We start from the raw sequence: 57,671 nt of genomic DNA on the forward strand, positions 1-57,671 counted from the left end.
GCAGACCCTGCACCTCAAAACGTATAAAAAAGGTGAATTCCTGCTCCGGGATGGGGAAGTGGAAAATCAGCTCTATTTTTTGAATACCGGCGCCACACGTCATTACTTTATTCGTGATGGCAAGGAATTTACGGTAGACTTTCAGTTTGCCGGGGATTTTGTAACCGCCTATTATTCCCTTATCACCAGGGAACCAAGCCGGGTGTTTATAGAAGTACTGGAGGAGGCTACTGTAGTCGTGATCGACTACCAGGTGTTACAATCCTTTTATGCCCGCTCGCATCACGGAGAGCGCATAGGGCGCCTGATGGCTGAGTATCAATATGTAAAAAGGCTGAGGCGGGAAATGGACCTGTTGTCCCGCACAGCAGAAGAGCGGTATGCCGGGCTACTGCAAAGAGCGCCCCAACTGGTAAGTAATATTTCAGTGAAGCATTTATCTTCTTACCTGGGTATTCAACCCGAAAGTTTAAGCCGGATCAGGAAGCAACTGATGGGAAACTAACATACATCATTTTCGTTCAGTTGCGGATGATTCAAATTTGCAACATGAAACCTTTGATTGTATTATTAGTCACTTTCATTTTATCGCTTGTCATTGCCAGGTTCACCACCGGGGTATGGCAAATAACGTTTGCAGGAAATGTTGCCATGTGCTGTATGTTAATGTTGACAGCTGTCGGCCATTTTAAATTTACACAAGGGATGGTGATGATGTTGCCCCCTGTAATCCCGTTTAAATTAGCAGTGGTGTATTTAACCGGTATTGTGGAAGTGGCATTGGGTATCCTGTTATTATTCCCTGCCGGAAGATATATTGCCGGCAACCTGTTAATCCTGCTCTTTATTGTCATGTTGCCAGCGAATATATATGCAGCTATGATACACCTGAATATGGAAAAGGCCAATTTTGAAGGACCGGGTATTGAATATTTGTATTTCAGGTTGCCTTTGCAATTGTTATTTATTGGCTGGCTGCTTTATTTTTCGACGGGTTGGATAAGGGGATAAACAGCGTTAAGGACTATTAAGGTAGAGAAATTTTTCAACTCACCCCGGCAACTAAAGATGCACTATTACTAAAAAAATGAGGTGCCAGTAACATCGTCATAAGATTTTCATCTTAATTGAACAGTAGGTTAAGAATAAAATTAACATATGCCTTATTATTAATTATTTATATATTTACCCAATGAATTACTCCCTAACCTATTTAAAACTGACTTTTTGTGGTCTGGTTTTATGTGCTTTTGTATCAAATAGTTATGCACAACAGTATAAGTCATTGGATGGGTCTACGCTAATCAGAAAGGAGAAAGAAAGAAGTCGTGTAAAGACAATTACCGTACTCAATAAGGATAGTTCTACCCTGGGTGAAGGGTATTATGTGACTGAATGGCCAGACCAGAGCCGTTTTTATTTTTATGTGGATAACAATGGGACTTTAGACAGAACTGCCAGGAAAATATTCAGTAATGATCAGTCATTCCTGATGATTACCATGGAGTTGCGTAATAATAAGCTGAACGGTAAACGCCAGGTCTTTGATAATAAAGTCCTGATTTCTGAAGCAGAGTTCAAAGACGGGTATATTCAGCGGGAAAAAGTATTTAAGAACAAAACCCTGATCAGGGAGAATCTTTATACACAGGATGGTAGTTTGGATAGTACCAGGGAGTATGAGCAGGGTACCCTGGAATACACTTACAAGGAGTTGGGCAATGGAGCAAACCTGCGCAGGAGTTTCTTTCCTGACGGAAAGCTACAGCAATGGAAGGAGGTAAACCAGCTGCAAAAGATGATGGTGACCAGGGAGTTTGATCCGAATGGCAGATTACTGAGTGAGGAATTGGTGAAGGGAAAAGACTCTGTGATTACAAAAAAGTTTTATCCTAATGGGCTGGTAAGTACACTGCATGAAATGGGACAAAACCAGGGGTATGTAAAGGAGTATGACGAAAAAGGGAAGTTGATCAGTGAGAAATTGATAGAGCATACAGCGATGGCGGTGGCGCCGACCGAACTGAAAATGGCGTCGGATAATAAAGGAATTAGTACAGAGCAATAGATAGAATTTATGAATCGATGACAAAAGCTTTTGCCACCGGCAAAAGCTTTTGTCGTTTTAAGAGGAGTAGAAATATATTGACGGAAGGTACTGCACAGGATTTGTTTTTTATTTGGAAATTAATTGTGCACAATTTAATTTTGATAAACCAAATGAGAAGATATGAGTTTGCTGAAACTGGAAAATCAGGTTTGTTTTCCGCTGTACGCGGCCTCCCGGCAGATCACTGCCCTCTACCGGCCATTGCTGGAGGAGCTGGGGCTTACTTATCCTCAGTACCTGGTGATGATGGTGCTATGGGAGCATAGCGTTATGACGGTGAAAGAACTGGGTGAGCTGTTGTACCTGGACAGTGGTACCCTGACGCCCTTATTGAAGCGATTGGAAGAAAAAGGCCTTGTAAAGCGTACCAGAGATGAACAGGATGAGCGGGTGGTGAATATTGCCCTGACACCGGCCGGCAAAAAAATGGAGAAGAGCGCTGAGAAGATACCGGCACAGCTGGCATGTGAAATGGATATGAGTGAAAAAGAACTAAAACAGTTACGTGCTACATTGCATAAATTATTACAAAAAGTAGGACACATTTAAAATATTAAATCATGGAACAAGCTTTGTATTCAACAGAAGTAACCGCAACAGGTGGTAGAAATGGTCATGTTAAATCTACCGATGGATTGCTGGAACTGGATGTAAGGATCCCGAAAGAAATGGGTGGTGCAGGCGGAGCTACCAACCCTGAGCAATTGTTTGCAGCAGGTTATGCAGCTTGCTTTGACAGCGCGCTGAACCTCATGATCAGGAATTCAAAAGTACAAACCGGTACTACAACCGTTACTGCTAAAGTCGGATTGAAGAAAGAAGGAGTAGGCTTTGTTTTGTTTGTGGATATGCACGTGAATATTCCGGGCGTGGAAGTAGAACAGGCAAAAGAACTGGTAGAAAGGGCACATGAAGTATGTCCTTACTCCAATGCGACAAGAGGTAATATCAATGTCACATTCAATGTGACTGCTGAAGGTGAATAAGACAGCAGGAGGTTATTTCAAAAGTAAATTTACCTGGTGTAGCCGGGTACCTGATGAAGTGAAATTCGTATCAGCGAATACCTGCGCTTCCAGATTACTTTTGAGATAACCTCTTCCATTTGTTGCCCCATTGACTGCACTACATCATTTCCTGCCGCGTAGTACGCATGTTTTTACCCGTATATTTTTTCATCACTTTATTGAGGTGACTGCTATCTGTAAAACCGAGATCTGAAGCGATCTCCCGGAAGGGAGCGTCGGTATATTTTGCCCTTGATGCAGCGATCCTGATCCTGGAGCGGAGGATGTAGTCCTGAAAGTTCTCAGCAGCGTTCCTGGAAAAGTATTCACTGAAATAAGAAGCAGGGATATGGAATTGCGCTGCGAGGTGTTTGACAGTGATCTTCTCAGGGGCGAGCAAATTGTAATTAATGTATTCTATGAGTTGGGTGAAGCGCTGATCTTTGTATGACCGGGTGTTTTGTATTTTCTTTTGGATATTCCTGCTGATGAGGGCAAGAATAGACACAAGTGTATTGCGGATGATTGCCGGACCACAGCTCTCCTTTTTGTTGTGCTCGTATAGAATGATGTCGAGGAATCTTTTCAACTGGACTTTATCATCAGGATCAGTGACCAGTTCACCGGGCAAGTAGTCATGATTGGCTAGAATAAAGTTGATTCGGTTCATCCATTGGGTATAGTCGATAAGACCGGGTGAAAAGTAATGAGTAGTAAAGCGAATGAAAAGAAAGGTGGTCTTCTCTGCTACATTATAGGCATGACATCTGGCAGCGGGAAGGAGGAACACTTCTTCCGGATGGTAAGGGGTGGGGACATGATTGGCTATGTGCTGACCATGGCCTTTCAGGATGTATACCAGTTCGAAGAAATTATTCTTTCGGTTTCTCTCCTCCCAATGGGTGCATTCCAGTACCTCGATGGAGAAGTTGTCTTTAATGTGCTCCATATCGCAAAGGTAAGCATCCTGGTTGGATACTGGTTTATCCTGTTTGAGTACTGAATTTATTACTTGCATGCCAGTAGCTTTGTGGAAAAAGAAAATGGATTACAAGGAGATTGCTAAGAAAACAGTCGGGCACTTATACCAGGCGCATGGAAGTATTCGCACATCGGGGATTGATCCTTTATTGATTGCATTAGTAGAGTTGCGTGTATCTCAAATCAACGGATGCGCGTTTTGTTGTCGTTTTCATGCAGGGGAGTTGAGGGAAATGGGGATGCCGCAGGACTTAGTAGATCAGGTACCGGGTTTCAGGCACGCCGCAGACTTTACACTGCGGCAAAGGTTAGTCTTACAATATGCAGAAGAAGTAGTTGCCCTGAAAGGGGATGCTCAATTGCTGGCAGACCATTTCTCACAGCGGGAGATCGTGGAACTGACCAGCAGCATTGCCCTGATGGGGGCTTTGAACAGATTGAGAATGGTATTGACGGACATCGGTTGATGGTCTTCAATACCATGTTTATGCAGTATATATCTCAGGTAGTTGGGCCGCATCTGTTTTCCCTAACTCAGGAGAGAAGATTTCTATAAGGAAGAAGTAACTCAGTACAGTAGCCATCGATAAAGGAGTGGGAAGGTTGCCGCTGCCTGTGGCGGCGATAAACATGGTAAGCGCGGCCAGGCAACTGAGTACGACCAGCGTAATGATAACGGTTTTTCCTTTGTCCAGGAAGAAATAGGTAACCAGCTTTGCAAACAGGATGAGGAAGATAAAACCGTTCACACCTGCGTAATGATAACGGGTGTGCTGGTAGGCGTTGTATACTTCCCCGAGACTGACCAGTGCACCTAATCCGATCAGGTAATTGTAAATAGATGAGTGCTGGCGGGTGATATAGAACACTGCGTTTTCAGTTGGGGTCTTGTGTAGTGCTCGTTGATTACTGAAGATGATCCATATGATAATATTTAACAGCGGCAGGTAATGGAATAGATATAGCCAGCCATTGTTGCTGGCAATGGTCATCATTCTGCTCATGGCGATATTCCTGGTGAGGGAAGCGGTGATGTAAAAGATACTTACTTCCATGATGAAGGTGATGGCATTGGTAACGAGCGCCTGAGACAGGAAAGTACTATCGCCATCATAACCGGAAGAACCGGTGGCGTGAGATCTTAGTAACCCGGCTGACTGAAATATAATGATCCAGCAGGAAAGTGCTGACAACGGATAAAGAAGGCGGTAATCCTCCCCACTCAGTACCTGTATTTTTGAATTGAGTAGGTATTGATAACTTTTATCACTGAAAAAGTTTTCTGCCAGGTACATCCAGCCATAGACGAGGAATGGGAGAAAGAAGTCAGTGAGCAGATCAGGCAGGCTGAAGGCATACAGGTGAACAGGCCCCGGTGAGTTTGAAGTAGCTGTGGTGTAACAGATAATAAGACCTGCGGCTACGCCAATCTGCCAGAAATGCTGTTTACGTGTGATGAAGGAAACCACTGCAGCCTGTACACAGCTCCACACAACCAGGATGAAGGTTGTGTCGATGCATGAAGGAAGATGCGAATAGATGCTGTCTACAAAGTATATATAAGAAAGGTACAGGATAACAACGGTGGCTGCGATCGGGAGTGCCTTTTTATACTCCTTGTTGGCAATGGGGGCCCAGCTAAATGCCACCGCCCATTTAAAGGCTGTAAAGAGAGCGGATACGTAGACGGCTTGCTGTCCGGCACTGTTAAAGCATTCCATTTTGAAGTGAATGAAGAGGCAGGAAAGGATGCCTGCTGTGGCGATGATGATACCAGGAATCCAGCAACTTTTCAATGTCAGTCTCTGGCGGGCAGAGAAGTAAGGAGTTCGTTCCATAGGATAGGGTAGTAGTGGGTGAATACATATAAACGTTCGGGGTACTAAATCCAGTAGGTAGATTATTTTTTTAAATGAATATTAAGGTATCCGTTCCAGTGAGCCATTACATTTGTTGAAAAGCATCTTATTTACCGGAAAGTGGATCGTACAACTGGTCATTGTATCATTCTCTGTAACTGACTCTACATTTCTTACAAAAATAGGAAGGAAGCCATATTGATTGAGTTCGTAACGCATCACTGGCTGGCCGGTAAACCCCTGGTCAGCTGCATATTCCACATTGTAATTTTTAATGCGCCATGTTTTTTCTACTGTTTTTCTACCTATCAGTAAATTAACAAGCTGCATAAAACCAAGGCCTAAAAATAAAACAATTGTGAGTCCGACACTGAATGCAGTTTTTGATTTTTTACGTGATGGAGATTGCAATGTCATGGCAAATGCGGTAGAGAAAAGTATCAATAGCAAAGTGCGGTAAGCATACGGAAAAATGTAGTGCCATGGCGTAAAGATGGGTATCACTAAGATAAAGGATATGCCCATTATCCAATAGCCTGTTCTGCGTGGAAGACGGCTTTCGATAGCGAGACCAATCAATGGGAAAAGAAATAAAATAAATGCATCGCCGAAGCCCTTTATAACGTCAATTGTATCCATAGCACAAGGGAAGATAAGGAAAATTTCGTATATTGAACGCTTCATCAAAAGAACAATTGAATGGATACATTTACACTCATTGCGGCCTTGATCACTATCAGTGCGTTGATTTCATACCTTAATCTCAGATTCATCAAACTGCCTGGTGCTATTGGCGTGATGTTTGTCTCTATCCTGCTCTCTATCTTTATACTGGTGACAGGTAAGGCTTTCCCCTTTGCGTTCAATTTTATACGTGAGCTTACCCGCAGCATTGATTTTACGAAGACCTTGCTGGATATTATGTTAGCCTTTCTCTTATTTGCCAGTGCATTTCATTTTGAATACAAGAAATTGAAGGAGCAGAAGCGACCGGTATTGGTGCTGAGTACAATTGGTGTGGTCGGCTCTACCATCATTTTTGGTTTGCTGCTGGATATAACGACAACATTACTGCACATTGATTTGCCATTGGTATACTGTTTTCTTTTTGGTGCATTGATCTCACCGACCGATCCGGTAGCGGTCATGTCGGTGTTGAAGAAGTCAAGAATACCTTCTTCACTGGAGACGATCATTTCCGGCGAGTCATTGCTGAATGATGGTGTAGGATTGATCTTGTTTGTAACTATCGGAGAGGTGGCAGCACAGGAGGCGACTTTCTCTATGTCGCATGCCACGGAATTATTTGCCAAGGAAGTATTTGGAGGTCTGGCGTTGGGAGCGGGTACCGCTTTTGTGACCGGTTATCTGACCAAGAAGATCCAGGAATTCCAGACAGCGGTCCTGGTTTCTATCTCAATGGTGATGATGATTTCTGTATTGGGTAGTTTACTGCACGTATCTATACCCCTGGCGGCAGTGGCGGCTGGCTTGATCCTGGGTAGTTCTTCTATCGGAGCGAAGAGTAATAAAGAGTTGCAGGATTACCTGCACCGTTTCTGGGAACTGATAGATGAATTGCTGAATATCATCCTGTTTGTAATGATTGGTTTGCAGATAGTGGTGATGCCATTTATCGGGCATTACTGGTTTATCGGGCTGGTAGCGGTATTGTTTGTGTTGATTGCAAGAGGGGTGAGTATTGCAGTACCTTCTATGGTAATGAGAAGGTCATTGAAGACTAACTTTAACAATACAGCCATCCTGGTCTGGGCCGGCCTGAGGGGAGGTATATCTGTCGCATTGGCGCTGTCGTTGCCGGAATCGCCTTATAAACGATTAATCTTATCAGCTAGTTATATCATTGTTGTCTTCTCTGTAATAGTACAGGGATTGACGTTGAACAGGGTGGTGAACAGATTTGTGAAGTGATTTTCCCTGTCTTCGGGCCATTGAAATTGTGCTGCTGTATCAGGTACTTTTATACCAGGCATGTGGCTGATACGCGGGATAATTTCAATGGCTTTTTTATTTTGCAGGAGCGCGTTGGTGGAGAATATAGTTATGCAGTGAATAAAACAAGAATGGGTTGGTATGTGTGTGTATGTGAATACAGGCAAATAGGAGGTACAAGGTGATCAGCTTTTATCGGGCGCCTGCCATTGCAGCCGGGCCTCTTTGCTCATCAGGTATGCCTCACTGTAAAACCGTGTAATGAATTGCTTGTTAAGAAACGGCTGTTGCAGGAAATCAGCTACTATATCAGCAGTAAAAGTATTGATCTTATGTGTGATCACGTAATCAGCAATTACACTGGTATAGAACAACGTGATCGTTTCATGATACCCCGTATCTGCCGTATTTTGCCCTCCCACACTTTCGTTATATTGCCTGATACCATTACTGATCCTTTGAACAGCCTCCGGTAGGGGATATTTGATACAATACCAGAATGCCATTACAAAATGATTTTCATGTGTCCATTCTTCCTTAGGCAGGGTGCAGTTTTCAAATTGTTCAATCAGTGTCATATGCCGGTATTTATTTCCTCTTTATAACTGCTGAGAATAATGGTGGTGGTGGTACGTGTAACTCCCTTAATTGTCTTTATTTTACCCACCAGTAGCTTTTCTAATGCGGCTGTATCTGCCACCAGTACTTTTAACAGCAGATCATAATCGCCTGCTACATGGTGGCATTCCAACACTTCTTCCATGGCTATCAGCTGATCTTTTACAGGATTGTTCTTAGTGTGATCAATCCATACATTGATGTATGCCATTAACTGTAACGAGAGTTGAGCTCTGTTCACCCTGATGGTGTATTTGTCAATAATCCCGGAACGGTCGAGTTTTCGCAGTCTTTCTGTCACCGCCGGCAGCGAGAGATTAATTTTTCTGGCGATGTCCGCGCCCGTAATCCGGGAGTTTTGGATAAGTAGCTTTAGTATCTTGCTATCGTAGGCGTCCATGTTGAATGATTGTAGGACAAAGGTAGCAAAGGCTTTATTTAATTTGGTAATTAAGGTAATATCAGAGCGGATCTTAATTTATCTGTATAATATGCTTAATCTTAGCTGCGTACTCTCGCCGCAATACCTGCTGAGTAAGTAGTTGGCTTGAAATTAAACCTTTTTTCAAATTTGCTGCTGTCGAACACATAATCCCTGTCATATTGGTAAGACATCTCTTTGATCTCCCTGACGATTGGTATAAAAAGCCCCATTAATCCCATCATGAACCGGGACAGGATATAATACCTTGGCTGTACCTGCATAGCGGCTGCTACTTTTTCAATAAACTCCTTACCTGTAAGTTTTTCGGCAGACGTAGGCAAGTGCCATACCTGGCCGAAGGCATCGGGCGTATTACCTAATATGGCTGTACCTTTCGCGGCATCGGGCGTGTAGGTGAAAGTGTGTACTTTATTGACATCGATTTGCCAGTAGGCTTTCTTACCTTTTTTGTACTCGCCTTCTACAGTGATCGCCAGCATCCCGTTTTTTACCGCGGGACCGTAGAAATCTGCACTTCTTGCGATCAGCGCCTGCAGTCCCTTTTGCTGGATGGCCTGCAGGATGGTATAATGTAAGGCTGCCCTGACCTGGCCTTTTTTGCTGGGAGGTGCGATAGTGGAGTGTTCCGTCATGTGCGGGATCTCTGTATCGGCATACATGTATACATTATCCAGGAATACCAGGCGGGCATTGTGTTTCAGACAGGCGTCAATCACATGCTGCATAATCACCGGCCAGTCACGGCGCCATATTTTGATGTTGTATTCCAGGCCTACGGTGAGGTATACGACTTCCGACCCTGCTACAGCGCGGTCTACATCGGCAGATTGGGTCAGATCAGCAGTCATCAGTTCATCATCTCCATTTACCTGCACAGGTTTACGGGCTACGAGGCGGATTTTATCTGTATAGGCTTTCAGTTCTTTTGCCAGTGGGGTACCAATGGCACCACCAGATCCGAGTATTGTTTGCATATCAATTTGTTTATGCAAAGGTATCCCGCTCAGGAGGTGAAAAATAATGATCCGGGTTAAGGTTTTTTAGCCGGAATCAGCCTCTTTCGGATCCGGCTCAGGCTCTCCGGTGCAATACCCAGGTATTGCGCGATATAACGCTGCGGAACGCGCTGGATGATTTCAGGCTTTTCTTCCAGCAGGTCCAGGAACTGTTTTTCGGGGGTAGACGACAGCAGGGCCTTGGTACGGCGAATGCTGGCAGCGGCAATTCGTTCTATCAGTACATGGAAAAAGTCGCCCAGGGCACGGGATTCCCGCATTAAAGGCACCAGCTCTGCACAGGAAATAGTGAGACAGGTGGTAGGAACCAGGGTCTTAATAGTCGAAGAGGACACCGTTTTCCTGGAGAAGCTTTCCAGGTCGGTTACAAATTCATTCTCGAAGGTAAAATTACAGGTCCGTTCATTGCCGGCTTCATCTATGTAAAACTGGTGTAAGGTTCCCTGCGTAACAAAGAATACTTCATGAGACACTTCTCCGGCATGTAGTAACGTCACATTCCGCTTAAAATGTTGTTCTTTGAAATAGGAAAGAATGTAGGCGGCTTCATCATCCGGCATTACTACCTCTTTCCTCATTGTCGAAATCAATTCGTTTGACATAATTTATTGTTTCCTACTCTTTTTTGCAGTTCCCCTGAGCGAACTGCCCGTCGGAATCGTATCTGATAAGAGCAGGTACTTATTCAAGATAGCAAAAATAAAGAAGGTATTACCATGAAAAGCATCCCATAACCGGAAAGTGCTGCATAATGTAAAAGGTAAAATCAGGTTTGTGCAGGTTGCAGGGTAATAATTATTTAACACATTGGTAATGTAAAAAAGCCGGTGTACAGATGAAAAAAAATGCGCCCTGCAGATCAGGGCGCATTTTTTCTACTTTTTCTTCAGGGCTTCCTGTTGCCTGATACTTTCTTTGTGGATCGCTTCATACAGCGATCTGATAAACTCTTCTGAAAGGCCTTCTGTCTTACCGGCTTCTATTGCTTTTTGCAGTACTTCATTGAAGCGATTGGATTGCAGCACTTCCATATTGTGAGCCTGCTTGTAGATGCCGATGGCCCTGGCGGCTTCCATTCTCTGACCGAGAAGGTGAACGATTTCTTTGTCCAACTGGTTAATTTTTGCCCTGTTCACACTTAATGTGTCTTGTTGTTGTGCCTTTGCGGCTACCAGGCCCATTGCCAGGAAAACCGTAGAGAAGATCCTTTTTTTCATAATATATGTTAGTAGTTATTGAGGATCAATGTTATTTACTATGCCACTGGTGGGTAGCAGGTGGTGAATCTGCCGGTTCCGGCGGAAATTATGTCCAGTATTACTTCTTGTCTGCATACGAATAGTGATGACAGCCGTCGTTTTAGAAGGTGTACTGAATAGGAAAATGTATTTCTTTCAATGATCGTGCCGTGTGTTGTAACAGCTTTTGCTGTTGCATGCCAGTTGTTTTGTAATTAGTGGGAAAGGTGGTTTGTTGGAGCGGGTGATGGAAATGCAATTACGCTGTGTAGCGCACCTGAGGTGATGGGCTGTTTTCCGGAACGTTCGGGAATAGCAATAACGGAAGTTATGAATGTGCATGATACAATAGGTAGATAAAAGCAGGAAAGACATCCTGTGATTAAAACCTCGTATGTCTAATTAGAAATATTAGCTAAATTACCCTGTTAATGCCAGCTTATACAACGTGTAACAAGGGGACAAGAAGGTATCGCGGTCATATTAAGGTGCTGGATATGAATAAAAAGAATCAGAACTATGGAAGGTTATATTGAATCAGGGTTTCGCCGGGTGTTAGTCACATTGGCGGCTATATGTTGTCTTGTGATCGTTGGATTTAATTTAGTAGCTATGCATGTTGCTTATAATGATATACGAGGAAACATGGGCGTATCGTTAAATGCAATCACGCGAACAGAGACGGCGTTCTGGTTAGGGATCCTTGTTATCATGCCATTATGTAACTGGCTATCGTCTCAATTGGGCAGAAGGAACTTCCTGTTGTGGGCGGTTGTGTGCTTTGTGTTGTGTTCCTTCTTTTGCGGGAATGCTACGCGGCTCAATATGTTGATCATTTTGCGGTGGATGCAGGGACTGGGCATTGGGGCTATGCTGGTGATGTCGCATACGATACTTACTGAAAGCTGGCCGGTGAAAAATCGGGCTACCGTGCAGTTGTTGATGGTCGCGGCAGTTTATCCGGCCGTGTTAACGGCAGCTCCGTTAGCGGGGTATATTGTTGATAATTTTGGCTGGCCCTTTGTATTTTTTCTGAATATTCCTTTGGGTGTTATAGCTGGTATACTAGTAGGCTTATTTGTGAGAAAGGGAATTTATGAGCAGCAGGAAGACTGGCTGGCAACGGGCTTGCTGATAGCAGGTGCCGGATGTTTGTATGTGGGAGTGGAGAGAGGACAGTATGAGGGAGAACTTAGTTCGGGGCTGATGATATTGTTAATAATGTTGGGTGTAATAGGGATAGGACTTTTTATCTGGCGACAGTTCAGGTTATTGAATGTTCATTTAAGGGAGGGATTGGTTTTAATTATAATCAGTTCTTTTTTCGCGGGGGGACAAGTGGTTATTCTGCACAATTCGTTGTTTACATTCAATGAACATGTTTTCTTACCGGTGATTGTGATCGCTGTTGTGGTTGCGGTGATCACTACTGTGTTGGTAGTGCGGAAAAGTGTGGCCATTCGGTATTTGATCGCAATAGGGATATTGGTGTATATTACTACCTGGTGTTTGTCGCTGAAAGCATTATCGGGGGAAATGAATGACCTGGTGATGGAAATAAGGAGTGTAGGAGCGGGGATATTGTCGGTGTCCCTGATTACACTGGCGCTTTCGGAACTGGAAGGAAGGGAGATTGGAAGAGGGGTCGCTTATTTTCACGTAATGGGGATGATTGGCGGAATTTTGTCGATATCGGTGTTTGTGGGATTACCTTATTTGTGGGAGTTGTTTACAAGTCTCAGATAAAATTGATGTCCGGTGCCCCGGCGCAACGGATTTTCCCGGAGAAATTCATATCCGCCCCGGCCATGGTCTCTTTCCCTTTTGCCTTACCCGGAAATTGCACAACAAGCTGTGATATAATATAAGAATCTGTCTATTAGCATCATTTATATATCCTAATCAGGCTGCAGCATATCGAATATAATTTTGATCTGCTTTTTATGGTACTTTTTGCCAGCTTCTTCCAGGGGCACACCTATTTTGTCTACGTGTTGTTGTAGAAAGCTGATCAATGACCATTCAGGCCATTTTAAGATATCCGACAGCTCTTTAATACTGTAGGCTTTTACAGGTGCTGGATATTTTGGGTTGTACATAATTATAAATTTAAGACCGGCTATTCGGCTTTGTCCGTTTTTCTCTCCTGTCCGGTTTTTCGCTGAAGTTGCGCAAGTGTTTCAGGCACCTTCACGATAAAAGTCTGATACGACTATTTTTGAGTCAAAGGTAGCTATTTTGTCTCTCATTGATGCCGGAACTTTGTGCTGTAATTAAAACAACGCACGGATGAAAATAGCAATTCTCGGCGCAGGTCCCGTTGGCCTGACAATGGCAGTTTTACTTCAGCAGCAGGGTATGGACGTCATCGTTTATGAAAGGGACAAAGATCCGCAGGCCAGGATCTGGGGTGGTTTTTCAATCGTTGTAACTTTTCTGGCGGCTGTCTCGTTTAATAGGCGACAACACCCAAGATATATCCTGACTTGTAGCTGTAGTGGGACAATCATTATCTCTTAAAATTCCAATGGAATGAAGCTATCAAAATCGCTCCTTAGCGCCATCGTGATCGGTATCGCCGTTCAGACAACTGCCGTTTCATGCAAAAAAGACGAACAGGCCAAACCTAAAAAAACAGATCAGGCCAACAAGAAAAATGAATCCAAGCCAACACAGCAACTCGGCGACTGTCCTGCCTGTGGAATGGGTTGATACATGAAAACTGATATTTAACCGGTGCCAAGAATATTATCTGCTGTAGCCTGTAACCTGGACGCAAATATCCTTGCGGCATGTCTGCCCCTGATGGAAGAATCCAGGGTAGATGCCATAGAATGGTCGTTCGATGCTTTACATAAGGTAAAGGAAGTGCCTGACTGGTTCAGGGACCTGCTGACCGCTTTTAGCGATGAGAATCGCCTGATAGGTCATGGGGTTTTCTTTTCCCTGTTTTCAGGAAAGTGGTTGCCCGAGCAGGAAGCATGGCTTTCTCACTTACGGCAAACGGCCACCGAGTTCACATTCGACCATATTACGGAACACTTTGGCTTCATGACTGGCCGGGATTTTCATCATGGCGCCCCGTTAAATATCCCTTATTCTGCTTCTACACTCAACATTGGCAGAGACAGGCTCAAAAGGATTTACCATGCCTGTGGACGTCCTGTAGGTCTGGAGAACCTGGCATTCTCTTATTCACTGGATGAGGTGAAGCGGCACGGTGTATTCCTGGACCAGCTGCTGGCGCCCGTGAATGGATTTATTATTCTGGATCTGCACAATCTGTATTGCCAGCTCCGGAACTTCGACCTGGCTTTCGATGAGCTGATCGCTCTCTATCCCCTGGATAAGGTTCGTGAGATCCACATCTCCGGCGGTAGCTGGGATGATTCTGCCGCCTCTCCTGATCGCAGTATCAGAAGAGATACACATGATGAAGCGGTCCCGCCGGAGGTTTTTCAGTTACTCGAATTAACGATACCCAAATGTCCGCATCTGAAATATGTTGTGCTGGAACAACTAGGTACCGGTCTTTCATCTGATAGCAGCAGAGCAGCGTTCTACAATGACTTCCTGCATATGCAGGAGATCGTATCCCGGGCTGATGAGGATCGTGCCGACTATCTCTTCCTGCCATCGTTATCCCTTCCTACAGGACCTGTAGCAGAAGATCTCACGCTGTATGCCCAACAGCTGGAACTTTCAGCTATATTGGAAACGGCGGAATCCTATGATGCTGCCATGCTTTTACTCGCTCAATCATCGTTGGCCAGTTCTGATTGGAGAATTGAACAATGGGAACCTTATATGATCGAAACTGCGGTTAAAATTGCGCGGAAGTGGAAGAAATGAAAGTTGTTTTTGTATTCACAAGAAGGGTATTTTACCTGCGCTCAGAAACACACTCCTCCTACATCGCTGAAGCGATCACCCAGATACTTTTATTAAATTATGAAACAATGGGAGACAACTTTCGTGCAGTGAAGTCCGGCAGAATTGCTTTTGGGGCAATGTCTTTTTGGTTATATTTAGTATAACTATGAAATACATAAAATATCTGTTCCTGTTCCTGTTACCCGCCTGTAAAGGCCCTGCTGCCAGCCAGTCTGCATTTGTAGCCCCGATTAGGTCGGATAGTAATCAACTGACTATTGTCGGAAGTTATGATGATCTGGCCCGGGACGGCAAGACTTCCCTGTGGAATACATTTAGCCAGGACAAACCAGGTATGCATAATGGGAGAGGGGAGACAGTGAAGATCAGCACTGTATCAAAAAAGCAGATAACAATGGGGCTTTATGCCAGTGATACACTTATTGCCACCAAATCATTTAAATATAAGATCAAGGGCGATTTCATCGTGATCAGCCGGCGAACAAAAACGGATTGGCCGGTGGGGCCATTGATCTGGACACTGAATACCAGGAGATTGCTGTTAGCGCGGAACAAGGAGGATCAGTTGTTATTTGTTGATTATGGGAGTACAATTGCATTTTTTGTGATCATGCCCCTGACAGGAGCAGAATATAGTCCCCTGGCGACGTATGACAGGGTGAGTAAGTAGTTGCTTATTTATTCACCTTTACCTTTTGCAGCAGCTATTTTTTCCTTAATATAAGTGATCTCATCGTTGCCCAATACATTCTTTTTTACCAGGTAACCCTCACGTCTCGACGGTTTTAAGATCAGGAATCCGGCCATCTCCTTCACTTCTTTGATATGTGACCATGCGAGGTCACTGGTGAAATCTTCTCCTTTTATATGTACACCTGTTTCATCAAATTCGTATAGCATTTCCTGCTTCAGGAACGCGTTCCTGGATCGTTGTAATACAACTAATCCCGTCATTAACAGCGGATAGAACAAGAGGAATAACGCATACGGAATTGAAAAATAAAAGCCTTTATTAAAATTTCCAATCATACCATAATCTACTAAAGCTGGCATAATCAGTGAGTAAAGTCCGGCAACACCCAGGATAATCGTTATAGGTCTTCTATAAAAATAGGCAAGCAGGTATCTGGCATATTCGCGTCGGGTGATCTTAAAGCTAATGGATAGGAGGCTCTTCATGATATACTGGTGAGTGCTGATTTTCACTCAATATACTCATTTTACATAATATACTTCCAGCGGGCGCTGCTATTCCGGATGTAAAAGAAATGTCAGATATCAGGTGTTTTTATGATTTTTATCCTATATCGTTTTGTCTTTTTTAGCTTTCGTAGTAATTTCGCGGCCGAATTTTCGAATAATTATCAAAGATCCCAACAGAGAAATGAGTGACAGATTCTACTTTAGAGTCATCGGACTATTTATTTTATTGAATGCCACTTTATTAGGTTTAAAAGCATGGTTATTAGACAATGGAGTACATCACAATGTATTACTTTTTGGCAATCTTGCTTTAGCTGGCCTTTCAGCATTTACTTACAACATGAGCCGTAAAGGTGTACAAGCCGAAAGCAACAGTGTATTTATGCTTCGGGTATACGGTGCAATGATCAGCAGGATGATGCTTTGCCTGGCAGGTATCACGATTTATGCCGTTGTCAACAGAGCACATACCAGCAGAATTACAATTTTTATACTGATGGGCTTTTATGCAGTGTACGCTATTTGCGAAAACATCAGTTTACAGAAGATTACCAGACAGAGAAATCAAGGTGCTGTGAATCAAGAGGCTTTATAAACGCATTAGCACACCTGCCCGAACATTGCTTTGGGCAGGTGATAGCCTGCTTTTTGTAGCCTGTCTGAAAAATTTAGCTTTTACTTATTTGTGATATATAAAAAAGGCCGGAAGTGCATCCCGGCTTTTTTTATATTATTTAATGGATACGTATCCGATTGCTTCTACTTCTTTTTGTCCATCGGCCGAAAGCAGGTAATCTACAAAGGTTTTCACTTTTGCAGCGCTGGTATTCTGATAGATAAAGAACAACGGACGTGCGAGTGGATAGGTCTTCGATTTTACATGCTTAATGTCTGGCGCAATGTAGTTTTTGCCATCGAAACATACCGGCAGTGCTTTTACTTTATCATTGATAAAGGCCAGGCCTACGTAGCCAACTCCACCTATTGTGTTGCTTACTTTGTTGATAACAGCACCATTGGTATGCTCGAACATGGCTAATGTGGTGAATTCTTTCTTTTTCATAACAGCTTCCTTGAAGAATTCGTATGTACCGGAGCTGCTCTCTCTCGAAATGAGCATGATCTTAATGTCTTTCCCACCCAGTTGCTTCCAGTTGGTTACCTCTCCTGAGAATACTTTTTCAAGTTGTTCCCTGGTGATCTTTTCCACGCCGGCACCCGGATGTATCACTACTGCCAGGGCATCGTCAGCAATCTTTACCTCTGTGACCGGGTGATTCGTTTCTGTAAATTTTCTACGTTCAGCCTCATTCATATCGCGGGATGACATGGCAATATCTGTCGTGCCTTTTTCAAGGTCAGCGATGCCTACGCTACTGCCACCTTCAGTAACAATGATATCAAAACTATCATTCTGCATGCGGAAGTACCCGGCAACTTTCTGTGCCAGTGGGGCAATAGTTGTGCTACCAGATAGTTTCAGCACATTTACCCGGGATGTAGCAGGTTTTGCTTTCAGGCTATCAACAACTGATTGGTTTTTACTTTCATGGTTACTGTTACAGGCACTCCAAAGGGCAGCGCTCATCATAAGCAGGGTGATTCTTTTCATCTATTTTCTATGTTTCGTTTACTTTCTGTCCACTTAAGGCCCGCAAGGTAGATCTGAAACAGAGAATAGAGAAAAAATATATATGAAAATAAGGTTAAGTTTGATTTAGTAAGCCGGCATTGCCCGCTTGCTTTCGTTTACCTCAGTCTTCAGGGGCTTTACCATATGCAACACATTCTCCAGGATTTCGTGAGCTGCCATGATTTCGTCTTTCTTATTGGATACGCTTTCGATATTGAACCCGACAGGCAGGTTTTTGGTGGTTGCGTAGTTAAGAATCTCTCCTGCTATGTTGGTGGCTGTATAGATAGAGGATTGGAGGATATCTTTTGAATATTTAAGATCGTTATACACCCACTTTGGTACCTCTATGCCCAGCCATTCCATGAATTGCAGGGTTTTCAGTGATCCGCAAGGTGTAAGCGTGAAGATGACCGGTACAGGGCGTGTATTATTCGTCATGGCGTGGTAGTGGTAGTCGGACATTACATTCTTGGTCTCATTGATATTGTAGATACACTGAGATACGAAGAAATTACAGCCATGCTCCATTTTACTGAACATCCTCAGGTGTTCATCACCTTTCCTGGTGTGGCGTTCGGGGATGGTGACACCGCCCAGAAGGATATCGAGGCCCATTTCCTTTTTAACCTGGTAGGCGTCGGACAGGGAGAAGTTCGTAGCCTGTACCTGTTGCTGTGAAGAAGCACCTACAAATACAGTCGCTTCCAGATCGGTGTTTCGTGATAACCAGTCTGCAAACATTTCCCTGGTATGGTTCGCAATGCTTTTATAAATGATTTTAGGCACCGGGAGGGTAGCCAGCAGCTCCTTGCTGTATACTTCAGGTGAAATAGTGGGAATGAACGAAAAAGGGCGCTCTTTGTCGGTTCTAAGTGCTTCGTCCTGGATATCATATAATATCAGGCCGTCGATGTCGAGGTTTTTTAAACGCTCGATCTGGTTGCCGGCAATGACGGTAACTTTTTCACTTTCGGTAGTGATCTTTGGTGGCGTAAGGCTGTAGAATACAATACCTGATTTTCCCGCTGCTATTTTATGTTGTAAAGTCCCTTTCACGTTGATAGTATACTTAAGTTCTGCTATTTTTCTGGAAAAAAGTGAGATTTTATGTAAATATACTAGGAAAGTCGATTTTTTTAGAATTTTTATTTATTGAGTAGGATGGTTTATAAAGGATTGAAAACCAGCAGGCCTTTACAGTACCAATGAGGCAGGGGTGGATGACCTGTTTTTATGCTATCAGTGTAAGTCACGTAATCCGGATAAAAAAGCCGGGGCAAACGCCCCGGCCTATCAGTCAGCGCTCGTATATGAACGCCAATATCATTAATATTACCGGCAGGATCATTGCCAACCTGATCCACAATCTGGAAGGAAGTAATTTCTCTCCGACGTATGCTTTGCACCTTGCAAGGATCTCACTTTTAATCTTCTCCCTGGGTGCATGCCAGTCAATATCTTCCAGTCTTATTTTCTTCAGGAGAAAATTCAGCAACCGCTTCTGTAATCGGTTTGTATCTCCGTCTTTTTTCACTTCCAGTTTCAACTCCCGGAGGGACTGTTTTTTAAGGGTGGCATCTGAAGCACCTTCCAGAGGAGCGATACGTAATAATACTTTGTCGAGATAGCTGCTGATTTTCCCAATAAAGAAGTCGCCCAGTTTATTTTCCCACACTAAAAAGATAGTTTTTTTCAGTGTATAACCGGAAGCCATAGAGGGGAATAGCACGAATCCCGCAATTGAAAATACCAGCAATAAAGACGACCAGAATGCAACAGTAAATAGAACGAATAGTGCCAGCAAAGCCCCCATACCGCCAGCTCTTGCGCCGGCATATCCAGGATGGTTTCCCAACAGGTAAATGGCCATGATCAATCCGATGATCGAAAGAATGATACCGGGAATAACAATACTGATCCACGCTAAAAAAGAACGCGAGGCTATTTTCGCAAACAGGTTAAAATTTGTATTCATTGTAAAAAGATATAAATAATAGCATTCATCAAGCCCGGTGATTTTAAAACTTGTTTAGTTGTTCCATGGCTTATTTTTCGTTATCTGTTGTCCCCATTCCGGATAAATAACAAACGTCCTGATTAATTGCTGGCGACTGTACTACCGGCTAGTTCTCTTAATTCAGCTGTAGTAGCCGGCAATCCATAATCATGCAGTAGTCCGGTGAGATTCACATCAACAATCTCCGTATCAATCGCAGCTGCGGCAGCTAACAGTGCTTGCTGACGTAAGGGGGTGATATCATCTTTCGAAGATGGTTCCGGGAATAACACACTTAATATTGTATGTAACAGCGTTTCCTGTTTCACCTTATGTACCTGTGGCAGCATCGCTATGATCGGACCGATATTATCCTCCAGCATTAACGGATTGGCATATCTGAAAAGCATTAGTATATAATCCTGCAGGTCATAACCTCCTGTCAAGGTCTGCAATCTGCGAAATGCACTGGTAAGTTCTTCAGGTGCAGCCAGGCACCGGAGTAATTCATTATTCCAGGATGCAGCTGCTTCCTCCCTGGCAGCTGTTACTAAATGAATCAGCATCACCACCCGTATCATAGGTTCCTTGGTCGTATCCAGTGCGGGGGCCAGTTCGTCTATCAGCCTGTTCCCATCTCCATTTCGCAGGTAAAGCTGGCCAAGTAGAAATACCGCATAGCTTCTTCTGAAAGCGGAATACGCGGTATTTTCAAATACCTTTTTGAAGTAATCCACGACCTCTATATGCACTGTGCCGACATGCAAAAGCAGGTACAATGCCTGGGTAGCAATGGTATCATCTTCACTGTCGGCGTTCGTTGAAAACAGTGGTGTTAAACCTGTCAACGAAGTGGCCAGTTGTTTATAAAGATCCGGGTAGTCATGAATATTAGGCAGTGCCACAATATCAAAGAGCAACTGCACTAACCGGGATTGAATAACCGGGGACGTTGCATAATGAGGGAGACAGGTGGCAATGATGTTTCCTACGGTATAGGTAGATGAATATACACTACCCTGGTGCTCAATCTGCATCCATAAATCGCCCAGGCAACTCTCTGCAATTGAATGGTCTTCTACCAGTAATCCATTGATGTACTTTGGAAGATGTTTACTACCACCCATAGCTGCATCAATTTGCTGCCAGTCAGTTTTGTCCAGTTCAACCTGCAGGAAACCTGGTACAGCTAAATTATTCACCTGCTGTTCAATCACTTCCATAGTATACCTGCTCATGAATTTTTCTTTCATCAATTTCCATTCATGCGTAGTAGTGTTGGTATCCAGATCGAAGGTCAGGAAAATCTGCCAGCCGATGAATTCATTATAATCTTTTTCCTCTGGCACAGGCAGGGTGACTGCCAGTTTTCCATCTGGTTCATACAGGTGCCAGTTGCCTGTTCCATCTTTATTTGACTGATAGTCGATAATTACAGCGCCGTCCGGGTAATAATAATGTACACTGATGGGTGGTTGGTCATGATCGGCTGTTTGAATACTTTCGAAAATGAGGGTATCATTATAGTATCTTTTTTTATGCAATCCTGTTCCCAGGTCTTCATTACGTATGCTATATAGTAATTCACCTGTTGGCGAAAAGAAGGAATGCGTTTCATGACGATATCCATTCGTATACAGTACGTTGTTTTTAACGGCTGCCGGTTCAACATTATCATAATAAAAACTTTTCAAAGACTGGTCTCCGGGGCCTTTTTTATTTGATAACCATAGTTTCCCTTGTTTGAACTGATGTTCTTCTACCTGATCGCCGGTTTCCGGATCAAATACCAACATGGTTGTGGGCAGGCCATTTACATCCCATTCATTGTACTGGCCTACATATCTTCTTTTTTGTACATCCACTTCTCCCATGATCCAGCGAGCCTGTCTGTCTCCGAAATGAGCGCGTGCCGGTACATTTGCGGGGCGTGCGGGCAATGGATTACCTGTGGCGGTGACTGGTTGACCGGCTTTGTTGAAATAGCGCTGTTCATGGTAAATTCCTTCCCTGACGTAAACGAATTCTACGATCCATAGTTGTTCGGAGGCTCCCCCGGGAAAAGGTTCTGATGTGGGATGTTCGCTTTTCGTCCAGCGATAGGTGCCCAGCCAGTAATTACCTCCATACCAGTTGCCTTCCTGTGCAACTGTACCGTCGGGATGGAAGCGTTTAAAAGTAAAAGGCGGGGTGCCGTCTTTGTAATCAATTGTTCCGCAAAGATGTCCTTCTACATGCCAGGATTGCCAGATGCCGGTTTTAACACCTGCCTGATTGTATTGTCCGAGGTCCCATTGATTGTCTTCCGGATTCCACTGCGCATTGGCAGGGACTGTGTTGGGTTTTTCCATTTTAATGAATTAGGGTCGCGATAAAGATATGTTAAGCAATTAATATATTATAATGTTTTCGATAGAGGTGGTCTTAAAAGTGAGCTGAAAGTTTCGGACAAGGTGTATACGAAAGACCTTACAGCCAGGGACCCGGGTAAAATCGGGGAACATTTACTTTTAAGACCACCTCTTTTAATTTCAACCTCGGGAGATGGAGGTATTCGTTCCCGTGCTGTTGGTTAAATAACTGTTTCGAAATGATTATACTTCGTTCGCGACAAATGGTGCTGCGCTGTAGAAAGTATTGTCCTGCAACTGGTCTGTGATAAATGCTGCCAGACTGGTCGCGCTGATCTTATTGGATGGGCAGTCTGTCAGGCTTGCGGTCACACCCGGAGCTGCACTGGTGAGCTCAATAAGCGGCAGGCGAATCATAGTCCAATCCAGGCGGGTAGCTAGCAGCAGTTCGTATTCTGTTTGTTTATCGCGGGTAGTATCCGGGTAGTTAGCATACATCCACCTGGTGGCCTGCACAACCCAGGGGCTCTTTTGATCTGCTGGTGTATGCACGCTGAGTCCTGTAGTGACGATATAGCGGGAAATATGAGCTTCCTGCATGGCCTGGATGATATTGGCAGTGGCCGCGCTGAATACAGGCAGATCATTGCCTCTTTGTCCAATGGTGCTGATAACGGCATCTGCGCCGGTTATAAGTGTCCTGACAGTAGCCAGGTCTCTTGCATCACCTTGTATGACCTGTATGGATGGGTCATAATGTGCCTGGTGACGGACGAGTAATCTTAAAGAGAAGTTTTGTTGACGAAGTTGTTGAACGAGATATTGACCGGATTTACCAGTACCACCTATGATAGCTATTTTCATAATTTCCTGTTGATATTTGAGTAAAGAATAACGTGCCTACGGGATTTGCAGGCAAAAATGGCCGGAGTGGCCCAGAAGGAATATGATCAACAGGTGCGTTTAATGGGCTAAAGATAGGCAAATTTCTGACTTGCTATGTCATTCTCAAACTGCTCAAAGGCTTTGTCCAGTTGTTGCAGTTGCTGTTCTTTCAGATCAGGTTGTAAAAAACTGTAGATAATACTGTTTCTGACAATTCCCTTGATATCGTTGTATGTAAGGGAAGGGTACCTGGTGGCAAGTAAAATATATTGTTGTGTCAGGTCAGTTCTCAAAACGGCGGCATCATCTGTGCTGATCACAACAGGAACTTTGTGTGTATAATAAAACATTACAGGATGCTGATCATTCTTGACATGCAGAATAAATTCGTTGCTGACCAGATTGATTTCTACTGCTACTTTACGTTTGTTCATTTCTTCCAATAGCTGGATAGCCTGTGCTTCGTGTGCAATATCTACTCCGTGGCCTATGCGTTGCGCACCTGCTACCATTACCGCCTGCCTGATGTGATAACGTAATAACTCGGGACGCACCATTCCCGCTGCCAGTTCACCTGCATGCAATGAATACCTGACCTGTGGATAGTGTTTATGGAGATGAGCTACCATTAACATATGCAGGGTGTAATCCCGCATGGATACCTCTCCATCTTCCGGAGCGACTAAATTAACTCCAACGATCAGCGGGTCTATACTGGCCGCATGAAAGGCAATCAACAATTTTCTGTAGACATTCAGTGGCGATGCATTCCTGTTTGCATGCAACAGGTACCGCAACATGAAGTGACTATCATCCACGCCTGATTGCCTGTGCAACAGGTCCTGCCTGTGACAGAAATTAACGGCCGTATTTGTGATGCCTGCAGTTATAAGTGCGTTATATACTTTATCAAGGGTATCTGTTACTGCAGTACTGTCAGCCAGGGATGCCGCCATCATTGACTTTTCCCAGGTACGTCCTGCAGCCAGCTGTATAGGGGCATCCGGGGCGCCCAGCATCGTCTCAATGTAGGATACATTTTCAGCCAGTGCCCGTTGCTTAAATTCCTGCATCTCCTTGGGAATATCATAACTGGCTATTGTAGAAAACCTGGCAAAGGTGCCGAAGAAGTGCTGATCACTGGGGCCTGCTGATTCATGATAGTCTTTGATAGAAGTTCTACGCAAAAAAGCCTGTTTAAGCGAGTCAAAATCTTTCCGGGTACGGAGGGATGTAAATTTTTCCCAGGGGCTTTTGTGACGCGTTCCGGCGGTGTCTATCTCTATTGTAAGAGGGTTCATCCAGCCATTGCTCTCATTTAATATATTCCAGAACGTCTCACCATATACAGACCCGGAAAAATGATGATGAAGATCTCCTCCTTTGGGCATGGCTGTAAGAAATGCAGTTAGCATTCCCTGATCATTACGTATTTTCTCAAAATAAGCATCGACCTCGCGGGAGTGGGAGGGCGGCGTTGGACGGGGAAGATCAGTAGTCATGTAGCTGGAAACAGCAACCAAAAGGGACAATACTCCTGTAATCATTGCTCTGTGTTTTTAATATAGGGGGTAGGTCCCTATAAAGTTATTTGTGTTATCTGCAATTTCTGCGGCAATTCAATATTCAGTTGCTAAATTATAAATTTGTAATGCCAATCTAACATTATACTTTTATTATCATGGTCCCAACCCCATCATTCCCCTGGTAAATTATAGCGGTGGGCGATATGCTTTCGGATTACTGCGGCTACAACTTCTTCTTTTTAAATTCTACCAGAAAAATCCAATAACGAGCCATTCAGGAAACCATTTCCGCCAACTATTAACCCTTGCTATTTCACGTTTGCCGGAAACTCTATCTTGCGCAATTATTTACCAGACACTTAACCCTAAAAGTAAATCACTATGCTAAAATCTGCACAGCAGTTATTTCTTTGTTGTACCCTCATTGTTTTGATGGGAAGTTGCTCAAAAGATAGCAACAATAAGCCTGGAAATGGTATTGATACCTCGGGAAATAACAACGGTCCTGACACGACACACATACCAACACAAATCGATGTAGTCGCTGTAGACAGTCAGGTGAATGTATTTATGACTGCTTATAGTGTACCTGCATTATCGATTGCCATCACTAAAGGAGAAAAACTTGTGTATGTAAAAGCGTATGGCATGGCCGACAAGGAGAAAGGACAAAAGGCGGATACAGCCAACCTGTATCGCCTGGCCAGTTTGTCCAAGCAACTCACCGCTGTAGCCATTATGAAACTGCTGGAGCAGGGAAAGATCTCTCTAAGTGCGACTGTATTTGGTACAGGGGGGATATTGGGTACGAAGTATGGCACGCAGCCGTATGGACCGCATATTACGGAGATCACTGTGGATCAGTTATTACATCATACTTCCGGAGGTTGGGGCAACTCAGATAATGATCCTATGTTCACCAATGCGTCATTGTCGACAGAGGAACTGATCAACTGGACGCTGAATAACAGGCCGCTGGATCATGTACCCGGTATGTACTATGATTATTCCAATTTCGGTTACTGCATATTGGGCAGGGTGATAGAAAAAATTACAGGACAGAACTATGAAGCTGCTGTAAAGTCATTGGTATTGACCCCCATCGGAATAACAGATATGACGATCAGTGGCAATACGCTGGCTGACAGGCTGCCTAAGGAAGTGAAGTACTATGGTCAATATGGTGAAGATCCATATGCCTATAATATTCGCAGAATGGATGCTCATGGGGGATGGGTGGCGACAGCAAAGGACCTGGCGAGATTCCTGGTGTATGTTGATGGCTACCCTGTACGGCCGGATATCATCACCAAATCGACATTGACAACTATGCTAAAGACCTCTGCTGCAAATAGTGAATATGCATGTGGGTGGGCGATCTATGGAGGCAATTATTATCACACGGGTAGTTTACCAGGTACGGCCACTGAGCAGGCATGTACCAGTCAGGGGTACAATTTTGTTATCTTAACAAATACCCGTAGTTACCTGAGTAAATTTACAACAGACATGGACCAGATATTATGGCGGGCATTACAGAAAAATCCGGTATGGTCCGATTATGATCAGTTTAAATAATCCTGGTGGCAGATGTTTTTCCTGCTGAAAGACATTATTTTTCAGGTATCAGTATATGTGCGAACTATCTATCGTAAAAAAAGCTGGCCTCGTGTGGAGGCCAGCTTTTTACTTATTTTGAAGGAGGTGTCACTTTCGTACCCCATGTGGAAGCTTTATCGCTCATTTCCAGGACCAGCTCTCCTCCATTTACAATATCCTGATGTTCCAGCCAGGATGGTTCATAATCCTTTCCATTTAGTTTTACAGACCTGATGTATCTGTTTTTCCCGGAAAGGTTGTTTGCAATGATGGTAAAGTCCTTGCCGTTTTCCTGGTGAATGATAGTTTTGGTGAAATATGGTGCATTGATCAGGTAGTAGGACTGTCCTGCATTAGGGAAAAGCCCTATCATGTGGAAGTCCAGCCAGGAAGACATGGCACCGGAATCATCATTGCCCGGAAGACCAGCGGCAGATGTATTGTAGCTACTGTCGATAATATTGTGAATCCTTTCTGAGCTCAGGTCTGGTCTGCCTATCCAGTGGTACAGGTTGGGTGTCAGGAAGGATGGTTCATTGGAGACGTTATAATATTTGTTGTTAAAAAAGATGTCCAGCCTTTTTTTGAAGGCATCCCTGCCGCCACTTTTACTGATCAGCGTATTTACGTCGTGCGGCACATAGAGAGAATACTCCCAGGAACTCGCCTCATAGAAGAATGCGCACCACCAGCACACGCACATGGGGTAGTCCTGTGCAAGCGGGTTGTATTGCATCTTTTTCTGAGGTGCATTCAGCACGTTACAATCAATCGTATCTATCCATCTGCCATCTGAGTTCTTTGGAAGAATAAATCCCTTTGCGCCGTGGTCTTCATATGGTCTCCACAGGTTCTGCCAGTTATCAGACTGCTTCAGGAACCGCTGGTACAACCGATCCTGTTGCAGGCCCCTGGCGACGGTAGCGATACAATAGTCATTATAGGCATATTCTACAGTTCGTGTACCTGCCCTGGGGAACCGGGTAGACACATAGCCCAGCGTGTTATAATCCGTCAATCCACCACGTCCTTCTTTTTCTTCAATACCTCCGGGGGGTACATCAGCATTCCTGAGCATTGCCTGCAGGGCGTAATTGTAATCAATTCCCTGTAAGCCTTTCACATAAGCATCTGCAATCAATACATCGGCATTAGAACCACCCTGTGTACGACCATTATAATTACCACTACGGGCATCCGGCATGTAACCATCCCGGTGGTAGATGTTGAGCAGGGCATTTACAATACTCACTTCGCGCGAAGGCGTGATCAGGGTAAGCAGTGGATTGGAGGAACGGAAAGTATCCCAGATCGCATAGAAATCATCATAATAGGGCTCATTGGAAATCCATAATGGATTTTCACCGGTTCTGTCCACCGGCATCAGCATGGTATGATACAGGCCGGTATAAAACATGATATGCTGTTCCTTTGTAGCGGAAGGAGCTATTTCAATCCTGTTGAGTAGTTTCTCCCATTTCTGTTCAGTGGCTTTCTGCACATCAGCAAATTGCCAGCCCGGAATTTCATGATCCAGGTTATAGCGCGCTTTCTCCTCGCTGATAAATGAAATACCAATCTTAACCTGTACGGTATCTCCTTCAGCGCCGTCGAAATAAGCGATAGCACCGGTCTTTTCTCCTGAGTCAAACTGAACTTTTACACCGGGGTACAACTGTTTGCTCTTCCATGTAGAGAAACTGCTGAATGGATGATCGAACAGCATGGTGAAGTATATAGTATACGCTGCTCCATTATTCCAGCCACCTCTGATGCGGCTATAGCCCCTGATTTCGTTGTTGTTGATAACCGTGACTTCAGCACCTACAAACTGTTGTGCTTCGCGCGCATCAGGATCTTGTGTAGCAGGTTCACCAAGGAAATGTCCGGCGTCTACTTTCAGGGCTTTTTTCCCTTTCTGACCGAATACAAAGCGATAGAAGGAAGCCCTGTCAGCTGTGGTCATTTCCGCTTTGATCTTCCATTTTTCCAGCATCATGCTGTAGTAACCTGCTTTTGCTACTTCTTCCCCTCTTGTAGATTCCTGATAGATGGAATCAAAATCGCCGGAGAATGGCATAATCAATATGTTCCCATACTTAGGACCACCACCGGTACCGCTTACATGGGTCTGACTAAATCCTAGTACCGGTGCTTTTTTGTCCAGGATGTATCCGCTATTACTGTGTCCTTTACAATCTGGTCCGGGTTTAACCATACCAAACGGGGTGGAAGGACCAATGAAGATATGTCCATCGCCACCAGCGCCGATGAAAGGATCTACATAGGTATATAAGGGAGATTGTGCCACTGCATATTGAGTGAATGAACAAACAGCAGCGAACATCCAGGTGAGCATTTTCTTCATAAAGTGTTTTTTGTCTGAGCGGTGTATATGCGTTATATCATCGATACCTATCATATAACCGGGCATAAAATAAGGACTTTTCTGGTAAAACGATGATTTTATTGTTCTGGTTGCCAGCCTATTATATAGGTCTTTGTATGCATAAGATTGTTATGTAATATTTCGGTTGCCCTTTATGGCGGCTTCCCGGCCGTAAAACCCTTAATAGAATAGGATTACGTTCATTTGTAATAGTTTTATACCTTTGCATCCCAATTACAGATTATGCTCGAAAATTTAAAAGTAGGAATATTAGGAGGCGGTCAGCTGGGTGGTATGCTTATACGTCATGCCATAGATCTCGGTCTCAGCGTTTCAGTAATGGATAAGGACCCTAACGCGCCTTGTGCCCGTTATTCTTCATCTTTTACCGTTGGCGATCCCAAATCTTATGAAGCTGTATTGGCATTCGGTAAGGACCTGGATGTGATCACCATCGAAATGGAAGCAGTGAACATTGAAGCCTTAAGCGAACTCCAAAAGCAGGGTAAAAAGGTGTATCCTTCTCCTGATACTATCAAAGTGATCCAGGATAAATATACTCAAAAGCAATTTTTGCTGTCACATAATATACCTGTAGTACCGGGCGTAGCTGTTGATGGTAAAGATGATCTGTACAAAATAGAAAGCAAATTGCCGGGTTGTCTTAAAAAACGCCGTAATGGGTATGATGGTTATGGTGTGATGGTCTTGAAATCAGGCGCAGATATCGCCAATGCTTTTGATGAGCCATCCGTGCTGGAGGAGCTGGTAGATATCAAAACAGAAATTGCGGTGATCGTAGCAAGAAATGAGCATGGTGCTGTAAAGTGCTATGATCCTGTAGCCATGGTATTTTCCGATGAGAAGTTCGTACTTGAATTCCAGGTAGCTCCTGCCCAATTGGAAGAAGGGCTCACCCGGGAAGCGTATACGCTTGCAGAAAAGATTGCAAATTCGCTTGAACTGGTTGGTATCCTTGCCGTAGAGATGTTTGTGACAAAAGATAACCAGCTATTAGTGAACGAACTGGCGCCAAGACCTCACAACAGCGGTCATCACACCATTGAAGCCAGCACGACCTCACAATATGAGCAACTGCTGCGTGCAATCTTAGGTTTGCCACTGGGAAACACCGCCCTTCGTTTCCCTTCTTATATGCTCAACATACTGGACACTGCTTCATTGGCTTCGAACAGGGAAGCGAAAGTACAGGCACTGCTAGACGTACCAGGTGCGCACCTACACTGGTATGGCAAGAAAGGCAGCCGGTTAGGCAGAAAGGTGGGCCATATTACAATTACAGACAGTTCGATGGAAGGAGTGGTCGTTAAGGCTGAAACTATTCGGAAAATTTTAAATTAATCAATATGAAACAGGTAGAAGTAGGCATTATTATGGGCAGTAGTTCTGATTCGCCTATTATGCGTCAGGCGATAGAGGTGTTAAAGAAATTCGACATCGGCTACGAGTTTAATGTAGTGTCCGCACACCGCAGCCCACAGAGAATGTTTGATTACGCAGCTACTGCTGAAGAGCGTGGTCTGAAAGTGATCATTGCGGGTGCTGGTGGAGCAGCGCACCTTCCTGGTATGGTGGCAGCTATTACTACTTTGCCTGTGGTAGGTGTACCGATCAAGTCTTCTAACTCGCTGGATGGCTGGGATTCCCTGCTGTCTATCGTGCAGATGCCTGGTGATATTCCTGTGGCTACCGTAAGTGTGAATGGTGCGCGTAATGCAGGCTTGCTGGCGGTGCAGATCCTGGCGACCTGTAACCCAGCATTAAGGGAGAAACTGGCTGCTATGAAGAAGGAGAACAATGAAAAGGTGAACCAGATGAATGAAACGTTAGACCGTTCTTAATAGAAGGGACTGAATAGCAATCAAAGGGGGCTGTCTCAACACTTTGAGATAGCCCCTTTTGATTTTGGATACCTGATGGAGAATAAATTATTAGCAGCCATTCACATCGGTTTCATTTTACTCCTGGTGAGTTCTTTAATTTACTGTTTCAAAACGGGTTGTCCGTGAAGTATCAGGTGCTGTTATCAGCAAGAAGCTTTTTTTATCCCCCCCCCTCAATACTAACCATAATCCTCAGTGTGCCTGACGAAGAACATCTTTAATACAAGTATTTCCTATTAGGTTAGTGACTTATTAACATTAAAGCTCTATGAAACTATTCTATTACTTATCCCTTTCCATGTTATGTTTTACTGCCTGCAGCAGTACCCAGCCTAAAACTGTTGCCCAAAAAGAAGGGCTTATCGTCACAGACAAGCTTTTAGGCACTACCTCCTTATGTCGTTTGGGTGATGTGATTAAGACGCTTGCCCCAGCAAGAGTCGACACAACCAACACGGATTATGAGAAAGGAAAATGGTACTATGTGAAAGCGGTATTAAAAGATAGCTCCTACGTACTGATGGAAACATCTGACATTAATGCAGGTAAAATACAGCGGTTATCAACCAACTCTACGAAGGTGATTACCGCAACGGGGTATACTGTAGGAACCACTATCGGTGATTTATTTGACAAGAATGAAGATGTAGTAGTGAAGAAGGAATGGAGTAAGATTTTCTTCAACATCAGGAAGGACAATGTATCTCTTCAGGCAGATGAAAGGTTCTTCCAGGATCTGCCTGCGGAATTGACTTTTGAAGCGTTTAAGAAATACAGGGAGGTACCATTGACGCTACTGGTGGTGACACCTGTTTGCCAATAAAGTATTTGAGCAGAAGATGTCTATATATTGCTTTATAAAAAAGCTGCACCAGCCTGAGACTGGTGCAGCTTTTTATGTCATTAATTCACACCCGTCCACCACGCTTTAAAGCTTTGTTTATCATTACGTAAATCCACAAGTTCCCCGATCATGGGAGTGGCCAATGGTATGTCCGCTATAGCCGAGATCCTTTTCAACGGCTCATCCCAGGCGTGATTACCTAGTGTGAATTTAGCCGAATGTACCGGCAGCAGTCTTTTTGCTTTCAGGTCTTTTGCAGCCTGCAATACCTCTTCCGGTTGCATATGAATGTATTTCCATGCCAGGTCATACTGTCCGTTTTCCAGAATGGCAAAATCGATCGGACCGTATTGCTGTCCTATTTCTGCAAAATGAGTATCATACCCGCTATCTCCCCCGATATAGATTTTCATTTCCGGTGTTTGCAATATATAGGACTGCCATAGTGTATTGTTCCGGGAAAGACTTCTGCCTGAGAAGTGTCGGGTAGGGGCGGTATGTACAACAAACCCATCGCCAAGGTTTACATCCTGCCACCAATCTGTCTCTATGATCTGGTCAGGTGTATATCCCCATCTTTCAAAGTGTCCGCCTACACCAAGTCCGCAGATAACTTTGCCCACCCTACTTTTCAGGGCGAGAATGGTCTTATAGTCAAGATGATCGTAATGGTCGTGGGATATAAACAGATAATCTATGTGTGGAAAATCATCGGTTGTATAAATATCGGCACCTCTGAATGCTTTTGTACCACCAGGTAGAGGTGAAGCACTACCAGAAAATACCGGATCTACCAGGAAACGCTTTCCTGCTGCCTGTATAAAGTAGGAGGAATGTCCAAACCAGACTAACACGTCCTGCCCGGGAGCAAGTGCCAACAGGTTGGTTTTTACGGAGGGTAATGAATCTATAGGGCGCAGGCGCAAACGTTTTTTGAACAGGAAGTCATATAAAACTCCTCCCATACTGTATCCTTCAGAAAGCGAAGGGGTATGGTGAATGTTCTGGAACTGCCCGTCTTTAAAATTCGGTGATTGCTCGATTAATGCTAACCTTTTTCCTGAAGGCTTTTCCCCAAATAGTGGATGTCTCATGTATATTAATACTGTAATTATCAATAGTATAATTAGTGCAAGTACTATCTTCAGGCAATTGATAGCGATCTTGATTAATTTCTTCATAGAGTTAAATGACGAATCAGGAAGCTGGATATTTTAAAAAATAAAAATTTCTATGGATTGCTTATAAAAAAAGGTTGTTTGTTTACCTGGCAGTCAAAAAGAAGGGTAAGCGGCTATTATAATAAAGCCTCCGGGATGTCAAGACCTGCTTCTTCAGCCGCCGCCATATGTGCCTGGGCCAGCTTTTTATCAATAAAGCCGTCTTCCTGCAGGTATATTCGTGCCAGTTCAATATGTCCTTCATCATAGCCGCCGGCAATTGCTTTTTGAAAGTGTCCTATGGCGGCTTTTAGATCTTTTGTCGTGCCGAGACCGTTCTTGTGGAAAACGCCCAGCTTAAAAGCACCGATTTCAGTCTGATCCTGCTGGTAATACCGAAAAGCTTTTTCATAATCTCCCATCTCTTCATACAGGTATCCCAATCCTTCATAATCAGCTTCTCCAAGTGCAGCGGCCTGCAGATAATGGTATAACGCCTGCTCCCGATCAGTATCAGAAAGCAGGTATCCCAGGTTGTTATGTGCTGCTGCCATACCATCTTCAGCTGCCTGTAGTAACAAATCGATCGCTTTATCTATATCAGGTAGTGTGCCTATGCCATATTGATAACACAAACTCAGTCCATTGAGTGCATTTGTATTACGGGCAGCAGCTCCCTTTCCGTACCAGTAAAATGCTTTGTCATTGTCTACATATCCATCCACCATGTAATAAATGTGTGCCAGGTTATTCATGGCATACCCATATCCTTTTTCTGCTGCCAGTGTGTAATGATGAATAGCTGAAGGGTAATCCTGCCTGTTATAGGCATCTACGCCGATATTATACAATTCTTCAACGGGTGTGTAAGCATCTGCGGTTGTTGCTGCATCCGGCGAATTTGCGTAAGCGAGTAACCGGGCCCGTACGGCCTTGTCATAGTAAAAACTGTACCCGTCACTTTCCGCATCCTGCTGTACCAGGGCTTTATTGGCTCTTGAGATACCGTATTTATCTATAAGATACACCTCCAGCCCTTTAAAAGCCCAGGCGAAGCCCTGGGGCGGCGCTTTACGTACTATCAGGTCGAACTGGTCACCATCTTCAGTAAGGCTGTACATGCCATCTTGCTGTAGCATGAATACGTTTTCGTCCAGCAGTTCTATCTTATCATATTTAAAATCGACCCTCACTTGTGTATCTGCTGCAATTATTCCCCAGCTACCATTCTTTTGAGCAATGTACTGACCAGTATACCCGGCCTTATGCAGGTTTTCATATATTGGTTCGGCTACCACCTCTCCCGAAACATTGATAAGTCCTAAAAGACCACTGCGTTGAACAATCGCCAGATTGGAAGGATCAAAATCATAGGCTTCATCCCATTCCGGCGTAACCAGTATCTTCCCTGACCGGTGTACATAACCATATTTACCGGCTTTCATAACTACGGCAATACCTTGCTCACTGAATGCATAAAATTCATCAAATTGGGCCGGCAATAATATTTCTCCTTTGGCGCTTTTTAGTCCCCATAACCCGTTTTCCGGGTAAATTTCTTCCTGTTCCGGCGTTTCACAGATATGTCCCCATCCATATTGATAGTCCGGGTAGTTCAGCAGTTCAGGGAATGTCTGAAAAGCCATGCTTACATGTTTGAGCTGATTGTATGACAACAGGGAGATGTCATTTTGATCGATGGCTTTGGTGATCATTGCATTATTAAATGCGATATCTGCCAGCCAGGTTGCTGCTTGTTTATCATGTGGAATCGCTTCCATATCGAATACACTCCGGGCATCCATACTAAAAAATGCATGGTTCAGGCTATCCAGGTAGTTGAAGAGCTGATTTTTGCTGGTGGTAAAGCTGCTTTTATGGTTGATGAGAGCCGGTATGGTTTCCAGAAAATTGTAGAACCTTTTCAGGTTTGCAATACCCGGCCGGGCTTCGTAGTATAGGATGTCATTTTTTATAAAGCCACCATTGACTAACAAAGGTTGTAATAATAGAGGCATCTCATATCCCCATTCCATCATCAGTATATCATCCTTGTTTGTCCCTGACGAGGAGTTGGTGCTACTTAAATATACGCTGTGCGACATGCTGCAAAGGTAGTATTTCTTTAAATGGGCCTGGCTGACATTAAAAATGCAGTGCCTGACATGAAGAAGCACTGCATAATGAGTATTTTGATTTGTTCAAAACAAACGGTACCGGTCTATTAATGCCGCATGTTGATAGCAAGCGTCCTATCTGATCATAAAGATGAGGTCTTCATAATCGTGTGCACCTACGAACATAGGAATATTTGCCCAGGGAGCTTTTCCTTTATTATCATTGGTCGTTTTTATAGCCAGTTCCTGCACCCTGAGTATGACAAGGTGTTCCTGTAGTTCGCATGCCTGTCTCAATTGATCATCACGATATCCTTCAGTTTCCATGAATTTTTTATTGGCTTCCTGCAATAGTTCAAAGCCCGTAATAGTAAGGGATTTTTGAGATTCTCCACTGAAATTAGCCAGCCAGTCGGGATTGTCGCGGTCGTTAAGTGACTCATAAGCTAATACATGCAGGAACCATTGGTCGTATTGTATGGTAAAACTGTTCATTTCCAGGTACAGGGCCTTGACGTCCAGTTCCTCGTCTTCCTTCATGATGGTATAAACGTAATTGAGGTATGCTGTCAACGGCGCTTTTAGGTGCAGCAGATCTTTGCCGATGATAGCATGGAAGTCAGATGCTGGCAGTTGGCCGAGCCTGGTTTCTGTTTCCCGGATGGCAGTCTCGATTTGTCCTGCCTGGATAAGGTCCTGTATTTGTTGCATGGTACAAAGATGCGTTAAAAAGATCAGATATTTTCCTATATAGCACCTGAGGAAAGCAGCGGGTACCTGCTTTGGCAGGTGACGGTGCAATGGCGTTTAATATGAACAGCGCGTTGGGAAAGTCAGGATTTTCCTGATAAGGTTAATAAAATAAACTTTATAATGCACGAGCTGCTGCTTTCCGCTGCATGCACAAAAGCAGGAAGGCGATTATTATAATAAAAAGAGATCAGCAATCACTGCCCCACAATGAAACCCCCGATGTGCCTGCTATGTATTTGCAGGTATTAAGAAAAATTAATCCCGTCTTCATGTAGCCCTTATATCCTCAGGCCAACTTTACATTCAAAAGTAATAGTTATGCCTAAACATCATGTTGAAAAAGAATTAAAGGAATTAACTGGTAATCCAGCTCCATTTATCCAATTGCTGATCAAAAACAAAGCAGACCGGGAAGAAGCTTTACATCAACTTACAGAAGGGCCTGCCCATAAACAATTATACAGCAGTTTGCTATTGCAGCGGATGCATAGCTTAATCAGGTCTGTGGAGCACCATACAGGGGAAAAGTTTACCAGGCAAGAGGGGATTACACTGGTCTCTCATAAAGAAGAAACCGAAATTCCGATACCTCTTTTACTGGAAGAAATAGGTGAATCAAAACAGGAGGCTGTGGCAGAGGTATTGTCGCATGCGCCTGCCCACGAAATAGTAGCATTTAACAGTTTATTACAGGGTATTGAATGGTGTATCTCTTCACTTGAAGCGAATAACAGTCTGTAGATCACATCTATGTATTCACAAGAAAAATTATAGCATTATGAAAACAGGTAAAAATCTCACAAAAGTATTTATGTTGGCAGCATGCTGCCTTTGTACCGGAACGATGCTGTATGCACAAGTACCAGCAGCAAATGTACCACCACCACCAGGGCCTGGTGTGCAAGCCCCGGTACCAGGCGGTCCCGGCGTACCACCGCCACCACCTGGTGGTCCTGGCATACCTCCCCCTCCGCCGCCACCTGGAGCACCTGGTATGCTGCCTCCTCCACCTCCGGGACAACTGCAGGAGGTAAGTACATTCACAGGTACAATTGTGGGTCTTGCCAACAATGACGATTTTATATATGATGGCTACTACCTGGCAAATAATGGTGACACACTGCTGGTGAAGTTTCCACCACACCTTGGCGCAACAGTCAGGGATGGTTTAAAGCCTGGTACACAGGCCACTGTTACAGGCACCTTGAATTATGCGCCTACTGGGCAGAAAGAAGTGAGGATGTTGTCGGTACAGGCAAATGGGAAAACCATCGCAGATACCGGTGCCCCAACGACAATGCCAACGCCTGAAACATATGTGTCGGGTAATGGAAAGATCAGCGGACTGCAACTTAACAGGGAGAATGTATTGGTCGGGGTAATTATTGATGGTAATACCGTACTGCGCGTTCCACCACCATTTGCGATGCAATTGGGCAGTTCAATGCAGGTCGGCTCAGCGATCGCTTTTACCGGTATGAAAAGAGCGACAAATGAAGGAGAGGCATCTTCTGCAAATTATAAACTTGTACATTGCCAAACAATTACCTTGAATGGCCACCAGTATCTGGCACAGTAATGGTTTATTGTAAACGTGTATCCTGAAACGGGTTGTTTTTAGCAAAATTTCCCGTTTTCAGGATAGCGTTTTTTAAGAAGCGTCAGCATGAACTTTTTCCGGAAACATATTGTAATCATCATCATATCCATTTTGTTAGTGGGGATAGTAGCTGCTTTTCTTTGGTATAGCGACACGGAAAATCGTCATCAACAGGAGATGAGTACATTTCCTGCTACAGCAGTTCCCGTACCAATGGTGCAAGAGATCAAGGGGGTAGTGGTTAAGTATGGGAATAATCCGCATGGGGATATTGACAAGCTATTGATTGCGGCGGGCAGCGGAGAGATATGGGTACATTTTCCTCCGCACAAAGCCAGGTGGGTTTTACAGGCAGCACATCCACAGGCAACTGTATCTGTTGAATATACAGCGGGTATACATGGAAAAGATGGTAATAATTATGAGCTCAGAAAAATCAGGGATGCACATAACCAGGAGTTTGATCTCAGTAATATTGCTCCGCCCTTACCGAGCAGGGGGAATGATGTCTCTGTAAGCGGGAGCAAATTTTATATCAGAAAAGATGAAGGGGGGCGAACGACCGGGTTGGTAATTGGAGGAATGTTGGTCGTATTACCGCCACATGTAGCAGACAATTTGACACCGATCATCCTGACTGCCAGGAAAATTACAGTAAAAGGACAGCAGCGGAGCGATCAGGATGGTTTTGTAAATGTGGATGGACAGGTGTTAAGACCATCTTCGATTACGATAGACAGTCTTACCTATCTGATTCAATAAACTGTGAACTATGAAAATTTTGATTGTTGAAGATGAAAGGAAATTAGCCGGTTATATGGAAAACGGGTTAAAGCAGGCAGGTTACCTCACAAGTATCTGTCATGATGGAGCTGCTGCACTTGAAAAGGCTGCCAGCGAAGAATTTAACCTGATCCTGCTTGACCTGATGCTTCCTTCTGCCAATGGATTTGAGGTGTTGAAAAACCTGCGGGCTTTTAATATAAATGTACCGGTAATCATCGTGAGTGCATTAAGCGATACCCAACAGATCGTAGAAGGGTTGGACCTTGGTGCAGTTGATTATATCAGGAAACCGTTTGAATGGGAGGAGTTGTTGGCAAGAATAAGGACTGTACTGCGTATATCTTCCAACGCTGCTAAACCAACATTCATGATTGATGATCTCTTCATTGACCCGGCAGCCCGTAAGGTATTACGGGGAGATAAAGAAATTAACCTGACGTCGAAAGAGTATCTGTTGCTGGAATGCCTGGCACGAAATGCAAACAGGGTCCTGAGCAAAAATCAGTTACTTGAAAATGCATGGGAGATGAGCTTTGATCCTGAAAGTAATATTATCGAAGTGTATATGCACCAGTTGAGAAAGAAAATTGACAAGGGATTTGATAATCCACTAATCAAGACCGTTGTAGGTGCCGGCTATATGTTAAAAGGGAACAAAAAAAATACGTGAAGAAATATTCGTCATACCCGTTTTATACAAGCATCAGGTTCCGTTTTGGATTGCTGTTTAATTGTTTGTTGATCCTGTTTTTATCAGCTATTATTTTCCTTATGTACGCGAAGGTAAGGCGTGCATTTGAGAATAATTTTATCCTTCGTTTATCGACAGGAGCAACGACCTTGTTACAGAAAATAACTGTTAATCCCATTACCATTACATTACCCCAGGCCGATGAAAGGTTCCTGGTGACTTATAATAATACTGTCCGTACTGATACGCTTTTTAATAATCTGACATCCGGTAACGGTTTTACAAAAGACAGCATTCAGAAAAATACCAAAGACTGGCGTATTACAAAAAGCAGGAAGCTGGAAACAGGCGGTACCCTGTCTATTGTCTATGCATTGCCGGCAGATGATTATAATGCATCTATGCAACAGTTGCGGGTATTAGTGCTGATTTATATTCCTGCAGCGATTATTATTTCTATTATAGCGGGGTATTTTTTATCGGGTATCTTTTTACTTCCCCTGAAAGAAATTATCAAGAAAGCGAACCGGACGGATTTGACAGCAAGTATACAATTGCTGGAAGAACCTGCATTTAAGGACGAGCTGCATGAATTGACGGTGGCGTTAAACAGGATGTTGGAAAGGATAGATAGCCAGTCCAGGCTACAAAATGCTTTTTTCGCTGCGGCATCACACGAACTGCGTACACCATTAAGTAATTTGTTGACTGAGCTGCAAACAACGAAAGTAGCAGATATTCCCGGGGAAATGCAGGTGCTGATCCAAAACCAGGTAGCGGAGGTACAGCGATTGAAAAAACTGGTAGATAATTTTTTGTTGATGAGCCGGTTGAAGGCTGATAGTGTGGTTGTGAACAAGCGCAACATTCACATAGCAGAGTTGTGTATGGAAATAATGGAGCGCCTGCAGCAGCAGGCAAGTGAGAGCGGGCTTAAGTTTATGTTGAATATATCGCCGGCTGATGAAGACATTGTCGTATTGGCGGATAAGGATCATTTGACAATTATATTAGGGAATTTATTCAGCAATTGTCTTAAATATGGCGTAGCGAATTCTGTTGTACGGGTAGACATTGTACAGCGTGATTGTGTTGTTGTGACGGTACAGAATGAAACAGCGGTCATTATTGAGGATGTTAAATCATTGCAGGAGCAGTTTACACGTATAGAAAGCTATAAGGAGGGATTTGGATTAGGGTTATGGATTGCAACGCGTTTGAGTGAAATTAATCATGCACAGTTAAATCTCCACTACAAGAATAAAGTATTCAGCGCTGCTTTAAGGATATGTGCGGTGGTGAGGGAAGCAAAGTAGAATGGAATGTCTGTCCGGTTGATCATATTGTACCTTCCTGTGTGCTGTAAAGGATCCTGTATATATCCGCCGGGAGCGGTACCTGTCAAAACAGGAAGCGTCCATCCAACGGGCAGAGAAAGATTTGGTAATATAGCAGGTTGTCCCCTAATTTGCACTAAACTCAGTCTATGATAGCCACCTCAAATAGCTTCTCCTATATTCGGGCAGATAGTAAAGGGAAACCTTATATCATGCGGGTCAATTTTGCTTCGATACCACAATCCTATGAAATATCACCTGCTGAGCCGCTTGATATTATTTCCGTGAAAGTTGTTGAAGTGGATGAAGAAAGCGGATTTCAGTACTTTTATCAGTACTACACCATGGAAATAGATGGTGAGTTTTCAATTGGAATGATAAAAAACCAGCGATTTAATCCTATAAAAAGTCAATACCTTGATGAACTAAAAGAGCAGGTGTTGATCAGGTATGAAGAGATGGTGAGCAAGCTGGGCCAGCATTCATAAACACAGCATAAACTAAAAATAATCATTCATGAGAGCAATTAATCCCTGGATCAACTTCAATGGCAATGCCGAAGAAGCGTTCACTTTTTACAAATCAGTTTTTGGCGGCGAGTTTACAAAAATTACCCGTTTTAAGGATTTGTCGGGCCCTGAGTTTCAGGTAGCCGAAGAAGAGGCCGATAAGATAATGTACATCAGCTTACCGCTGGGCAAAAACAATGTGTTAGTAGCCAATGACGTTCCGGGTTTTTTGGGACGGGTGAGCGAAAATGAAAACCGGTCTAAAATATATGTGAATGCAGAAAGCCGGGAAGAGGCAGATAAGATATTTAACGGCTTATCAGCAGGTGGAGAGGTGGAAGGACCTGTTGGAGACAGCCCATGGGGTACCTATGCCGGGATGTTCCGGGATAAGTATGGAATAGAATGGATTATTGAGTATGATCCAGCTTTTGATGGTAAGTAAACACGACTGCCGGTCTCTTGCTTAATTAATTCATACCTTATTTTAAGGATAACAGGGATTTTCAATGTTACATTGGAAATCCCTTTTTCGTGCCCCCCTCATAGCGGGATTACAGCATGAGTAAGGGGGAATGCTAACAAAAGATATAGATACATTCCTTTTGAGCCTGCTGGTTAATGAGAAAATAAATAATTATATAGTGTGTATAATCAAAATAATTATTACATTTATAATAATGTATAAGGGGTTGTAAATATTGACGTAATTGTTCCGCTATCTGCTGCTTTGCATACTTTGCCAATGAATTAGTTTTTACTTACCACTGTAATGATCGGTTATTTCATTTCTTAGTTCTTTTCTTACTTAGTTTCAATTTCTTCATAATACCTACAACTGTTATCACTTTAGAATTTTTTTGAATTATGTCTTTTATCTCGAATGTATTAGCTGTTCCCAGTTACGGCTGGAAGACCAGCGATGGAGCACTGGTAAAGCCTACAACTAAACAGTTATTCAGCGAATTTTTTAGCCGGATTAATGTGTTTGCGTCCAAAAAGAACTGGTTACCTTTTTTTTCATGGTTTAGTACTTTAAGTCTTTTACCTTTCTTTTTCCTTTTTGTCTGGAAAGAAATAAATGATTTTAATGCATGGTACCTGTTAGTGGCCTTTGTATACGGGATGATTTTCATGGGAACGCATGGGACTATCTGGTATCATCGCTACGGAACGCACCAGGCCTATACTTTTAGTAATAAGTTCTGGCGTTTTTTTACTGCTAATCTTGTATTTAAACTCATACCGGAAGAGTTGTATATAGTCTCTCATCATGTACACCATGCTTTATCAGACGAGCCGGGAGATCCGTATAACGCAGAGGCAGGTTTTTTATATTGCTTTCTGGCAGATGCTAATCATCAGCCTATAGCGAAGAACCTGAGCAAAGAGGACTATGAAAAAGCAGCTGCTATGTTGAGCCATACGGGGGTAAAAGCCAATAGTTATGAGACTTATCAAAAATGGGGATCTATTGCTCATCCATTGAATGCGGTACTTGCTACTTATGGAAATCTGATTTTCTGGTTAACGACCTTTTATTGTATTGGTGGCTTTTACCTGGTGCTGGCCACGTTGGCTGGTACTTTCATATGGGGGGTAGGCGTGCGCACATTTAATTATGAGGGGCATGCAAAAGGTGAAACGAAGCATGTATCCGGGTTTGATTTCAACCATAAAGATAAATCTATTAATCAGTGGTGGCCCGGTATTGTGGCTGGTGAATGGCATAATAACCATCACCTTTATCCTGCCAGTGCAAGATCGGGATTTCTGAAAGGACAGATTGATTTTGCCTGGTACTATATCAGGACGTTGAAATTTATTGGAGGGGTTAGTGCCTGTAGAGATGCAAAAAAGCAATTTATGGAACACTATAGGAACCCTTATATGCAACAACAACAATTAAAAGAAGTGCCGGTACCTGTAGTAGTCAGATAACTTAATGGGAGCCTGTATTGAATGATACAGGCTCCCATTATCCGGATACCTGGTTGCATCAGTCAGGCTGGATAAAATTGTGCTTAAGAAAGTCATACATCGTAATAAACTCACCTTCATCTGATAGGTCTTCAATCAGGCGAATAAGACGTTCGCATAGCAATTCCCCACTCCACCTTTTGGCATAGCCAGGAATCTGATATTTGTCGATATCAGTGAACTCCCAGGGATGGAGGTACAGACACACATGACCGTCACGGACTAAGGTTTGTTTAACAAGATATTTAAAAACCCCATAGGGCATATTTTTAAAAGCCAGCCAGAATAGCGGTATGCGAAAATGAGGAGAGACGCTTGCAGGCACTCGTAGTATATCATTATCGATGTATACATTTCTGGGTAAATGCAGATTATTATACCTTCCCGGAATCCAGGTGGGATTGATGGACGAATCGTAGATATAACCGGCAGCTTTTACATCTTCCATTTTCACAGGCATCATCCTGGGCATCCGCAAACCTAACACTGGCTTGTCGATCAGTTTTTCAAGCACTAACCTACTTTCAACGAGATGTGATAATTTGAATTCACTGTGAAAATAGGTATGTGAAGCTATTTCATGATCCGCAGCAAGCGATTTGATCAGATTCGGGTAATGACAGGCAAAGTTGGCAGTTGTGAAGAAAGTGGCCCGGATACCAGTCTGACCGATCATTTGCATCACTGCCTGTAATCCTTTGAAGCCTTCCGTAAGTTGCTCTTGTAAGGATATGTGATGTCCATATTCGAGGGGCATATCAAATTCCTCCACGTCAAAAGATAGTAGAATAGAACGGGATTTTTGGATCATCTGACCGCTGTTTTTTTGATAAGATTTGATTCTTTGATGATGTATACCGGTCTGCTTTTGCTTTCACTGATCACCTTCCCTAAATATAATCCGATGATGCCTAGTAACATTAACTGAAGGCCCGAGAAAAAAGCTACAGTGACTATCAGTGATGTCCAGCCTGGTTGCGCTGTACCCGTTAAATAGCTGTATAAAGCATACGGTATATACAGCAGTGATAGTATGGAAATAAGCATCCCCGGATATATTGCTATATATAACGGTCTTACGCTAAAAGATGTGATTCCTCTTACCGCTAACTGAAACATTTTTTTTATGCTGTACTTAGAGCTCCCGGAAAAGCGTTCCTGCGCGGTATATACAACATAGGTTTGTGAGAAGCCGACCCAGTTGACCAGGCCTCTGAAGAACGGATCATTTTCATTCAGACTGCAAATAATATCTACTACTTTTCTGCTCATCAACCTGAAATCGGCACTTCCGGCTTTTATCTCAAAATCACTGATACTATTGATTACTTTGTAAAAAAGCCTGGAGCTGGTTTTTTTAAAGGAATGATTGCTGCTGTTGTCCTGGCGAATAGTATTAACAACATCATATCCATTTTCCCATTGTTCAAGGAGTGATGGCAACAGGGAGGGAGGGTGCTGCATATCTCCGTCCATAGAAATGACACAGTCGCCTGAGGCCATGTCTAATCCTGCCTTTAGCGCTGCCTGGTGGCCAAAGTTTCTAGACAGGGAGATAAACCCTACGCATTCATCTAAGCAGGAAATCGTGTACAATATATTAGACGTTCCGTCTGAACTACCATCATCAACAAATAAAATGTAATACTGGTAGTTGAGTTGTGAAAATACCTGATGGATCGCGTCTTTTAATACGATTATATTATCTCTTTCATTGTAAACCGGGATTACAACCGTAACGTATTTCGATTTCATGAAGCAGTTGTTTGAGTGGAATATTTATTAAATTGTACTTCATATAATAGCCTTAACCATACAATAAAGCAGGGTAGTGCTTTTAATGCATAGGCACGTATTACACTTTTTAATGGACGAGGACATAGGTCGGTAGGCGATATGATACTTACTATAAATACAAATATCAGGAGGATGATCATCCAGTTCTTAACCGGATCCTGAATTGTAAACCATATCAGCACACCGGATATGGCAATGATATAGGTAACTGATTCTGCCGAAGAGCTGAAAATAACAATTGAGATTAATGCCAATGCAAGGTACCTGATCTGAAATTCAGGATTTTTAAATGCTGATACTTTAAAGAGTGGTATACAATATAATATCATAGCAGGCACTAGTACCATGCCATCGGAAATATGGCTGTTCTGTGAGACGCGCCTGATTATACCAATTACAGAAATATCCTGTTGGCCAAATGTGACAGATTGTATCGCATTTTGGCTATCCTTCAGCTGAAGGCTATGTATCCAATCGATATAACTTTGCACAATAAAAGCAGGTGAAGAGAACAGCATCGGCAGGCAGAATAGTACGGCTAACCATATCGCAAACCAGCCGATAAACTTCAGCTTATGCTTGCTGAACAGGAAGAAAGTTAGCCCTGCTATTCCATACAGCTTGCATAAAAAACCTGCCGCAATAAAGAGTGTCGCCCAGATATCTTTTTCTTCCTCCACAAATATGTAGGAGAAGATTAGCCAGGATGCTACCATTGGATTAAACTGAACATGGTGAGTAGATGACATCAGTTCAATCGCTCCAACGAGCAGAATTGTCTTAAAAGCCTTTTCCGGAAGTTTTAGCCGCTCTAGTGCAAAGAATAGAAAGGCAGCATTTACCATTGACCATAATATCACACCCAGCCAGTCGGGTAGTATTGCAAATGGTGCAATGATCACACTGAATAACGGACCATAATGATTCGTGTCATTGTAAAATTCCGGATATGCGGTATACAGGTTCTTTTGTTCCCAGGTATTTACAAATACATACTTGAAGATAAGGTAGTTGTTGATTGAATGCCGCGATAATTCAAGTAGTACCGCTATAGCGGGAAGAAGAAACCAAAGGAAAATGTGTATTGGAATCTTCAGTTTAGAAGTTAAAGGAATTTTGATGCTAAGTATTGACATAATATAGGCTATTTTCTTATCGGTATGGACTTTTTTAGTCTAATTTCCGAACAATTTTTTCACATAATTTACTAATCTGAATGAAGCGTCAATTTCATTTTCTGAAACGTAGAAAAGTCTGTATGAATAATAAACGTTTAAATGATTTGATATGTTTTGCCAATGATTGAAAGCAGTAATTTTAAATTCACTGATAATAAACATCCCCTCCAACTTGCTACAGGTCAGGGAATAGCTCAGGCCCTGTCTGACACTATCTTTTTCTCCTGGCAGGTCCGGCATTGTCTTCATCGAAGGAACTTGTCCCGTTGTCATTCCGCTCTTTGAAACCACCAAATTGCCAGCTAAACGATAGCGTGACCGATCGGTTATAAAACCTGCCGGAAGTATTGCTTTCAAAAGTTGGAGAGGTTGCGGTACTTTTTTGCAGGAAATGCCTTTGAAAAGGATTGTTTGTGGCGAGGGTAAGGCTTGCTTTTTTGTCGAATAGCTCTTTTCTGACTGCCAGGCGATAGGAGTAGTTTGCGGCATTTGTACCCTGTAAAGTGATGAAGCCATTGCTATACTCGCCTGCTACCAGGATGCTGAAATTTTCTGGTAAGCCATAGGTGGTGTTCAGATGGAGATTATAGAACGTTCCTTTGCTTTGTAGCTGCATAGAGGGGGCGTCGAATTTCAGGTAGAATACCTCTCCTCCTGCATTAAGGGACCAGCCCGGTGCCGGCGTGAATGAAGCGTTCATGTTGGCCCCGAGTCGTTTGTTGGCGGCAATATTTTGGGATGTGGTGAATGAAACACCCGAAGTATCCAGTGTGGTGATTTGTTCGATCGCATTACTATTGGTATTATAATATATTGCGCTATTCAGTGAAAAGCCGTTGTTTTCATCATATGAATGTCCTAGTTCCAGCATCCTGTTCAGCTCCGGTTTAAGGCCAGGGTTTCCTGCAGTTTTGTTCATGGGATCACTGGCATCCACATAAGGATTCAGGTCCCAGATCCATGGCCGGCGAATTCGTTCTGTATAGTTTATTTTAATTTCCTGGTTATCATTCAGATACCTGCTTATCAGCAAGCTGGGAACCCAGTTGCTAAAAGAGACGCCAAACGGGGGATTTGTCGCATTATAACTGGCACCGAGCTTAGTATACTCAAAGCGAAGACCTGGGCGAATAGCCCAATTACCACTGTCTGGTCGGATATTGGTACTTATATAAAAGGCGTAGATATCCTGGAAGTAGTTCATCCCGTTCGACCTTGCCGGATCTACAGGAAGATGGCTATTGTATACGCTATAGTCGTTCTTATTGCTACTTCTGGTGTACCGTACACCTATTTCGGCAACATGCTTACCCGACTTATTGAGAGGATGTATATAATCGGCCTGAAGATTCCAGTCTTTACTCGTCCCTGAATTGGGACTTTGTTCCCTGAACACCGGTGTACCGTTCATAGTAAACTGATCGGTAATATATTCTGAAAGATCCCTTGAGCGACTCCACATGCCTGTAACTTGTAGCTCCTGGCCAGGTTTCCTGAATTTTTTCTGATAATTTAACGAGAGATCGAAAAAGTTATACTTGCCGTACTTATTACTATATTGTTTATATTCTGAGGTTTGGCTACTGGTCTGGTAACGGTTGTATAAATTGTCCTTTTCCGGCCACTTTCCCGTCCAGTAAGATATAGAAGTTCCTATCTTTTGCAGTGAATCTATTGTGTAGGTGGTGGTAAAACCAGCGTAACCGCCATTATCCCTTTGCCTGGTATCGCGTTCCTGGAGTAAAGTTCCTGTATGGGGGCCGGAAGAAAGGGAATTCCTTTCCATAGTTGATTTTTGATATTCTTTTTTATAGCTGGCATTTAACAACAGTTCATAAGTTAACTTGTTCCTTATTATGTTCAGGGCGAGGTTGCCAGTCTGTTCGAGGTTACCGGCGGAAAGATCTATACTACCATTATTCCCGCTCATTTTCTTCTTTGTGATCACGTTGATTATACCGGCAGCGCCTTCTGCTTCGTACTTTGCCGAGGGATTGGTAATGACTTCTATGGATGCTATACTACTTGCCGGGATCATCTTAAGGGCTTCCTTCAGGTTTTTAGCCATTACCGGAGAGGGTATACCATTTAATAATACTTTGAAATTGGAGTTTCCCCGCATTTTGAGTTGACCGTCTGGTTCTACGGTCAGTAGGGGGACCTTTCGCATTACATCGCTGGCTGTTCCTGCTTTGTTGCTGATATCAGCGCCCGCGTTGTAGATGATCCGATCACTTTTGCTTTGGATCAGGGGGGCTTTCTTATTGTGGGTAATGGTTACACCCTGCAGCATTTTACTATCTTTCCGGAGCAGGATTGTTCCCAGGTCAGTATGCTGGTCCGCCACCTGTATTAGCCGGGAGGTATAACCTACATAGCCAATATAGCTAATGCTGATCTTATAAGTCCCCGCAACAGGTGAGTCAAAAGAAAAGCGTCCATCAGTTCCTGTAGTGAAAGTCCGGATAATGACATTATCGGCAGTAAGGAGCATAACGGTAGCTCCGGGAAGTGGTTGAGCCTCTTCCTGATCAAGGATAATTCCGCTAATTACTCCTTTGAAACCGGTATAAATGTGGTGGCTAAATAAATTGGTCCAGCTGTTAACGCAAAAGAGTAATGAGACCAAGCGAAAAACTCCCGTTTTCCCGGACATAAGCTACAGTACTTTAAATCTGCTGCAAAGAAGCCTTTTCATATCCATTTCAGGAAAAATAAATGACAAACCTGGCTGACTGGATGACGAAAATATTTGGTCATTTATTTTTGGCTATCTAACCAAATGCCAGAACTTTGCGCTAATTACAACCAATCCATGAGGGTAAGAAAAAAATGGTTTCAATATGTATACGTCCAGGAAACTGCCGTTTTCCTGATCATGTTTATATTGACCATGCTTCATGAGTGGATAAGGATTGATACACTTAAAGATCTGTTCGAAGGGCTGGCGTTCTTCATGCTGGTCTATGGTCATGCACAGTTTCACCGTTTTTTCATTTTCCCGTTCTTTGCAAAAAACAGGTTTTTAATTTATGGCTTATTAGCCATTGTTTCCGTTGCCATCAGTACGTTCGTTTTATATCTTATAGATTACTACTGGCTTGCGCCGGACTTTTACCACGAAATAACGCTTTTCGAAGCTATTATTTATCACTTTGCAGTGGTATTGATCAGTACTATTGCCATCATGTCGCTTTTCCTGTTCCGCGAATATTTACAGGCATTACAAAAAAGAAGCCGGGACGCCCTGCTGATCAACGAAATGAATATGCTATTCCTACGCTCACAGCTGAATCCACATTTCTTTTTCAACATGCTCAATAACCTGTACGGCGTTAGTCTTACCGAACCAGAACGAACCCCGTCGATGATTGTCAAAATTTCAGGACTAATGCGTTACCAGTTAGAGAAAGGGAGCCGGGAGAGAATTGCACTTAACGAAGAACTGACTTTTATCGGGAATTATATTGATCTGGAAAGAGAGCGGATAGGGAAAAGATGCGATATCAAATTTACCTATTTAGCAGAGGAATTGTTGCCGTCGCCCCCACAAATTGCACCGTTGCTGTTAATCGTATTGATAGAGAATGCATTTAAGCATAGTACAGCTACCAGGGATCGCTGGTACGTTCATATAGATATCCTATTGAAGTCAAATATATTCAGGATCCATATCAATAATTCGAATCCTGATCAGGTAATCAGGAAGAATTCAACAGGAATAGGATTGGAGAATTTCAGGCAGCGGCTGGACCTGATGTATCCAGGCAAATATCAGTATTCTGCGAAGGAAGGGCAGGAGGGGTACCAGACAACTTTAATATTAGAATTGAACGATTAGCCATGGACAAAATGCGCTGTATTATAGTAGACGATGAAGAGGGAGCACACCTGGTGCTTGAACATTATTTTAGAGAAACCAGGCACCTGGAGCTTTGTAAAGCATTTTATAATGCGATGGATGCGATGGACTATCTTTATCAAAACAAGGTCGATCTTGTTTTTCTTGATATCAATATGCCGGGCCTGAGCGGATTGGATATGCTGGAAGCCATGTCAAACCCACCGCTGGTGGTGTTAACGACTGCATATTCAGAGTTCGCGCTGCAGGGGTATAAATATGAAGTGGTTGACTATTTGGTGAAGCCTTTTGAATTCAGCAATTTCCTGGCAGCAGTAGACAAGGTATGGAATAGGAAGAGACCTATATTACATCATGATTACACCACGGCAACGGTACCAGTTGTGAGTGATTATCTGTATCTGAAGGTAGAAAGTGATGTGATAAAAGTAAAGTTTGCAGAGATCAGCCATATCCAGAGCTGGGGTAATTATATTAGAGTATATACCGACAAAGGTATGTTCCTGAGTGCCGTTACAACAACTGAGATTGAGGGTAAGCTGGCTCCTGAACAGTTTATGCGTATTCATAAGTCTTATATTATAGCACTTAACCGTATCTATAAGGTGACGGGGAGTGCTATTATTTTGGATGATGGCACGGAGATTCCTATTGGGAATACGTTTCGGAGGAAGGTGTTGGACTATTTTAAAATGTGAGGTTGCGGGTGTACACCGTGTATCTCCAAACAGCTGTATATACATACTGCCCAACGTTACAAGCAAGGCATTGGTAATCCCGGGATCAATTGTTATTCTTCTGTATAGACCTACAGCAGTCATGTTCATCATCTAATCTCTTTCGAACATGACTGCCTGATCGCATTATGTAATCATTTTGGGTTCGAATGGTTGCCGGCGCCTACTAAAAACCGGCCCTGCAGCTCAATGTAGCTCCTTTTTTTATGCTAAACCCGGTTTTGAATCCGATACCTTTTCCCCCATGTATCACCACATTCTGGTTATCAATAATTTCCTTTCCGGCTATTTTTATAAATCCTTCTGACCTGTATAGATACTCACTGCTAAAATTACTGTCATCATTAAATGGAATAGTGATATCATCTTTGACGGTGAACCCTGTTGGCAAAAAGGAGTAAAGATGATTGTCATTACCTGCAAACAAACTACCATCAGGCGCTAAAATCAACCGGTTACCGGTGAGGTAACCACTGGCGTCACTAATCGATAATGAAGGAAAGCTGGTAGCGCCAGGTGTAATCATTGTGAGGGATTGCTTTCCCTGCTCCGTATTTAACAGGTAAATATTCTCATTACCGTCCATCACCATGGTGCAGGAGGGGTTCAGACCTGTAATACCTGGCGAAGGTTGCTGCGCCCCATCAGCCAATGCATATGCTTCCAGCCGGCCGTTATTAATAATATACACTTTGTCAGTACCTATCACCGGTTGAGAAATAAGATTATTCGGAGCTGCTGATTTTATGTTCCTGATGATATTCCCATTATCCGTATCCAGGATATAGAACGATGTTCCATTTCTAAGGTTATTGGTGACACATAGCCTTCGGTTTCTTATAGAAGGAACCGGAATGTCAGTTGTGAATTTGCTTTCCACGTTGCTGTCCCACTTTTTCATACCATCGATCGAATTCAATGCTACAATTTTACCATTGGCTCCGTCATAGGCAAAGATCGTTTGCTCGGATTCATTCAGCGCTACTGTGCCGAACTTATTATCGGACAAGGCATAGGTCCACTTTAGCCTGCATTCAGGTTGTGGAGAATAGGCATAAATTCCTTTGTCAGTTGAGACGTAGATACTTCCATCAAAACCGATCACGGGAACAGCGGTTGCCTGGGCATTATTTTCGAGTTGTTTTGTAAAAAGAGCCGGTGCCTGGTTGGGTCTTAATATCTTAAGGGTGTTACCCGTGTTGCCGGTCAGACTGTAGATAAGATTGCTTCTGTCGGTTACGGGGCCATATTTTATCAGTCCAACGGTATCGGTAGTATTATCTGATAATAAAAGGCCTCCTTGGGTGAATGTTCTGATCCTATACATAGGTGGCGCTGATGCCTGGTAAGCTATTACCAGCTTATCATCCATCAGTATCGGGTCTGATTTGATATAATTACTTCCCTGCGGACTGAAAACATCTTTTAACTTAAAACCTGTAACAGCACTGTTTGTTTGCCAGCCTAACATGGCGGTATGTTGTGCATCACATTTGTATTGCGGCCAGCTTTTCCTCCGGACCTGGCTGAAGGGCATGTGATAGGAAATCACCAATTTAGGCTGTTTAAACAGCTCATTGGAACGCTCTGTGTAGTAGGCATAGGTTTCTGCTTCTTCTGCAGCCAGCAGGCATATGTAGATACCCATCTGCTCTACCCTGACCCAGGTGCTGCCATTTTTTATATCTGGCCGCAGATGTACTGCTTTGTTGATATCTGCGGGGGAAACCTGCGTGAGCGCTACGCTGGTAGAATCCTCAATATTGATCACCTGGTTATCTAATGCTGCATGCAGTTCGTACAAATTAACACCCTGTTCGGAAATGGAGGAGGTGTTTTTAACCTTGCCAGGATAAATGATAAGGTCAACACTATCAATGATGGCTTCTGTTGGAATGCTTGCCAGGTTGAACCATAAATAGGCGGTGTAATCGTGGTTTACTCTTCTTCCGGTAACTGAAGACGAAATGTAGAAGTAACGATCGTCACTGCAAAAAGCTTTGGTATCCGCATTAACAGTGGCATCTCCCGGGCGCTGGGTAGTAGTACCACCTGGAAGAAGGACTATGTTTCTTATATCATTGTATTGGTTTTGCTGTGCTACACAGTTTAACGTAGTCCATTGCAGGAGGATGAATAAGATCAACCTGCAGCATTGTAAGATGTACCGGGACGTTGAATTTTGTATTTTCATTGAAATCAGTTTTAAATGCAGGGAATAATAGGATGTAATGTATTGCCATAGCTGTTATGGCACCGGACAGGAATAGTAAAGACTGGATATACTTATATTTCCTTTCGAGATATAAGCTAGAATAACTGTCCATATACAGCCATTAAATCCGATCGTGGTGGTGCTGAAGCTGCGCAGACTCTCAAATATTGAGGGAAACTCCGGCTTAAGGATACCTTCTATCACATTCCATTTATAATAGTTGTTGCCGGTATCAACTGGTAGTATCCACCTGCAGGTTAATTTTTTCTCTGTGCCACTGATGTCACTTGAAATAATATACCGGTAGCTAAGGGTATTGGTATCTTTTATGCTGTTTTTGTTTGTTTGTAAATAACATATGGAGACACCTGCCATCCACTCTTCACTGTAAGTCAGGTCAGCGGAGCCGTCGCTATTCCGGACTTTTATCCATCCTGGACCTTTATTTACCCAAAGGTCGTTGAGTGTGCTACCATTATATCGGGCGGCACCTCCGCCTATCCAGATACTTTTATTGCCATTGATATCGGTTTGCACAGTTGCCGCGAACCTGCAACGTTTAGGGAAACCTACATTGCCGGTAGGTACTGCTATCCAGCTATTGCCATTATATCGCCACACATCATTCAGTCCGTTACCATTTTTGTCTGCACCACCAATCACCCAGATGTTATCGTTACCCTGTACATCCGGATATACCAGACATGCGTGCATACAGCGGGATGTCATTTCCGAAGGGGCTTCGATAGTACGGATTCCTCCGTTTTTGAGATCTATGACTGTAATGGTGTTTTTGCATACATTGATGTCTACTTTACTTCCACCTATAAAGTATAGCTCATCCTGTCCGAAATGTATACAGGGACAGTGTACTAATTCGGGCGGAATAGTGAGGTCTGAACGGATTACTACATTGTTTTCATTCAGGTAAATACTGTGTGGCAACCAGCTTATGCCATCACTTGATTTCCAGATACAGGGGGGCGCATCTGGTTCGTCCGGAATTTCTTTTCTTTTTTGCATGATAGCCCACATCATGTCATCATATTCATTTAATACCAGATCGAGTATTTGAAACTGCTCGAGTACGTAAACAACATTCCCATCTACCAGTGTTTCTACTGATCTGCTGAAGTTGTCCATAACAAACCATTGCGGCGATTGCGTTACTATCACATTGGCGACTGTATTTTCTACGGCTTCATTCACTCCCTCACGGGCATGCAGGTAGAAAGGTGGGGCAGGAGATGTTCCTGCACTACCCAGGTGTTTTTTGAATGAAAATGAAAAAGGGACGTCCTTGTTGATATTTGTCTGGATGTTTATTGTTTGGCCAAGTTGGTCTTTGACCTCACATGTACTCGCATTTATAGTCTGGTAAGTAAGGGTTACATCGGTGGCCTCACGGGTGATGGAAGGATTGATCTTACAGCTTTTAATGATGGGCTTTTTTGATGCCACATATATCGTATTAAAGAGGTAATCGTCCGGATATGTACCTATTACTGAAGTAATAGTTCGCAACCTGAACCTGATTTCAGCAGATTCCGGGAAAATCAGTCCTTCTCTGGGCAGCAAATTGTTGATGCAGAACTCGATGCGGTTATTACAGTTTTTAAAGGTGATGTTCGACGAGAAAGTAAATCTTATTAATCCTGTGGCATCATCAATCTGGCTATCTAATGTCGAAAGGAGGGGGCTGGTAATAGCAGCGAGTACACCGCTCCATTGTACAACATCTTGCAGGCTTTGCAAATCAACTTCGATACGTTTTATAGGCGCGACGTTGTTGGGGTTATCGCATATGATTGCAAAACTTACATTTGCATCGGTGTCTGAAATAGTATTTTCAATTGTTATGAGACTGAATTTGTCCATCGTGTTGGAGTGTAATAGTATTATTGAATATTGTTTGTGATTGGCAATAATGTCATAAAACCTTCCTGGATTATCTGTCTGTTGATGTCGCCGGCTTGTAACTGGGATTGATTATCGATGTTTGTTCTTTGCCATAATCCACCGGCAGTTTGTTGTTTTAAAACCCATTGTCGTTCGGGTTCTGCACCGAGTGGAATAAAAGGAGTTGCAGGGTCACCCAGTAATGGAGATATGAGCATATCCAGTTCCAGATGTTTTAATCCTTCTGTGTACATCGCAGGCAGGTCAATGAACTTGGTCGGCAATATGCCGGTGCTTGCCTGTACGCCTCCCCTGGGGTCCATTAACATGGTGATCCCGGTTGGTTGATCATTGGTATTTATGGTAAGTGTAATATCGCTGCCTGTGAAATAATTACTATTGGGAATAGTGGTGCCATATGGGATATGCATTTCACCGAAACCTTTTCCACTGTCGGTAAAATAGCCGATAAGTCCATCTTTGTTATTACGGGAATCGCCTAAGGCAACTGGAAAGCTAAGATCTGTGAGGCCTGGAGGTCGTGTTTTGGATGCTGCTGTAATAATATGTTCATTGTGCTGGGGTTGTGCAGGTAACCCCATTAGTTCCAGTTTAAGGGAAGCTCTTACAAGGGCAACTGGTTGCCCCATTAATCCGGCTATGCCAGGAGATTGTTGTCCTCCGGATGTGGATAGGAACAGTGCCTTGCTATTGCAGAGTTCAAACATGTCCTGGAGGGCAGCACCTCCGGCAGGCTGACCGGCAGCATTCTGGTGGTTGAGTAGTCCGTTCACGAAGTTTAGCAGGAAGCTGTTACTGATAGCTTGTGCCGGGGCCAGGTGCTGAGGAGCCCCTGGCGGATTTTTCCATTGCAATTGTATGCCGCCGTTGATGGTCATCATTTGTAAAGCACCGCATTTCGTTCCTTCGGTTGTAAATATATCCAATGACTGGTCCAGTGAATCGGGTATGATCCAACCGCAGACCGGGTTAGTGGATGGATCATTGGTGCTTTCTTCAGGTTGACCCTGTACGGCTTTGCAATATCTGAACAACAGCCGGGCAGGTTGTATGATACGGGGCGAAAGTGTGATATGGATGCCGTTTTTTAAAAGGTCCAGGTTCCCGGCAAAGTGGAGGTTGCCCGTTTTAATAACATTTCCCTTACTATCGGTGTCGATCACTTTTTGAACTTGTCCGAAAGCATCGGTGATATACAGCCTTGTAAATTGCAGGTGTCCTGCCATGAGGGGAAAGAAGTTGGGAACTCCGCCCGATTTATCTGTTACTCCCGGAAAGAAGTAAGCATCCCTCGTGATATAATTATCCAGGCTATGATCCGGTAATAACAGCCAATCAGGATCAGTGGGTGGAGTGAGCAGGGGGATATGAATGCTATGGCGGCGCATCAGCAGCGCATCTGCAAATGCACCCAGTGCCTGTGACAGGTGAGCGCCTGCTGTTATATTTTCCGGCAGTCTTTGTTGTATGAGGTTTGTCACCATATCTGTGAGCAATACCTTTCCTGCATATTCAATGGCTTTAGTAGCATCCGGAGCAGCACCCTTGTATTGGTACTGTTTATTTTCCCACTGCCAGTCTTCCTGTCTGAACCGCCACTGGCTGTTCGCGATGGAATAGGAGGGGATGAATCTGGTATACCAGATCAGGTACAGCGGTGTCCACGGATGTTGCCAGCGCTGGATGCCTCGTTTGGCAACCAATTCGGAAATTGTATCAAGGCTCCAGCCGTCAGGTCGGATAATGGAATTGCCCGTCAGTACAACGGCCTTCAATTTATCTGCCGGTGTGCCGGCTGTAAATTGCAGTATGTTTTTAAGATAGGTAGCGAGTGCCAGGATATTGGCCGTGTTACCGGAGGTATCCTTGTAATATTGCTGGGCCCATACATTGGTCCATGCGGGATCAAAGAGGATGGCTTCGTAATATAGCTGGCAGATAAGAGTAATATTGTTTTTGAGGGAGCCAAATTCTTTTAGTGCGAGACTGATTGGTCCATGAGTAATAGTGCGCTCACCCGCACCAGCATCATTCAGTATCATACCTGCTATAATTTCGGTAACTCTGCGGCATTGCAGTTTCGCTCCTTTGCCTGGATTTTTATATTTGGAAGATGCTGTGATGCCCGGGCCGGAGAATAATAAAGAGGGATCATTCGGCTGCCAGTAGCGGGGCATTTTCTTTTGTATCAATTCGAACTGTGCAGGAGTATCAGCTGTGCTGAGGAAGGCAGGAAGCTGGTTAATAATTGATTGGAGGGCAATTACGGCCGCCTGGTGTTGTGCAATTAAGGGCGTGATAGCATCTATATCATTTTTCAGTGCACTGCGGCTGCTACTCAACGCTGCGAGAAGAGGCTGATTAGCGTCTGCTTCTGCAATGATCATTTTATCGGTGAGGGCCCTGAATTCCAACATCAGGGATTTTTTCTCCTGCAGTAGCCTGTCGCAAGCCTGTTGTTCTTTGTTGATGGCTTTATATACCTCAGAAAGACCAGGATTGGTATTGGCATCCGGAAAGATCGGGTTAGCATTTTTTTGTTGTTCATTGGTATCTTTTTCCACTTGTTTGATTTCCCAAAGGGTGCCGCCGTCATAGGCAGTGAATGTATGGCTTTCTATCTGCTCATTCATTGTTGTGGCATCTACCGTGTCCTTCAGGATATCGTAAAAGTAGCCGGTAAGCAGTTTTTCTGCAGCTCCCGTTTGCCTGGCTAACTGTGCAGATTTGCCTTCGACAGCCGTCAGTCCAACTCCTGTATTGACGGCAGTATTTCTGACAGGTAAAGTATAAGACCTCGCAGGATCCCAGCTCACACTATGTATGAATCCACGACACATAATTGAAGTGGGGAATGCTGTATCCTGGCCGGATACCTGCCATTTGCTTTTGATGTTATTGATGATGAGTGCATCACTGTTTATGAGTGGTTCTATGGCAGGATCTGAATACCACCCTGTTACATGATAGGAAAATGTGGTGGCAGTAGTGTCTATCCCTGAAAGGTCGTCCCATAGGCCAAATACATTTCTGCAATACTGATAGATAGCCGCAAAACCAGCATTCCCGGGGGCCATGGCTGTAAGGGCAGGGGTGCTGCGAGGTTGTTCTACCGTCCAGTTTTCAAGCACCGTTACCTTACCAATATTATGTGAAGTAGAAAAGCTGCCATCCGGGTTTTGTATGGCCCAGGTACTTTTATCAGATATGAAGTCGCCGATATAGTCGCTTTCTACGATCCATTTTTTGGTGACGGGGAGGTTATTTACAAGGTGTGTTCTGATTACCAGCCACCTGTTTGGAACAGTAGGGAAGAGGGTCTGACCATCTTTCCCGATACCATTTGTGAGGGCTGCGGGCAGTGCCCAATGCAGGTGAATGCCTTTTTCACAAAAACCTCCCTGGTTGAGGTTCCTGAGATCACCGGGTTCAAGGTAAGGCCCGAGCCGGGTAAATAGACCGTCATAATCAATATAGAAGTTCTTCCAGTTGTAGGCAGTATCCTTTGCAGTGACTTTATCTACAATCAGTGCTTCAATTTTTATGGGTACTAATATTTTTTCACTCATGGCAGA

General features: G+C 43.5%; 54 protein-coding genes and 1 pseudogene (2 of these 55 running past the window's edge). 27 read left to right on the forward strand and 28 right to left on the reverse strand.

Annotated elements, in window-relative coordinates; genetic code table 11:
- The 5 genes from ABDW33_RS01570 to ABDW33_RS01590 form a co-directional block, all read left to right on the forward strand.
- Positions 1-505 carry the 3' portion of a Crp/Fnr family transcriptional regulator gene (locus tag ABDW33_RS01570; RefSeq protein ID WP_343688312.1) on the forward strand. It extends 77 nt beyond the left edge of the window, so only the last 505 of its 582 coding nucleotides appear in the window; the start codon falls outside the window, past its left edge; its stop codon occupies positions 503-505.
- Positions 506-549: 44 nt separating this feature from the next.
- Entirely contained in the window at positions 550-1,011 is a 462-nt protein-coding gene (locus ABDW33_RS01575) for a hypothetical protein (protein WP_343688313.1), read from the forward strand.
- 181 nt (positions 1,012-1,192) lie between these two features.
- Positions 1,193-2,068 (forward strand): hypothetical protein, encoded by an 876-nt coding sequence (locus ABDW33_RS01580; RefSeq protein WP_343688314.1) that lies wholly within the window; start codon positions 1,193-1,195, stop codon positions 2,066-2,068.
- A 162-nt stretch (positions 2,069-2,230) separates the two neighbouring features.
- The gene (locus tag ABDW33_RS01585) at positions 2,231-2,659 is read left to right on the forward strand and encodes a MarR family transcriptional regulator (protein ID WP_343688315.1); all 429 of its coding nucleotides are present in this window, start codon (positions 2,231-2,233) and stop codon (positions 2,657-2,659) included.
- Positions 2,660-2,670: 11 nt separating this feature from the next.
- The gene (locus ABDW33_RS01590; RefSeq protein WP_343688316.1) at positions 2,671-3,096 is read left to right on the forward strand and encodes an organic hydroperoxide resistance protein; all 426 of its coding nucleotides are present in this window, start codon (positions 2,671-2,673) and stop codon (positions 3,094-3,096) included.
- A 139-nt stretch (positions 3,097-3,235) separates the two neighbouring features.
- Here ABDW33_RS01590 and ABDW33_RS01595 read toward each other — a convergent pair whose 3' ends face one another.
- Positions 3,236-4,135, reverse strand: a complete 900-nt coding sequence (locus ABDW33_RS01595) for an AraC family transcriptional regulator (RefSeq protein WP_343688317.1) — start codon at positions 4,133-4,135, stop codon at positions 3,236-3,238.
- Between ABDW33_RS01595 and ABDW33_RS01600 the strand changes: the two genes are divergently transcribed.
- Positions 4,134-4,565, forward strand: a complete 432-nt coding sequence (locus ABDW33_RS01600) for a carboxymuconolactone decarboxylase family protein (RefSeq protein WP_343688318.1) — start codon at positions 4,134-4,136, stop codon at positions 4,563-4,565. The genes ABDW33_RS01595 and ABDW33_RS01600 overlap by 2 nt on opposite strands.
- Before the next feature lie 18 nt (positions 4,566-4,583).
- Here the strand turns inward: ABDW33_RS01600 and ABDW33_RS01605 are convergent, their stop codons facing one another.
- Complete coding sequence (locus tag ABDW33_RS01605; protein WP_343688319.1) at positions 4,584-5,936, reverse strand: hypothetical protein; 1,353 nt, start codon at positions 5,934-5,936, stop codon at positions 4,584-4,586.
- Positions 5,937-6,017: 81 nt separating this feature from the next.
- Positions 6,018-6,641 (reverse strand): hypothetical protein, encoded by a 624-nt coding sequence (locus ABDW33_RS01610; protein WP_343688320.1) that lies wholly within the window; start codon positions 6,639-6,641, stop codon positions 6,018-6,020.
- A 15-nt stretch (positions 6,642-6,656) separates the two neighbouring features.
- Here ABDW33_RS01610 and ABDW33_RS01615 point away from each other — a divergent pair, with 15 nt between their 5' ends.
- Positions 6,657-7,889, forward strand: coding sequence for a sodium:proton antiporter (locus tag ABDW33_RS01615; RefSeq protein ID WP_343688321.1), 1,233 nt, complete (start codon positions 6,657-6,659; stop codon positions 7,887-7,889).
- A 206-nt stretch (positions 7,890-8,095) separates the two neighbouring features.
- Here the strand turns inward: ABDW33_RS01615 and ABDW33_RS01620 are convergent, their stop codons facing one another.
- The 5 genes from ABDW33_RS01620 to ABDW33_RS01640 all read right to left on the reverse strand — a co-directional run bounded on the left by ABDW33_RS01620 (position 8,096) and on the right by ABDW33_RS01640 (position 11,206).
- Positions 8,096-8,488: a hypothetical protein gene (locus tag ABDW33_RS01620; RefSeq protein ID WP_343688322.1), complete on the reverse strand. Its 393-nt coding sequence runs from the start codon at positions 8,486-8,488 to the stop codon at positions 8,096-8,098.
- The gene (locus tag ABDW33_RS01625) at positions 8,485-8,928 is read right to left on the reverse strand and encodes an Lrp/AsnC family transcriptional regulator (RefSeq protein WP_343688323.1); all 444 of its coding nucleotides are present in this window, start codon (positions 8,926-8,928) and stop codon (positions 8,485-8,487) included. Before ABDW33_RS01625 ends, ABDW33_RS01620 begins: the two co-directional genes overlap by 4 nt.
- Before the next feature lie 101 nt (positions 8,929-9,029).
- On the reverse strand, positions 9,030-9,947 hold the full coding sequence (locus tag ABDW33_RS01630; RefSeq protein WP_343688324.1) for an NAD-dependent epimerase/dehydratase family protein: 918 nt from the start codon (positions 9,945-9,947) through the stop codon (positions 9,030-9,032).
- 56 nt (positions 9,948-10,003) lie between these two features.
- Positions 10,004-10,591, reverse strand: a complete 588-nt coding sequence (locus ABDW33_RS01635) for a Crp/Fnr family transcriptional regulator (protein ID WP_343688325.1) — start codon at positions 10,589-10,591, stop codon at positions 10,004-10,006.
- A 273-nt stretch (positions 10,592-10,864) separates the two neighbouring features.
- Positions 10,865-11,206 carry a chorismate mutase gene (locus ABDW33_RS01640; RefSeq protein ID WP_343688326.1) on the reverse strand — a complete coding sequence of 114 codons (342 nt, stop codon included), beginning with the start codon at positions 11,204-11,206 and terminating at the stop codon, positions 10,865-10,867.
- A gap of 540 nt (positions 11,207-11,746) precedes the next feature.
- Here ABDW33_RS01640 and ABDW33_RS01645 point away from each other — a divergent pair.
- Positions 11,747-12,973 (forward strand): MFS transporter, encoded by a 1,227-nt coding sequence (locus tag ABDW33_RS01645; protein ID WP_343688327.1) that lies wholly within the window; start codon positions 11,747-11,749, stop codon positions 12,971-12,973.
- Positions 12,974-13,125: 152 nt separating this feature from the next.
- Here ABDW33_RS01645 and ABDW33_RS01650 read toward each other — a convergent pair whose 3' ends face one another.
- A complete protein-coding gene (locus tag ABDW33_RS01650; RefSeq protein WP_343688328.1) occupies positions 13,126-13,326 on the reverse strand; it encodes a hypothetical protein in 201 nt (66 codons plus the stop codon).
- A gap of 190 nt (positions 13,327-13,516) precedes the next feature.
- Between ABDW33_RS01650 and ABDW33_RS01655 the strand changes: the two are divergent.
- From ABDW33_RS01655 to ABDW33_RS01670, 4 genes and pseudogenes are all read left to right on the forward strand, one after another.
- Positions 13,517-13,642, forward strand: a pseudogene (locus ABDW33_RS01655) (FAD-dependent oxidoreductase); the annotation flags it as partial.
- A 117-nt stretch (positions 13,643-13,759) separates the two neighbouring features.
- Positions 13,760-13,939 (forward strand): Vmc-like lipoprotein signal peptide domain-containing protein, encoded by a 180-nt coding sequence (locus ABDW33_RS01660; RefSeq protein WP_343688329.1) that lies wholly within the window; start codon positions 13,760-13,762, stop codon positions 13,937-13,939.
- 24 nt (positions 13,940-13,963) lie between these two features.
- Positions 13,964-15,079, forward strand: coding sequence for a DUF692 family multinuclear iron-containing protein (locus ABDW33_RS01665; protein WP_343688330.1), 1,116 nt, complete (start codon positions 13,964-13,966; stop codon positions 15,077-15,079).
- 187 nt (positions 15,080-15,266) lie between these two features.
- Positions 15,267-15,791: a hypothetical protein gene (locus tag ABDW33_RS01670; protein WP_343688331.1), complete on the forward strand. Its 525-nt coding sequence runs from the start codon at positions 15,267-15,269 to the stop codon at positions 15,789-15,791.
- Between the two features lie 8 nt (positions 15,792-15,799).
- Here the strand turns inward: ABDW33_RS01670 and ABDW33_RS01675 are convergent, their stop codons facing one another.
- Positions 15,800-16,300, reverse strand: coding sequence for a YcxB family protein (locus tag ABDW33_RS01675; protein WP_343688332.1), 501 nt, complete (start codon positions 16,298-16,300; stop codon positions 15,800-15,802).
- A 205-nt stretch (positions 16,301-16,505) separates the two neighbouring features.
- Here ABDW33_RS01675 and ABDW33_RS01680 point away from each other — a divergent pair, with 205 nt between their 5' ends.
- On the forward strand, positions 16,506-16,919 hold the full coding sequence (locus ABDW33_RS01680) for a hypothetical protein (protein WP_343688333.1): 414 nt from the start codon (positions 16,506-16,508) through the stop codon (positions 16,917-16,919).
- A 135-nt stretch (positions 16,920-17,054) separates the two neighbouring features.
- Here the strand turns inward: ABDW33_RS01680 and ABDW33_RS01685 are convergent, their stop codons facing one another.
- From ABDW33_RS01685 to ABDW33_RS01710, 6 genes are all read right to left on the reverse strand, one after another.
- Positions 17,055-17,936, reverse strand: coding sequence for a phosphate ABC transporter substrate-binding protein (locus ABDW33_RS01685; protein WP_343688334.1), 882 nt, complete (start codon positions 17,934-17,936; stop codon positions 17,055-17,057).
- 105 nt (positions 17,937-18,041) lie between these two features.
- Entirely contained in the window at positions 18,042-19,016 is a 975-nt protein-coding gene (locus ABDW33_RS01690; protein WP_343688335.1) for a 5,10-methylenetetrahydrofolate reductase, read from the reverse strand.
- Positions 19,017-19,257: 241 nt separating this feature from the next.
- Entirely contained in the window at positions 19,258-19,935 is a 678-nt protein-coding gene (locus ABDW33_RS01695) for a hypothetical protein (RefSeq protein WP_343688336.1), read from the reverse strand.
- A 122-nt stretch (positions 19,936-20,057) separates the two neighbouring features.
- Positions 20,058-22,307, reverse strand: coding sequence for a hypothetical protein (locus tag ABDW33_RS01700; protein WP_343688337.1), 2,250 nt, complete (start codon positions 22,305-22,307; stop codon positions 20,058-20,060).
- Between the two features lie 243 nt (positions 22,308-22,550).
- A complete protein-coding gene (locus ABDW33_RS01705) occupies positions 22,551-23,171 on the reverse strand; it encodes an NAD(P)H-binding protein (protein WP_343688338.1) in 621 nt (206 codons plus the stop codon).
- Positions 23,172-23,278: 107 nt separating this feature from the next.
- The gene (locus tag ABDW33_RS01710) at positions 23,279-24,739 is read right to left on the reverse strand and encodes a hypothetical protein (protein ID WP_343688339.1); all 1,461 of its coding nucleotides are present in this window, start codon (positions 24,737-24,739) and stop codon (positions 23,279-23,281) included.
- Positions 24,740-25,099: 360 nt separating this feature from the next.
- On the opposite strand from ABDW33_RS01710, the gene ABDW33_RS01715 reads away from it, so the two are divergent.
- The gene (locus ABDW33_RS01715; protein ID WP_343688340.1) at positions 25,100-26,296 is read left to right on the forward strand and encodes a serine hydrolase domain-containing protein; all 1,197 of its coding nucleotides are present in this window, start codon (positions 25,100-25,102) and stop codon (positions 26,294-26,296) included.
- 112 nt (positions 26,297-26,408) lie between these two features.
- Here the strand turns inward: ABDW33_RS01715 and ABDW33_RS01720 are convergent, their stop codons facing one another.
- Positions 26,409-28,685, reverse strand: coding sequence for a GH92 family glycosyl hydrolase (locus tag ABDW33_RS01720; protein ID WP_343688341.1), 2,277 nt, complete (start codon positions 28,683-28,685; stop codon positions 26,409-26,411).
- 264 nt (positions 28,686-28,949) lie between these two features.
- Here ABDW33_RS01720 and ABDW33_RS01725 point away from each other — a divergent pair, with 264 nt between their 5' ends.
- The 3 genes from ABDW33_RS01725 (at position 28,950) to ABDW33_RS01735 (ending at position 31,433) form a co-directional block, all read left to right on the forward strand.
- Complete coding sequence (locus ABDW33_RS01725) at positions 28,950-30,068, forward strand: 5-(carboxyamino)imidazole ribonucleotide synthase (RefSeq protein WP_343688342.1); 1,119 nt, start codon at positions 28,950-28,952, stop codon at positions 30,066-30,068.
- 5 nt (positions 30,069-30,073) lie between these two features.
- On the forward strand, positions 30,074-30,568 hold the full coding sequence (gene purE / locus ABDW33_RS01730; RefSeq protein WP_343688343.1) for a 5-(carboxyamino)imidazole ribonucleotide mutase: 495 nt from the start codon (positions 30,074-30,076) through the stop codon (positions 30,566-30,568).
- 310 nt (positions 30,569-30,878) lie between these two features.
- Positions 30,879-31,433, forward strand: coding sequence for a hypothetical protein (locus tag ABDW33_RS01735; protein ID WP_343688344.1), 555 nt, complete (start codon positions 30,879-30,881; stop codon positions 31,431-31,433).
- A gap of 80 nt (positions 31,434-31,513) precedes the next feature.
- On the opposite strand, the gene ABDW33_RS01740 is transcribed toward ABDW33_RS01735, so the two are convergent.
- The 3 genes from ABDW33_RS01740 to ABDW33_RS01750 form a co-directional block, all read right to left on the reverse strand.
- The gene (locus ABDW33_RS01740) at positions 31,514-32,548 is read right to left on the reverse strand and encodes an MBL fold metallo-hydrolase (RefSeq protein WP_343688345.1); all 1,035 of its coding nucleotides are present in this window, start codon (positions 32,546-32,548) and stop codon (positions 31,514-31,516) included.
- Positions 32,549-32,751: 203 nt separating this feature from the next.
- Positions 32,752-34,719, reverse strand: a complete 1,968-nt coding sequence (locus ABDW33_RS01745; RefSeq protein WP_343688346.1) for an SEL1-like repeat protein — start codon at positions 34,717-34,719, stop codon at positions 32,752-32,754.
- A 147-nt stretch (positions 34,720-34,866) separates the two neighbouring features.
- Positions 34,867-35,442 carry a hypothetical protein gene (locus tag ABDW33_RS01750; RefSeq protein WP_343688347.1) on the reverse strand — a complete coding sequence of 192 codons (576 nt, stop codon included), beginning with the start codon at positions 35,440-35,442 and terminating at the stop codon, positions 34,867-34,869.
- 360 nt (positions 35,443-35,802) lie between these two features.
- Here ABDW33_RS01750 and ABDW33_RS01755 point away from each other — a divergent pair, with 360 nt between their 5' ends.
- The 8 genes from ABDW33_RS01755 to ABDW33_RS01790 all read left to right on the forward strand — a co-directional run bounded on the left by ABDW33_RS01755 (position 35,803) and on the right by ABDW33_RS01790 (position 42,348).
- A complete protein-coding gene (locus ABDW33_RS01755) occupies positions 35,803-36,225 on the forward strand; it encodes a hypothetical protein (protein WP_343688348.1) in 423 nt (140 codons plus the stop codon).
- 37 nt (positions 36,226-36,262) lie between these two features.
- The gene (locus ABDW33_RS01760) at positions 36,263-37,063 is read left to right on the forward strand and encodes a hypothetical protein (RefSeq protein WP_343688349.1); all 801 of its coding nucleotides are present in this window, start codon (positions 36,263-36,265) and stop codon (positions 37,061-37,063) included.
- A gap of 198 nt (positions 37,064-37,261) precedes the next feature.
- On the forward strand, positions 37,262-37,846 hold the full coding sequence (locus ABDW33_RS01765; RefSeq protein WP_343688350.1) for a hypothetical protein: 585 nt from the start codon (positions 37,262-37,264) through the stop codon (positions 37,844-37,846).
- A gap of 10 nt (positions 37,847-37,856) precedes the next feature.
- A complete protein-coding gene (locus tag ABDW33_RS01770; protein ID WP_343688351.1) occupies positions 37,857-38,540 on the forward strand; it encodes a response regulator transcription factor in 684 nt (227 codons plus the stop codon).
- A 101-nt stretch (positions 38,541-38,641) separates the two neighbouring features.
- Complete coding sequence (locus tag ABDW33_RS01775; RefSeq protein ID WP_343688352.1) at positions 38,642-39,877, forward strand: HAMP domain-containing sensor histidine kinase; 1,236 nt, start codon at positions 38,642-38,644, stop codon at positions 39,875-39,877.
- Positions 39,878-40,047: 170 nt separating this feature from the next.
- Complete coding sequence (locus ABDW33_RS01780; RefSeq protein ID WP_343688353.1) at positions 40,048-40,386, forward strand: hypothetical protein; 339 nt, start codon at positions 40,048-40,050, stop codon at positions 40,384-40,386.
- A 28-nt stretch (positions 40,387-40,414) separates the two neighbouring features.
- The gene (locus ABDW33_RS01785; protein ID WP_343688354.1) at positions 40,415-40,852 is read left to right on the forward strand and encodes a VOC family protein; all 438 of its coding nucleotides are present in this window, start codon (positions 40,415-40,417) and stop codon (positions 40,850-40,852) included.
- Positions 40,853-41,274: 422 nt separating this feature from the next.
- Entirely contained in the window at positions 41,275-42,348 is a 1,074-nt protein-coding gene (locus ABDW33_RS01790) for an acyl-CoA desaturase (RefSeq protein ID WP_343688355.1), read from the forward strand.
- Positions 42,349-42,406: 58 nt separating this feature from the next.
- On the opposite strand, the gene ABDW33_RS01795 is transcribed toward ABDW33_RS01790, so the two are convergent.
- From ABDW33_RS01795 to ABDW33_RS01810, 4 genes are all read right to left on the reverse strand, one after another.
- The gene (locus ABDW33_RS01795; protein WP_343688356.1) at positions 42,407-43,198 is read right to left on the reverse strand and encodes a polysaccharide deacetylase family protein; all 792 of its coding nucleotides are present in this window, start codon (positions 43,196-43,198) and stop codon (positions 42,407-42,409) included.
- Entirely contained in the window at positions 43,195-44,142 is a 948-nt protein-coding gene (locus ABDW33_RS01800; RefSeq protein WP_343688357.1) for a glycosyltransferase family 2 protein, read from the reverse strand. The genes ABDW33_RS01795 and ABDW33_RS01800 overlap by 4 nt, the downstream gene beginning before the upstream one ends.
- Positions 44,139-45,320, reverse strand: a complete 1,182-nt coding sequence (locus tag ABDW33_RS01805) for a glycosyltransferase family 87 protein (RefSeq protein WP_343688358.1) — start codon at positions 45,318-45,320, stop codon at positions 44,139-44,141. Before ABDW33_RS01805 ends, ABDW33_RS01800 begins: the two co-directional genes overlap by 4 nt.
- A gap of 253 nt (positions 45,321-45,573) precedes the next feature.
- The gene (locus ABDW33_RS01810; RefSeq protein ID WP_343688359.1) at positions 45,574-47,991 is read right to left on the reverse strand and encodes a TonB-dependent receptor; all 2,418 of its coding nucleotides are present in this window, start codon (positions 47,989-47,991) and stop codon (positions 45,574-45,576) included.
- Between the two features lie 186 nt (positions 47,992-48,177).
- Here ABDW33_RS01810 and ABDW33_RS01815 point away from each other — a divergent pair, with 186 nt between their 5' ends.
- Both ABDW33_RS01815 and ABDW33_RS01820 read left to right on the forward strand, forming a co-directional pair.
- Positions 48,178-49,203, forward strand: coding sequence for a histidine kinase (locus ABDW33_RS01815; RefSeq protein WP_343688360.1), 1,026 nt, complete (start codon positions 48,178-48,180; stop codon positions 49,201-49,203).
- 11 nt (positions 49,204-49,214) lie between these two features.
- Complete coding sequence (locus tag ABDW33_RS01820; RefSeq protein ID WP_343688361.1) at positions 49,215-49,922, forward strand: LytTR family DNA-binding domain-containing protein; 708 nt, start codon at positions 49,215-49,217, stop codon at positions 49,920-49,922.
- A gap of 205 nt (positions 49,923-50,127) precedes the next feature.
- On the opposite strand, the gene ABDW33_RS01825 is transcribed toward ABDW33_RS01820, so the two are convergent.
- The 4 genes in view from ABDW33_RS01825 to ABDW33_RS01840 are tightly spaced (at most 54 nt apart) and all read right to left on the reverse strand, a layout consistent with a single transcriptional unit that may run on beyond the window.
- The gene (locus ABDW33_RS01825) at positions 50,128-52,155 is read right to left on the reverse strand and encodes a PQQ-binding-like beta-propeller repeat protein (RefSeq protein WP_343688362.1); all 2,028 of its coding nucleotides are present in this window, start codon (positions 52,153-52,155) and stop codon (positions 50,128-50,130) included.
- A 54-nt stretch (positions 52,156-52,209) separates the two neighbouring features.
- Positions 52,210-54,054 (reverse strand): kelch repeat-containing protein, encoded by a 1,845-nt coding sequence (locus tag ABDW33_RS01830; RefSeq protein WP_343688363.1) that lies wholly within the window; start codon positions 54,052-54,054, stop codon positions 52,210-52,212.
- A gap of 20 nt (positions 54,055-54,074) precedes the next feature.
- Positions 54,075-57,665 carry a hypothetical protein gene (locus ABDW33_RS01835; protein WP_343688364.1) on the reverse strand — a complete coding sequence of 1,197 codons (3,591 nt, stop codon included), beginning with the start codon at positions 57,663-57,665 and terminating at the stop codon, positions 54,075-54,077.
- Positions 57,662-57,671, reverse strand: the 3' end of a protein-coding gene (locus ABDW33_RS01840) for a hypothetical protein (RefSeq protein WP_343688365.1). The gene runs 2,261 nt beyond the window's last position; only the last 10 of its 2,271 coding nucleotides appear in the window; its start codon lies beyond the right edge, outside the window — the gene reads right to left on this strand; its stop codon occupies positions 57,662-57,664. The genes ABDW33_RS01835 and ABDW33_RS01840 overlap by 4 nt, the downstream gene beginning before the upstream one ends.

The organism is Chitinophaga sp., assembly GCF_039596155.1.
Classification (GTDB): Bacteria; Bacteroidota; Bacteroidia; order Chitinophagales; family Chitinophagaceae; genus Chitinophaga.

Coding starts and splice junctions, on each gene's coding strand:
- ABDW33_RS01590 (WP_343688316.1), top strand. CDS start 2,671: ATGGAACAAGCTTTGTATTCAACAGAAGTAACCGCAACAGGTGGTAGA.
- ABDW33_RS01575 (WP_343688313.1), top strand. CDS start 550: ATGAAACCTTTGATTGTATTATTAGTCACTTTCATTTTATCGCTTGTC.
- ABDW33_RS01780 (WP_343688353.1), top strand. CDS start 40,048: ATGATAGCCACCTCAAATAGCTTCTCCTATATTCGGGCAGATAGTAAA.
- ABDW33_RS01640 (WP_343688326.1), bottom strand. CDS start 11,206: ATGAAAAAAAGGATCTTCTCTACGGTTTTCCTGGCAATGGGCCTGGTA.
- ABDW33_RS01785 (WP_343688354.1), top strand. CDS start 40,415: ATGAGAGCAATTAATCCCTGGATCAACTTCAATGGCAATGCCGAAGAA.
- ABDW33_RS01735 (WP_343688344.1), top strand. CDS start 30,879: ATGAAACTATTCTATTACTTATCCCTTTCCATGTTATGTTTTACTGCC.
- ABDW33_RS01675 (WP_343688332.1), bottom strand. CDS start 16,300: ATGAAGAGCCTCCTATCCATTAGCTTTAAGATCACCCGACGCGAATAT.
- ABDW33_RS01800 (WP_343688357.1), bottom strand. CDS start 44,142: ATGAAATCGAAATACGTTACGGTTGTAATCCCGGTTTACAATGAAAGA.
- ABDW33_RS01610 (WP_343688320.1), bottom strand. CDS start 6,641: ATGAAGCGTTCAATATACGAAATTTTCCTTATCTTCCCTTGTGCTATG.
- ABDW33_RS01710 (WP_343688339.1), bottom strand. CDS start 24,739: ATGATTACAGGAGTATTGTCCCTTTTGGTTGCTGTTTCCAGCTACATG.
- ABDW33_RS01645 (WP_343688327.1), top strand. CDS start 11,747: ATGGAAGGTTATATTGAATCAGGGTTTCGCCGGGTGTTAGTCACATTG.
- ABDW33_RS01600 (WP_343688318.1), top strand. CDS start 4,134: ATGCCAGTAGCTTTGTGGAAAAAGAAAATGGATTACAAGGAGATTGCT.
- ABDW33_RS01620 (WP_343688322.1), bottom strand. CDS start 8,488: ATGACACTGATTGAACAATTTGAAAACTGCACCCTGCCTAAGGAAGAA.
- ABDW33_RS01815 (WP_343688360.1), top strand. CDS start 48,178: ATGAGGGTAAGAAAAAAATGGTTTCAATATGTATACGTCCAGGAAACT.
- ABDW33_RS01740 (WP_343688345.1), bottom strand. CDS start 32,548: ATGAGACATCCACTATTTGGGGAAAAGCCTTCAGGAAAAAGGTTAGCA.
- ABDW33_RS01775 (WP_343688352.1), top strand. CDS start 38,642: ATGTACGCGAAGGTAAGGCGTGCATTTGAGAATAATTTTATCCTTCGT.
- ABDW33_RS01805 (WP_343688358.1), bottom strand. CDS start 45,320: ATGTCAATACTTAGCATCAAAATTCCTTTAACTTCTAAACTGAAGATT.
- ABDW33_RS01795 (WP_343688356.1), bottom strand. CDS start 43,198: ATGATCCAAAAATCCCGTTCTATTCTACTATCTTTTGACGTGGAGGAA.
- ABDW33_RS01755 (WP_343688348.1), top strand. CDS start 35,803: ATGCCTAAACATCATGTTGAAAAAGAATTAAAGGAATTAACTGGTAAT.
- ABDW33_RS01685 (WP_343688334.1), bottom strand. CDS start 17,936: ATGAAAAGAATCACCCTGCTTATGATGAGCGCTGCCCTTTGGAGTGCC.
- ABDW33_RS01825 (WP_343688362.1), bottom strand. CDS start 52,155: ATGAAAATACAAAATTCAACGTCCCGGTACATCTTACAATGCTGCAGG.
- ABDW33_RS01745 (WP_343688346.1), bottom strand. CDS start 34,719: ATGTCGCACAGCGTATATTTAAGTAGCACCAACTCCTCGTCAGGGACA.
- ABDW33_RS01720 (WP_343688341.1), bottom strand. CDS start 28,685: ATGAAGAAAATGCTCACCTGGATGTTCGCTGCTGTTTGTTCATTCACT.
- ABDW33_RS01670 (WP_343688331.1), top strand. CDS start 15,267: ATGAAATACATAAAATATCTGTTCCTGTTCCTGTTACCCGCCTGTAAA.
- ABDW33_RS01725 (WP_343688342.1), top strand. CDS start 28,950: ATGCTCGAAAATTTAAAAGTAGGAATATTAGGAGGCGGTCAGCTGGGT.
- ABDW33_RS01680 (WP_343688333.1), top strand. CDS start 16,506: ATGAGTGACAGATTCTACTTTAGAGTCATCGGACTATTTATTTTATTG.
- ABDW33_RS01750 (WP_343688347.1), bottom strand. CDS start 35,442: ATGCAACAAATACAGGACCTTATCCAGGCAGGACAAATCGAGACTGCC.
- purE (WP_343688343.1), top strand. CDS start 30,074: ATGAAACAGGTAGAAGTAGGCATTATTATGGGCAGTAGTTCTGATTCG.
- ABDW33_RS01580 (WP_343688314.1), top strand. CDS start 1,193: ATGAATTACTCCCTAACCTATTTAAAACTGACTTTTTGTGGTCTGGTT.
- ABDW33_RS01820 (WP_343688361.1), top strand. CDS start 49,215: ATGCGCTGTATTATAGTAGACGATGAAGAGGGAGCACACCTGGTGCTT.
- ABDW33_RS01765 (WP_343688350.1), top strand. CDS start 37,262: ATGAGTACATTTCCTGCTACAGCAGTTCCCGTACCAATGGTGCAAGAG.
- ABDW33_RS01595 (WP_343688317.1), bottom strand. CDS start 4,135: ATGCAAGTAATAAATTCAGTACTCAAACAGGATAAACCAGTATCCAAC.
- ABDW33_RS01715 (WP_343688340.1), top strand. CDS start 25,100: ATGCTAAAATCTGCACAGCAGTTATTTCTTTGTTGTACCCTCATTGTT.
- ABDW33_RS01835 (WP_343688364.1), bottom strand. CDS start 57,665: ATGAGTGAAAAAATATTAGTACCCATAAAAATTGAAGCACTGATTGTA.
- ABDW33_RS01625 (WP_343688323.1), bottom strand. CDS start 8,928: ATGGACGCCTACGATAGCAAGATACTAAAGCTACTTATCCAAAACTCC.
- ABDW33_RS01830 (WP_343688363.1), bottom strand. CDS start 54,054: ATGGACAAATTCAGTCTCATAACAATTGAAAATACTATTTCAGACACC.
- ABDW33_RS01585 (WP_343688315.1), top strand. CDS start 2,231: ATGAGTTTGCTGAAACTGGAAAATCAGGTTTGTTTTCCGCTGTACGCG.
- ABDW33_RS01650 (WP_343688328.1), bottom strand. CDS start 13,326: ATGTACAACCCAAAATATCCAGCACCTGTAAAAGCCTACAGTATTAAA.
- ABDW33_RS01615 (WP_343688321.1), top strand. CDS start 6,657: ATGGATACATTTACACTCATTGCGGCCTTGATCACTATCAGTGCGTTG.
- ABDW33_RS01695 (WP_343688336.1), bottom strand. CDS start 19,935: ATGAATACAAATTTTAACCTGTTTGCGAAAATAGCCTCGCGTTCTTTT.
- ABDW33_RS01700 (WP_343688337.1), bottom strand. CDS start 22,307: ATGGAAAAACCCAACACAGTCCCTGCCAATGCGCAGTGGAATCCGGAA.
- ABDW33_RS01760 (WP_343688349.1), top strand. CDS start 36,263: ATGAAAACAGGTAAAAATCTCACAAAAGTATTTATGTTGGCAGCATGC.
- ABDW33_RS01605 (WP_343688319.1), bottom strand. CDS start 5,936: ATGGAACGAACTCCTTACTTCTCTGCCCGCCAGAGACTGACATTGAAA.
- ABDW33_RS01790 (WP_343688355.1), top strand. CDS start 41,275: ATGTCTTTTATCTCGAATGTATTAGCTGTTCCCAGTTACGGCTGGAAG.
- ABDW33_RS01630 (WP_343688324.1), bottom strand. CDS start 9,947: ATGCAAACAATACTCGGATCTGGTGGTGCCATTGGTACCCCACTGGCA.
- ABDW33_RS01635 (WP_343688325.1), bottom strand. CDS start 10,591: ATGTCAAACGAATTGATTTCGACAATGAGGAAAGAGGTAGTAATGCCG.
- ABDW33_RS01705 (WP_343688338.1), bottom strand. CDS start 23,171: ATGAAAATAGCTATCATAGGTGGTACTGGTAAATCCGGTCAATATCTC.
- ABDW33_RS01660 (WP_343688329.1), top strand. CDS start 13,760: ATGAAGCTATCAAAATCGCTCCTTAGCGCCATCGTGATCGGTATCGCC.
- ABDW33_RS01770 (WP_343688351.1), top strand. CDS start 37,857: ATGAAAATTTTGATTGTTGAAGATGAAAGGAAATTAGCCGGTTATATG.